At 38.5% G+C, this 48,533-nt stretch carries 45 protein-coding genes and 3 pseudogenes; 25 read left to right on the top strand and 23 right to left on the bottom strand.

All coding sequences use genetic code 11. The features are described 5' to 3' along the window. The 7 genes and pseudogenes from INT04_RS16735 to INT04_RS16765 all read left to right on the top strand — a co-directional run. Positions 1-497, top strand: a pseudogene (locus INT04_RS16735) (electron transport complex subunit RsxC); the annotation flags it as partial. Between the two features lie 6 nt (positions 498-503). Further along, positions 504-1,580 carry an electron transport complex subunit RsxD gene (gene rsxD / locus INT04_RS16740; RefSeq protein WP_193017239.1) on the top strand — a complete coding sequence of 359 codons (1,077 nt, stop codon included), beginning with the start codon at positions 504-506 and terminating at the stop codon, positions 1,578-1,580. Between the two features lie 18 nt (positions 1,581-1,598). Next, positions 1,599-2,225 (top strand): electron transport complex subunit RsxG, encoded by a 627-nt coding sequence (rsxG, locus tag INT04_RS16745; protein ID WP_193017240.1) that lies wholly within the window; start codon positions 1,599-1,601, stop codon positions 2,223-2,225. A gap of 1 nt (position 2,226) precedes the next feature. Beyond that, positions 2,227-2,931, top strand: a complete 705-nt coding sequence (locus tag INT04_RS16750; RefSeq protein WP_193017241.1) for an electron transport complex subunit E — start codon at positions 2,227-2,229, stop codon at positions 2,929-2,931. Between the two features lie 12 nt (positions 2,932-2,943). Further along, a complete protein-coding gene (gene nth / locus INT04_RS16755) occupies positions 2,944-3,582 on the top strand; it encodes an endonuclease III (protein ID WP_193017242.1) in 639 nt (212 codons plus the stop codon). A gap of 113 nt (positions 3,583-3,695) precedes the next feature. Next, positions 3,696-5,642, top strand: a complete 1,947-nt coding sequence (locus tag INT04_RS16760) for an exoribonuclease II (protein WP_193017243.1) — start codon at positions 3,696-3,698, stop codon at positions 5,640-5,642. A gap of 183 nt (positions 5,643-5,825) precedes the next feature. Beyond that, entirely contained in the window at positions 5,826-6,374 is a 549-nt protein-coding gene (locus INT04_RS16765) for an RNA 2'-phosphotransferase (protein ID WP_193017244.1), read from the top strand. Between the two features lie 66 nt (positions 6,375-6,440). Here the strand turns inward: INT04_RS16765 and INT04_RS16770 are convergent, their stop codons facing one another. The 6 genes from INT04_RS16770 to pgpB all read right to left on the bottom strand — a co-directional run bounded on the left by INT04_RS16770 (position 6,441) and on the right by pgpB (position 10,520). Then, a complete protein-coding gene (locus tag INT04_RS16770; RefSeq protein ID WP_193017245.1) occupies positions 6,441-6,851 on the bottom strand; it encodes a hypothetical protein in 411 nt (136 codons plus the stop codon). Between the two features lie 101 nt (positions 6,852-6,952). Beyond that, positions 6,953-7,276, bottom strand: coding sequence for a stress response translation initiation inhibitor YciH (yciH, locus tag INT04_RS16775; protein WP_193017246.1), 324 nt, complete (start codon positions 7,274-7,276; stop codon positions 6,953-6,955). An 88-nt stretch (positions 7,277-7,364) separates the two neighbouring features. After that, positions 7,365-8,096, bottom strand: a complete 732-nt coding sequence (gene pyrF / locus INT04_RS16780; protein ID WP_193017247.1) for an orotidine-5'-phosphate decarboxylase — start codon at positions 8,094-8,096, stop codon at positions 7,365-7,367. Between the two features lie 45 nt (positions 8,097-8,141). Beyond that, positions 8,142-9,311, bottom strand: a complete 1,170-nt coding sequence (lapB, locus tag INT04_RS16785; RefSeq protein WP_193017248.1) for a lipopolysaccharide assembly protein LapB — start codon at positions 9,309-9,311, stop codon at positions 8,142-8,144. Positions 9,312-9,323: 12 nt separating this feature from the next. Then, positions 9,324-9,641, bottom strand: a complete 318-nt coding sequence (locus tag INT04_RS16790) for a LapA family protein (RefSeq protein ID WP_193017249.1) — start codon at positions 9,639-9,641, stop codon at positions 9,324-9,326. 159 nt (positions 9,642-9,800) lie between these two features. Beyond that, positions 9,801-10,520 carry a phosphatidylglycerophosphatase B gene (gene pgpB / locus INT04_RS16795; protein WP_193017250.1) on the bottom strand — a complete coding sequence of 240 codons (720 nt, stop codon included), beginning with the start codon at positions 10,518-10,520 and terminating at the stop codon, positions 9,801-9,803. A gap of 265 nt (positions 10,521-10,785) precedes the next feature. On the opposite strand from pgpB, the gene ribA reads away from it, so the two are divergent. Both ribA and INT04_RS16805 read left to right on the top strand, forming a co-directional pair. Further along, positions 10,786-11,385 (top strand): GTP cyclohydrolase II, encoded by a 600-nt coding sequence (gene ribA / locus INT04_RS16800; protein ID WP_193017251.1) that lies wholly within the window; start codon positions 10,786-10,788, stop codon positions 11,383-11,385. A gap of 253 nt (positions 11,386-11,638) precedes the next feature. Next, entirely contained in the window at positions 11,639-12,454 is an 816-nt protein-coding gene (locus INT04_RS16805) for a MetQ/NlpA family lipoprotein (RefSeq protein WP_193017252.1), read from the top strand. A gap of 79 nt (positions 12,455-12,533) precedes the next feature. On the opposite strand, the gene acnA is transcribed toward INT04_RS16805, so the two are convergent. Then, on the bottom strand, positions 12,534-15,206 hold the full coding sequence (acnA, locus tag INT04_RS16810) for an aconitate hydratase AcnA (RefSeq protein WP_193017253.1): 2,673 nt from the start codon (positions 15,204-15,206) through the stop codon (positions 12,534-12,536). Between the two features lie 219 nt (positions 15,207-15,425). Here acnA and INT04_RS16815 point away from each other — a divergent pair, with 219 nt between their 5' ends. Beyond that, positions 15,426-16,256 (top strand): hypothetical protein, encoded by an 831-nt coding sequence (locus tag INT04_RS16815; protein WP_193017254.1) that lies wholly within the window; start codon positions 15,426-15,428, stop codon positions 16,254-16,256. Positions 16,257-16,319: 63 nt separating this feature from the next. Here the strand turns inward: INT04_RS16815 and cysB are convergent, their stop codons facing one another. From cysB to topA, 3 genes are all read right to left on the bottom strand, one after another. Continuing rightward, complete coding sequence (cysB, locus tag INT04_RS16820) at positions 16,320-17,294, bottom strand: HTH-type transcriptional regulator CysB (RefSeq protein WP_193017255.1); 975 nt, start codon at positions 17,292-17,294, stop codon at positions 16,320-16,322. A 238-nt stretch (positions 17,295-17,532) separates the two neighbouring features. Continuing rightward, positions 17,533-18,057 (bottom strand): superoxide dismutase family protein, encoded by a 525-nt coding sequence (gene sodC / locus INT04_RS16825; protein ID WP_193017256.1) that lies wholly within the window; start codon positions 18,055-18,057, stop codon positions 17,533-17,535. A gap of 153 nt (positions 18,058-18,210) precedes the next feature. After that, positions 18,211-20,808, bottom strand: a complete 2,598-nt coding sequence (gene topA / locus INT04_RS16830; RefSeq protein ID WP_193017257.1) for a type I DNA topoisomerase — start codon at positions 20,806-20,808, stop codon at positions 18,211-18,213. A gap of 307 nt (positions 20,809-21,115) precedes the next feature. Here topA and INT04_RS16835 point away from each other — a divergent pair, with 307 nt between their 5' ends. Then, positions 21,116-21,364 (top strand): YciN family protein, encoded by a 249-nt coding sequence (locus INT04_RS16835; protein WP_193017258.1) that lies wholly within the window; start codon positions 21,116-21,118, stop codon positions 21,362-21,364. A 513-nt stretch (positions 21,365-21,877) separates the two neighbouring features. Here the strand turns inward: INT04_RS16835 and sohB are convergent. Further along, positions 21,878-22,924, bottom strand: coding sequence for a protease SohB (gene sohB / locus INT04_RS16840; protein WP_193017259.1), 1,047 nt, complete (start codon positions 22,922-22,924; stop codon positions 21,878-21,880). 213 nt (positions 22,925-23,137) lie between these two features. Between sohB and INT04_RS16845 the strand changes: the two genes are divergently transcribed. Next, a complete protein-coding gene (locus INT04_RS16845) occupies positions 23,138-23,899 on the top strand; it encodes a YciK family oxidoreductase (RefSeq protein WP_193017283.1) in 762 nt (253 codons plus the stop codon). Positions 23,900-23,924: 25 nt separating this feature from the next. Then, on the top strand, positions 23,925-24,515 hold the full coding sequence (gene cobO, locus INT04_RS16850; protein ID WP_193017260.1) for a cob(I)yrinic acid a,c-diamide adenosyltransferase: 591 nt from the start codon (positions 23,925-23,927) through the stop codon (positions 24,513-24,515). A gap of 57 nt (positions 24,516-24,572) precedes the next feature. Here the strand turns inward: cobO and INT04_RS16855 are convergent, their stop codons facing one another. From INT04_RS16855 to rnm, 4 genes are all read right to left on the bottom strand, one after another. Continuing rightward, the gene (locus INT04_RS16855; protein ID WP_193017261.1) at positions 24,573-25,520 is read right to left on the bottom strand and encodes a hypothetical protein; all 948 of its coding nucleotides are present in this window, start codon (positions 25,518-25,520) and stop codon (positions 24,573-24,575) included. 200 nt (positions 25,521-25,720) lie between these two features. Further along, positions 25,721-26,644, bottom strand: coding sequence for a 23S rRNA pseudouridine(2605) synthase RluB (rluB, locus tag INT04_RS16860; protein ID WP_193017262.1), 924 nt, complete (start codon positions 26,642-26,644; stop codon positions 25,721-25,723). 396 nt (positions 26,645-27,040) lie between these two features. Continuing rightward, positions 27,041-27,661 carry an L-threonylcarbamoyladenylate synthase gene (locus INT04_RS16865; RefSeq protein WP_193017263.1) on the bottom strand — a complete coding sequence of 207 codons (621 nt, stop codon included), beginning with the start codon at positions 27,659-27,661 and terminating at the stop codon, positions 27,041-27,043. A gap of 24 nt (positions 27,662-27,685) precedes the next feature. Next, positions 27,686-28,546 (bottom strand): RNase RNM, encoded by an 861-nt coding sequence (rnm, locus tag INT04_RS16870; protein ID WP_193017264.1) that lies wholly within the window; start codon positions 28,544-28,546, stop codon positions 27,686-27,688. A 308-nt stretch (positions 28,547-28,854) separates the two neighbouring features. On the opposite strand from rnm, the gene INT04_RS16875 reads away from it, so the two are divergent. From INT04_RS16875 to INT04_RS16905, 6 genes and pseudogenes are all read left to right on the top strand, one after another. Beyond that, positions 28,855-30,432 (top strand): anthranilate synthase component 1, encoded by a 1,578-nt coding sequence (locus INT04_RS16875; protein ID WP_193017265.1) that lies wholly within the window; start codon positions 28,855-28,857, stop codon positions 30,430-30,432. Further along, a pseudogene (gene trpD / locus INT04_RS19375) lies at positions 30,432-32,025 on the top strand (bifunctional anthranilate synthase glutamate amidotransferase component TrpG/anthranilate phosphoribosyltransferase TrpD). The gene INT04_RS16875 and the pseudogene trpD overlap by 1 nt, the downstream one beginning before the upstream one ends. Before the next feature lie 4 nt (positions 32,026-32,029). Then, positions 32,030-33,394, top strand: coding sequence for a bifunctional indole-3-glycerol-phosphate synthase TrpC/phosphoribosylanthranilate isomerase TrpF (trpCF, locus tag INT04_RS16890; RefSeq protein WP_193017268.1), 1,365 nt, complete (start codon positions 32,030-32,032; stop codon positions 33,392-33,394). Between the two features lie 30 nt (positions 33,395-33,424). Next, positions 33,425-34,615: a tryptophan synthase subunit beta gene (gene trpB / locus INT04_RS16895; protein ID WP_193017269.1), complete on the top strand. Its 1,191-nt coding sequence runs from the start codon at positions 33,425-33,427 to the stop codon at positions 34,613-34,615. Continuing rightward, a complete protein-coding gene (trpA, locus tag INT04_RS16900) occupies positions 34,615-35,421 on the top strand; it encodes a tryptophan synthase subunit alpha (protein WP_193017270.1) in 807 nt (268 codons plus the stop codon). Before trpB ends, trpA begins: the two co-directional genes overlap by 1 nt. Before the next feature lie 276 nt (positions 35,422-35,697). Then, complete coding sequence (locus INT04_RS16905) at positions 35,698-36,012, top strand: BON domain-containing protein (RefSeq protein WP_193017271.1); 315 nt, start codon at positions 35,698-35,700, stop codon at positions 36,010-36,012. A 673-nt stretch (positions 36,013-36,685) separates the two neighbouring features. Here INT04_RS16905 and ompW read toward each other — a convergent pair. Continuing rightward, the gene (gene ompW, locus INT04_RS16910) at positions 36,686-37,324 is read right to left on the bottom strand and encodes an outer membrane protein OmpW (RefSeq protein ID WP_193017272.1); all 639 of its coding nucleotides are present in this window, start codon (positions 37,322-37,324) and stop codon (positions 36,686-36,688) included. A 433-nt stretch (positions 37,325-37,757) separates the two neighbouring features. Here ompW and INT04_RS16915 point away from each other — a divergent pair, with 433 nt between their 5' ends. Further along, positions 37,758-38,531 (top strand): YciC family protein, encoded by a 774-nt coding sequence (locus INT04_RS16915; RefSeq protein WP_193017273.1) that lies wholly within the window; start codon positions 37,758-37,760, stop codon positions 38,529-38,531. 119 nt (positions 38,532-38,650) lie between these two features. Here the strand turns inward: INT04_RS16915 and INT04_RS16920 are convergent, their stop codons facing one another. Beyond that, a complete protein-coding gene (locus tag INT04_RS16920; RefSeq protein WP_226894154.1) occupies positions 38,651-40,456 on the bottom strand; it encodes a SulP family inorganic anion transporter in 1,806 nt (601 codons plus the stop codon). 307 nt (positions 40,457-40,763) lie between these two features. On the opposite strand from INT04_RS16920, the pseudogene INT04_RS16925 reads away from it, so the two are divergent. Both INT04_RS16925 and yciA read left to right on the top strand, forming a co-directional pair. After that, positions 40,764-41,309: pseudogene (locus tag INT04_RS16925) on the top strand (septation protein A); the annotation flags it as partial. A gap of 327 nt (positions 41,310-41,636) precedes the next feature. After that, a complete protein-coding gene (gene yciA / locus INT04_RS16930) occupies positions 41,637-42,068 on the top strand; it encodes an acyl-CoA thioester hydrolase YciA (RefSeq protein WP_006536988.1) in 432 nt (143 codons plus the stop codon). A 149-nt stretch (positions 42,069-42,217) separates the two neighbouring features. On the opposite strand, the gene tonB is transcribed toward yciA, so the two are convergent. Next, complete coding sequence (gene tonB, locus INT04_RS16935) at positions 42,218-42,931, bottom strand: TonB system transport protein TonB (protein ID WP_193017275.1); 714 nt, start codon at positions 42,929-42,931, stop codon at positions 42,218-42,220. 113 nt (positions 42,932-43,044) lie between these two features. Further along, positions 43,045-43,227 (bottom strand): YciY family protein, encoded by a 183-nt coding sequence (locus INT04_RS16940; RefSeq protein ID WP_109408740.1) that lies wholly within the window; start codon positions 43,225-43,227, stop codon positions 43,045-43,047. Positions 43,228-43,531: 304 nt separating this feature from the next. Between INT04_RS16940 and cls the strand changes: the two genes are divergently transcribed. From cls to INT04_RS16955, 3 genes are all read left to right on the top strand, one after another. After that, positions 43,532-44,992, top strand: coding sequence for a cardiolipin synthase (gene cls / locus INT04_RS16945; RefSeq protein ID WP_193017276.1), 1,461 nt, complete (start codon positions 43,532-43,534; stop codon positions 44,990-44,992). Between the two features lie 107 nt (positions 44,993-45,099). Further along, positions 45,100-45,429, top strand: a complete 330-nt coding sequence (locus INT04_RS16950) for an HI1450 family dsDNA-mimic protein (RefSeq protein ID WP_413465753.1) — start codon at positions 45,100-45,102, stop codon at positions 45,427-45,429. A gap of 61 nt (positions 45,430-45,490) precedes the next feature. After that, positions 45,491-45,688, top strand: a complete 198-nt coding sequence (locus tag INT04_RS16955) for a hypothetical protein (RefSeq protein WP_193017278.1) — start codon at positions 45,491-45,493, stop codon at positions 45,686-45,688. Positions 45,689-45,775: 87 nt separating this feature from the next. Here INT04_RS16955 and INT04_RS16960 read toward each other — a convergent pair whose 3' ends face one another. The 4 genes from INT04_RS16960 to INT04_RS16975 all read right to left on the bottom strand — a co-directional run. Continuing rightward, positions 45,776-46,207 carry a carboxymuconolactone decarboxylase family protein gene (locus INT04_RS16960; RefSeq protein ID WP_193017279.1) on the bottom strand — a complete coding sequence of 144 codons (432 nt, stop codon included), beginning with the start codon at positions 46,205-46,207 and terminating at the stop codon, positions 45,776-45,778. Between the two features lie 197 nt (positions 46,208-46,404). Next, complete coding sequence (locus INT04_RS16965) at positions 46,405-46,686, bottom strand: hypothetical protein (protein WP_193017280.1); 282 nt, start codon at positions 46,684-46,686, stop codon at positions 46,405-46,407. A 167-nt stretch (positions 46,687-46,853) separates the two neighbouring features. Further along, entirely contained in the window at positions 46,854-47,312 is a 459-nt protein-coding gene (locus INT04_RS16970; protein WP_193017281.1) for a GNAT family N-acetyltransferase, read from the bottom strand. A gap of 205 nt (positions 47,313-47,517) precedes the next feature. After that, positions 47,518-48,533: YadA C-terminal domain-containing protein (locus INT04_RS16975; protein ID WP_193017282.1), on the bottom strand; the 1,016-nt coding region annotated here is incomplete at its 5' end.

The following is a 48,533-nucleotide window of genomic DNA, read 5'->3' on the forward strand; positions in this document are numbered from 1 at the left end:
CTGTTGAAAACGCTAAAGCCGAAGACGTCGATCCACGTAAAGCGGCCGTTGCTGCCGCATTAGCTCGTGTTAAAGCAAAGAAAGCACAGCAAGCCGCTGAAGCTACATCAATAATTGAAGCCCCTGTTGAAAACGCTAAAGCCGAAGACGTCGATCCACGTAAAGCGGCCGTTGCTGCCGCATTAGCTCGTGTTAAAGCAAAGAAAGCACAGCAAGCCGCTGAAGCTACATCAACAATTGAAGCCCCTGTTGAAAACGCTAAAGCCGAAGACGTCGATCCACGTAAAGCGGCCGTTGCTGCGGCATTGGCTCGCGTTAAAGCAAAAAAAGCACAGCAAGCCGCTGAAGCTACATCAACAATTGAAGCCCCTATTGAAAACGCTAAAGCCGAAGACGTCGATCCACGTAAAGCGGCCGTTGCCGCTGCTATTGCTAGAGTCAAAGCGAAAAAAGAAGCCGAACAGCGTCGTGCTAACGAAGAAGTTACCTTGGACTAATCACAGATGAAATTCAGACCAATACAGAATAACAACAGTAAATTAAAAATTGCGAGTTCCCCTTTTACGCATAATCAACAATCCACCAGCCAAGTCATGCTATGGGTAACATTGGCTGCACTGCCGGGGATCTTAAGCCAGATCTACTTCTTTGGCTTAGGTACGGTTTACCAAATCCTATTAGCCATTATCGTTGCACTTGTGGCTGAGACTGTCTGTGTAAAACTCAAAAAAGAAGATCCGCGACTTTATCTCAAAGATAATTCAGCATTGCTTACAGGGGTATTATTAGCAATTAGCATTCCACCTTTAGCACCATGGTGGATAATCGTCTTAGGGACCTTTGTTGCCATTGTTATCGCAAAACATATCTATGGCGGCTTAGGACAAAATCCATTTAATCCTGCAATGGTAGGTTATGTGGTTTTACTGATTTCATTCCCAGTACAAATGACATCATGGATGCCCCCTGTTGAATTACAAGCCGTCTCTTACAATGTCATGGACAGTTTAAGTATCTTCTTTACAGGCCATACGTCATCAGGACTAACCCTTGAAGATTTAAGACGCTCTGTTGATGGCATTACACAAGCAACACCTCTTGATAGTTTTAAAACTGGTTTATTAACACACTCTATTGATGACGTATTAGCGACACCTATTTTACAAGGTGAATTTGCTGGTATTGGCTGGCAATGGGTAAATGTGGCTTATTTAGTGGGCGGTTTAATCCTGCTTTATAAGCGCATTATTAGCTGGCATATCCCTGTTGCCATGATTTCTGTTTTAGCGTTGTGTTCAGTGATTAGTTGGGGCATCGATCCTACTCGTTACGCTCAGCCACTATTACACATTTTCTCAGGGGCAACCATGTTAGGAGCGTTCTTTATTGCGACCGATCCGGTTAGTGCCTCAACAACCCCTAAAGGCCGTTTAATTTATGCCGGTATGATTGGTTTATTAGTTTGGGTTATCCGTGTTTACGGTGGATATCCAGATGCCGTTGCCTTTTCCGTATTACTTGCCAATATCGCCGTACCTTTAATTGATAGCTATACACGCCCTCGTGTTTATGGGCATTAATGTGCCAAGGAGAAAATGATGATCGAAATATTAAAGCGTCATGGGCTAACATTAGCTATCTTTGCAGCTTGTACGACAGGTTTAACTGCCGTGGTATATCATTTAACCGCAGATAAAATTGCTCAACAAGTTGCGTTAGAAAAACAAAAATTATTGGATCAGGTGATCCCCCAATCTATCTATAACAATGATCTCTCTAAAGATTGTTATCTACTAACCGCCCCTGAATTAGGCAATACAAAACCTCATAAGCTTTATGTGGCTCGCTTCGATGGCAAGCCGGTTGCTGCCGCATTAGAATCTACGGCCCCAGATGGCTATTCAGGTGCGATTGAACTTCTTGTAGGGGCTGACTTTAAAGGTCATGTTCTTGGGGTACGTGTGACTGCGCATAATGAAACACCTGGGCTGGGTGATAAAATTGAAACACGTATTTCAGATTGGATCACGACACTGAGTAATAGATTCATTTCCAGTGAAAACGATCCGCACTGGGCAGTAAAAAAAGACGGTGGCGATTTTGATCAGTTCACTGGAGCCACGATCACCCCTCGCGCCGTTGTTAACTCATCAAAGCGTACGGTATGGCTAATGCAATCTTTACCTGAGAAACTAGACACACTGTCTGTCTGTGAGGCAAATTAATATGAACTCAATTAAAGAGCTCTTTTCACAAGGGTTATGGAAAAACAACTCTGCCTTAGTCCAATTACTTGGCCTGTGCCCTTTACTTGCTGTTTCTTCGACAGCCACGAACGCATTAGGGTTAGGGCTTGCGACAACATTAGTGCTATTTTGCACTAATGTAGCCGTTTCAAGTTTACGCCGTTGGGTTCCTTCTGAAATTCGTATCCCAATTTATGTTATGATAATCGCATCTGTCGTCAGTGCGGTACAATTGCTGATAAACGCATACGCCTATGGCTTATATCAATCACTGGGGATCTTCATTCCATTGATCGTCACCAACTGTATTGTTATTGGTCGTGCTGAAGCCTTTGCTGCTAAAAATGAAGTTTTTCCTTCTGCTGTTGATGGTTTAGCAATGGGATTAGGCGCAACTGCTGCGCTCTTTGTTTTAGGAGCAATACGTGAGGTTTTAGGGAATGGTACATTATTTGACGGTGCAGATTTACTATTAGGTGAATGGGCTCAAGTGTTAAGAATAGAGATAGTACATTTAGACTCACCCTTTTTACTTGCCATTTTACCACCGGGTGCTTTTATTGGTTTAGGCTTTATGTTAGCGGCAAAATACCTTATCGATGAAAGACAGAAAAAGCGCAGCGCTTTGACAACAAAAACTTACGAAAAAGAGCAAGGCTGTGGCAGTCATATTGTTAAAAATTAATTTGTGAGCATAATGAATCAAGCAAAACGTATTGAAATTCTAACTCGGTTGCGGGATAACAATCCGCAACCTACGACAGAGCTAAAATTTGACTCTCCGTTTGAACTATTGATCTCCGTGTTACTCTCTGCACAAGCAACCGATGTGAGCGTCAATAAAGCAACAGCTAAGCTTTATCCTGTTGCCAATACGCCAAAAGCAATCCTCACATTAGGGGTTGATGGCCTTAAGAAATATATTAAGACCATCGGCTTATATAATACAAAAGCTGAAAATGTGATTAAGACGTGTCAGATCTTAATCGATAAACATAACAGCAATGTTCCTGAAAACAGAGAAGCGCTAGAAGCCTTACCCGGTGTTGGTCGCAAAACAGCTAATGTAGTATTAAATACTGCCTTTGGCTGGCCAACAATCGCTGTCGATACACATATCTTTAGAGTGAGTAATCGTACTGGCTTCGCTCCGGGTAAAAATGTCAATGAAGTCGAGCAAAAGCTTTTAAAGGTTGTTCCGGCAGAATTTAAAGTTGATTGCCATCACTGGCTTATTCTTCATGGTCGTTATACCTGTATTGCACGAAAACCACGGTGTGGCTCTTGTATTATCGAAGATCTTTGTGAATTTAAAGAAAAAACAGATCCTGAATAAAAATTTGCTGATTTGTCTGTTTTTCTGATGCGATAGTACTTGCGTCGCTACACACAATCGAATAAAACTATTGCCCACTTTTATTATTAAAACTGCCGACTTTCCGGAAAAATATGTTTCAAGACAATCCGCTGCTTGCACAGCTAAAACAGCAACTCCATGCCCAAACACCGCGCGTGGAAGGCCTTGTAAAGGGAACAGATAAAGGCTTTGGCTTCCTTGAAGTTGATGGTCAGAAAAGCTATTTTATTCCCCCTCCGCAAATGAAAAAAGTGATGCACGGCGACCGAGTTATCGCTGCCGTTCATACAAATGGCGATAAAGAGTCGGTTGAACCCGAAGAGTTAGTCGAGCCATTCTTAACACGTTTTGTCGGCCGTATTCAGAAAAAAGAAGGTGATAACCGCCTGTGGATAATTCCAGATCACCCTCTACTAAAAGACGCCATCCCTTGCCGTCCCGCTCAAGGACTAACCCATAGCTTTGTCGATCAAGATTGGGCTGTTGCGGTTATGCGCCGTCACCCACTTAATAAAGGTGATAAAGGTTTTCAGGCTGAAATAACCGACTATATTACCGATAAAGACGATCATTTTGCCCCTTGGTGGGTAACCTTAATGCGTCATCAGCTTGAACGCGATGCGCCTGAAATGGGTAACGAGGAACTGACATTACATGATGCGTTACCTCGTGAAGATCTGACTTCTCTCTCCTTTGTCACTATTGATAGCGCATCAACAGAAGACATGGATGACGCACTCTTTATTCGTAAAGAAGAGAACGGTCAATTAACGCTATTTATCGCCATTGCCGATCCGACTGCTTATATCCTGCCAAACAGTGAATTAGATACGATTGCAGCACAACGTGCGCTGACTAACTATCTGCCAGGCTTTAATATCCCAATGCTGCCTCGTGAATTGTCAGATAACATCTGCTCATTACGCCCTAATGAAAAACGTCCTGCCTTAGTTTGCCAAGTCAGCATTGCTGAAGAAGGTGCATTACTTGAAGATATTCACTTTTATTCAGCGTGGGTAGAATCAAAAGCTAAATTGGTGTATGACCATATTTCAGATTGGTTAGAAGGCGGCAATGGTGATTGGAAACCTGAAAATGACATCGTTCATGAGCAAGTGATGTTATTAAAAGAGATGTGTGAAAAACGTCATGAATGGCGTGAACAACATGCTCTCGTCTTTAAAGAGCGTCCTGATTACCGCTTTATTCTGGATGAGGGTGGTCACGTATTAGATATCGTCGCTGAAAAACGCCGTATTGCAAACCGTATTGTTGAAGAGGCGATGATCACCGCGAATATCTGTGCAGCAAAAGTACTGGCGAAAAACTTAGGTTTTGGCGTTTATAACGTTCATACTGGTTTTGATCCACTTTATATTGACCAAGTGGTACAAACCTTAAAAGACAATGGCATTGAAACCACTTCTGAAAGTTTATTAACACTTGAAGGTTTCTGTACGTTACGTCGCGAACTTGATAGCCAGCCTAATCAATTCCTTGATAGCCGTATTCGTCGTTTTCAAAACTTTGCTGAAATTAAAACAGAGCCAGGCCCTCACTTTGGTTTAGGGCTAGAAGCCTACGCAACATGGACTTCACCTATTCGTAAGTACAGTGATATTTTAAATCACCGTTTACTGAAAGCAATTATCAGCAAAGAAAACGCCCAAAAACCACAAGACGAAGACGGTATCCGTATTGCGGAACGTCGTCGTGCTAATCGTATGGCTGAACGTGATGTAGGTGATTGGTTATATGCTCGTTTCTTAAAACCGTTTGCAGGGACTGAAACGCCATTTAACGCTGAAATTATCGATATTACGCGCGGTGGTATTCGTGTTCGTTTAGTTGAAAATGGCGCAGTAGCCTTTATTCCTGCACCATTCTTACATGCGGTACGTGATGAAATTCAATGTAGCCAAGAAACGGGTACAGTCATCGTTAAGGGTGAAGCTGCTTATAAGCTCAATGATATCATTCCAGTACACATTGAAGATGTAAAACTAGAAACACGCAATATCGTTGCTCGCCCTATCTAATTAGCCTGTAATCGGTATACAATAAAACGGGTAGTTCATTTTGAGCTATCCGTTTTTTATGTCTCTTATTTCTAGTAAAAATAAAGCTATAAATACAAAGAGTATAAAAAGGAAATATTTTTATGATGTTGCAGTGTTTTTCTTCACATTATAAATTTAATAAATAACTAATGGATTAAAGTAATGAAAGACAAAGTACAAATTAGCCGTTTTCTAAGCTATATCTTACGCCATGCACCTGAAAGCATCGGCTTATCCCTTGATGATCAAGGATGGGGTGAAATATCACAATTGATCCTGTTAGCACAGAAAAACGGCACGCCACTAACCCTTGAGCTCATTAACGATGTGGTAGAAACGAATGATAAAAAGCGTTTCGCGATTTCAGAAGATGGCCTTTTTATTCGTGCAGTTCAAGGACATTCTCTTAAAACCACGGTTGATTACCAACCGATTAATCCCCCCAAAATACTTTATCACGGCACAGCAACTCGCTTTATCGACAGTATTTTTAACCAAGGTTTAATTCCTAACGGTCGACAATATGTTCATCTTTCACAAGATAATCAAACCGCAGTGAATGTCGGTAATCGTCACGGGAAAGCCGTTGTTTTGACCATTGATAGTGAACAAATGTGTCATGATGGATTTGCATTTTATCAAGCTGACAATGGTGTATGGTTAACACTTACCGTGCCAGTGAAATATCTAACAATAAATGAGATAGAATAAAATGAATGCTAAAAAAATAGGTGACATTGTCACCTATCATATTCGTTATTTGTCTTTTATTAACGATTAATCTGGGTGACCCGTAATCGTTATTTTAGTACCTTTCTGATCTTCTTCTAACATAATTTCTGTAAAGCCCCCCGCAAACTGCTGTTCTATCATTAATTTTTTCGGATTTTCCCATTTATAATCAACCGTTACACTCTCTTCTGTGTACTCTTTCTGGATGTTATTATTCACGTTAACTGCTTTTTCAAGATAGGCTTCATCATGCTCGATCACATATTTTTCATACGCCTCTGTGATTGAAAGCCCCGTGTAAATACAATCTGTTATTGCCCCATATTCATAAACTTCATCCATTGTTTGCTCTGGTGATGAGCAATATTTATCATGGACTATCACTTTATCCATTTTGTTTTCTGCTAAAAGCGCAGAAGAATATAACAGTGTCGCTATCATCAAGTACGCTTTCATAAAGTACCTTTAAAAATATTTATCTTGAGTAATAAAAATGCGCCAATTTTAATAAAAATCAGCGCATCCTTTTTCATTTAATCTTCGACTCGGTAAAGAAATTAACCACCCGCTAGTTTGACTTTCATTCCTTTAGCTTCTAATAGCGATTTAATGACATCTCGTTTATCGCCTTGGATCTCAATTAAGCCATCTTTTACACTCCCACCACAGCCACATTTCTTCTTAAGTTCAGCCGCGAGTTTGGTTAATTCAGCATCATCAAGATCAAGCCCCGAAACCACACAAACACCTTTACCTTTACGTCCGCTAGTTTGACGTTGAATACGCACAATGCCATCCCCCGCAGGACGTGCTGGTTTTTGTTCTTCTTCTTTAATGCGACCCGCATCTGTGGAGTAAACCAAACGAGAGTTATTATCCATATTAAATTACATACCTTGTATATTCGTCATACTTCAAGTTGTTGCGTTGTTAACTGCGTTCATTCGTATTAGCTAGCGACACCTTGGATCATTTAGCTATAGAATGATTAATTTGTTGTAATGTTTCTAGTGGGTTATCACTACGTGTAATAGGACGGCCTATCACCATATAATCAACCCCTGCTGCAATGGCTTGTTCTGGTGTCATGACTCGACGCTGATCACCAACATCACTCCCTGCAGGGCGAATACCTGGTGTCACTAATAAGAAATCATCACCACAAATTTGTTTAAAACGTGTAGCTTCATGTGCGGAGCAAACAACACCATCAAGACCACACGTTTTTGTCAGCAACGCCAAGCGTTCTGCTTGTTCTGCGGGTGTTAATGTTATACCCAATTCAATCAAATCGGACTGATCCATACTCGTTAACACTGTTACTGCTGTTAAAAGTGGTGCGTCTTTGCCATAGGATACAAGGCTTTCTTTAGCCGCACGCATCATGCGGCTGCCACCACTTGCATGTACGTTCACCATCCATACACCTAAATCAGCCGCGGCAGCGACAGCTCTTGCTACAGTATTCGGAATATCATGAAATTTTAAATCTAAGAAAATATCGAAACCTTCTTTCTGTAACAGCGTAACAAATTGAGGCCCGAAACGGGTAAACATCTCTTTTCCGATTTTTAAACGACACGATGAGGGATCAATATGTTGTGCAAAAGCTAACGCACTTTTTTGGTCTTCATAGTCTAATGCCACAATAATGGGCGCACAGGAGAACTCGGGCGATTTTTTATCACGTTGAAATGACATTTTAGGGCCTTTATTTATAAAGAGACACTTAAAAAAGTGACATCGTCACTGACCATCTAACCCGCGAATCGGTTTAACGGTGTCCCATGAACGACAGGACGGACAATGCCAATATAATGCATGAGAGGTAAAACCACATTTGTGACAACGATAATCTGGTTTGGTTCTAATTTGCTCGCCAACCATATAGCGCAATAAAATAAGGCTCTCTTTAGCTCGACCTTCTTCTGCTTCGGCTAAATGGTAACGCATTAAACGATAAAAAAGTCGCATGGTAGGATGACGTTCTAATTGGCGATTAATATAAAGCTGAGCAGCTTCAATACCGTCTTTGGCTTCAATAATATCCGCAAGATAAAGTTCAGCAATCGCACCACTATTGCTATCAACGCATTGGCGTAAATAGGCCTCCCAACGAGAAGTATCACCTTGTGCTTGGAAACATTCAAAAAGCATAGGCAAGGTTTCACTGACCATCTCTTTATCTTGATCAATAACTTTCATCAGTACATCTATGGCTTTTTGTTTTTCATCCCGAGCAATATAAATGCGGCCATACATAATTGAAACACGGGCACAAAGAGGATCGGTTTGCCCTGCTTTCTGTAAGAAACCCAGCGCATTATCAAGATTATCACTGCTCATTTCTTGAAGTGCCAATTCACAATAAAAATGTGAAATTTGCTCTTTTAACTCATGTTGACCTAATTTTACCAATTTCTCCGCCGTTTCTATCGCTTTACTCCAATCACTGGTTAATTGGTAAATTGCCAGAAGCGACTGCAACGCACTTTGACGGAATTCTTGTTCATCAATAAGTTGCTGAAACATGTTTTCAGCGCGATCATAAACGCCCGCAGCGACATAATCGCGACCTAATTGTTGAACAGCAAGGAGACGTTGATCAAATGAGAGTGCTGCGCTTTCCATTAAAGATTGGTGAATACGAATAGCGCGTTCAACTTCACCGCGAGAGCGGAAAAGATTACCTAACGTGAGGTGGGCTTCAAAAGCAGAGCTGTCTTCTTTCAGCATTTCAAGAAAGAGGTCAACTGCTTTATCTTGTTGATCAGAAAGTAAGAAGTTAACCCCTGCTACGTATTCTCGTGACAGACGGTCGGCGTTCTGCTGTTTATCCTGTTGAGCGCCACGACGCCCCATATACCAGCCGTAAGCCGCTGCGACAGGTAATAACAGAAACAGCAATTCTAGCATCAGCTATCGTCCTTATTTCGTAGCAGAAGCAACCGTTGGGCGACTTTCTTGGCTTTCTTGTTTTGTTTGGACACTTTCAAGGCGTTTAATTTTACGTTTTGCGCGGCCTAATGACAAACGAGTACGTAAATAAAAAACACCACTGACAATCCAACCAAGGACAAAGCCAACACCAAACAGCGTAGCTAATAAGGTAGAAATACGATATTCACCTTGTGCAATAAGGTAATTAAATGTGACTACCTGATCGTTATTTGCGCCTAAAGTCATGGCTATCACCACGATGGCAAAAACAAGAATAACCAAAATAAAAAGTAGGACTTTTTTCACATTATTTCCTTTTTTATTCTCTTTTCTTTAGTGGACAGATAAAGGTAGCATTTTCACTGCGCACAAAGAAAGTCATTTCTTAGAATCAACTGATTTTCGTATATTTTTTCACATAAAAACTGAAAAAGACATTCTATATCTCAAAAATAAGGGCTATCGTCAGGATTTGAGCCATAAACGCCGCTCAATGACCTTAAATGCACACCAAACCAGCACAGTACTAATAAGAATACCGACAATCACATCAGATGCCCAGTGCATTCCCAACACAATACGCCCTGCCGTGACATCAATTCCCCATAATAACCCGAGTGTTGCTAAAAAATAATGACGACGCAACATAAAAAGGACAAAAACAAACAAAGCCAGTGTTGCGGCAAATAAACTATGACCTGATGGAAAAGCATAACCCGTTTCTGCTTTCCAATGTTTAAGTTGCCATGCGGGGATCACAGGAGAATTTGCTAATCCATCTTGTAACCTTTGTTCCCGTTCAGACCTTGAAACCTGATAGAAAGTATCCGGTGTAATGTGTAAATTTTCACTGACCCAAACCACATAAGGACGAGGTTCTTTTACTGTATTTTTAACGACGACTTTAATTAACTGCCCGACAGCCAAAGTAACAACGATAATCAGAGCCAATTGAATAAAGTTATTTCGTTTTAATTTAAGGACAAAAAAGAATAATGCTAACAATACAATGACCGTTAACGCTCCCCAAGGCTTTGCTGCGCTATCAGCTACCCACAATGTACTGATACCGCCTAAAGGGTGATCAGTAGGTCGCCATTGCCAGCCTAATATAAATACCGTCACGGGTGTAATTAAGAGCACTATACAGCCTAATAAAATTAACTTTGTTATTTGCTTATCCAATATTTCACCCCTTAATTAATACACGAAATACCTTTCGTTTACGTTTAAAGATTATCAGTATAAACGATGCAAGTTTAGCAAAAAATCATTATGCACTCTGGCTCAAAATCTGATAATTTGTGGAGGTGTGGTTTTATAAGTGTGTGTTATCCATTTCCTTGTCTATCAAACATGGAAGTATTTCAGTGTTTTATTTCTCTTTGTTCTCATTATAAAGTGTATAGTATTGAACGAGAGTATCACCTGAAATTATGAGTCAAAAATAATGAAATTAAGACGTATCGCAGAAGCAAAACTACCGACGCCTTTTGGTGAGTTTTTAATGGTAGGTTTTGAAGAAATCGCAACAGGAAAAGATCATGTCGCCCTTATCTATGGCGATATTTCAGGCTCAGAGCCTGTATTATCTCGAATCCATTCAGAATGCTTAACGGGTGACGCCCTGTTTAGTTTACGTTGTGACTGTGGTTTTCAACTTGAAGCCGCACTTTCGCAAATAAGCAAAATAGGTCGTGGTGTCTTGCTTTATCATCGCCAAGAAGGCCGTAACATTGGTTTGCTGAATAAAATACGAGCTTATGCACTACAAGATAAAGGATTAGATACCGTTGAAGCTAATCTAGAATTAGGTTTTAAGGCTGATGAGCGTGATTTTACTCTTTGTGCTGATATGTATAACCTGTTGGGTGTTCATGAAGTTCGGTTATTAACCAATAATCCGAAAAAAATTGAGATCATGAAGGCAGCAGGTATCAATGTTATCGAACGCGTTCCTTTAATTGTCGGACGTAACCCAAGCAATGCGCATTATCTTGATACTAAAGCGGATAAAATGGGGCATCTCTTATTTAAGAAAGCGCAGTAATAAAGCCGATAACACAGCATTAATTATTTTCAAATCCGAGCCTAAATCACTCGGATTTTTTTATTAATCACTTTTAGCTTACCTCTTTGTTATATCACTATTTATTGTTTTTCTTCCTTTTATATTCAGCGTTTCTTTCCTCTTTTTTCACCATTAAATTATATCATGTGAATATTTATCATATGCGATTTCATTGACTATCTATCTGATTTTCAGTTATTTTTCAATAAATAAATTTTGATAGGAATACATTATGCCATTGCATTTTTCTGGTAGGGCTTTCGGTGCACTTTTACTTATAAGTACATTATTAACAGGCTGTGATAACAATGATAAAAGCGGTCATTCAATTAAGGTCGGAGTCATTAACGGTGCTGAACAAGATGTCGCAGAAATAGCGAAAAAAGTCGCAAAAGAAAAATATGGCTTAGAGGTTGAGTTGGTTGGTTTTAGTGGCTCATTATTGCCTAATGACCCAACTGCGAATAAAGAGTTAGATGCCAATGTCTTTCAGCATCGTCCTTTTCTTGCGCAAGATAATCAATCTCGTGGTTATAATTTAGTGGCTGTGGGAAATACTTTTGTTTTCCCTATGGCGGGCTATTCAACAAAAATTAAGCACCCTTCTGAGTTAAAGGCTGGCGATACTATTGCTGTTCCTAACGATCCCACCAATTTAGGTCGTGCTTTATTGTTATTACATAAAGAAAAACTGATCACATTAAAACCTAATAGCGGCTTGCTACCCACAGCCCTCGATATTATTGATAATCCACTTACGTTGAAAATCATGGAGCTAGAAGGTGCGCAATTACCCCGCGTTTTAAGCGATCCTAAAGTTACTGTTGCCATTATTAGCACGACCTATATTCAGCAAATAAATTTATCACCAATCAAAGACAGCATTTTTATTGAAGATAAAAACTCCCCTTACACCAATATTATTGTGGCAAGAGAAGATAATAAAGAATCTGATAATATTCGTGACTTTATTAAAGCCTATCAATCACCCGAAGTTGCTACTGCAGCTGAAACTATTTTTAACGGCGGAGCCATTCAAGGCTGGTAATAAGTTATACGTTATTACCAAATAAAAACGCCCCATTTTTTTATAATGAGGCGTTTAATTTACAACAGCAAAAATCTAATTAAAGCATATTACGAATAACGTAATGCAATATGCCTCCGTGTTGGAAATAAGCCAGTTCAGTTTGCGTATCAATACGACAACGTGCCATCACCGTTTCACGGCGATTATCAGCGAACGTAATACTAACTTCGACATCTTGGCTCGGTGTTAATGCATTAAGTCCGGTAATTTCAATTTTCTCATCCCCTTTTAAACCTAATGTTTGACGTGTAACACCTTCAGGGAATTCTAACGGTAAAACGCCCATACCAATTAAATTAGAACGGTGAATACGCTCAAAAGATCCCGCAATAACAACACGTACACCTAATAAACGCGTTCCTTTTGCTGCCCAATCTCGACTAGAACCTGAACCATACTCACTCCCTGCTATAATCGCCAGTGGGGTGTTTTCTTGCTGATAACGCATCGCCGCATCATAAATGGCTAATGTTTCACCCGTTGGAATATGCTTGGTAAAACCGCCTTCAATTCCCGGTACCATTTCGTTACGAATACGGATATTGGCAAAGGTGCCTCGCATCATGACTTCATGGTTACCACGTCTAGAACCATAGGAGTTAAAGTCTTTTGGTTCGACTCCATGCTCACGTAAATAACGTCCTGCTGGACTATCGGCTTTAATATTACCCGCAGGTGAAATATGGTCGGTTGTCACCGAATCACCTAATATTGCCAAAATACTGGCTTGGTGAATATCGTTAATCGGTGCGGGTGTTTTCGTCATACCATCAAAAAAAGGAGGACGACGAATATAAGTCGAATCGGCTTGCCAAGTATAAACGGGTGTATTCTGTGTTTTTAGTGATTTCCACGTTTCATCACCTTCAAACACAGCGGAATACTCTTTATGGAACATCTCGGTTTTCACTTTCTCAACCGCTTCTGCAATGGCTTTACTGTCTGGCCAAATATCTTTTAAATAAACCGGATTACCTTGTTTATCTTCACCCAATGATGCTGTTGTTAAGTCAATATTCATATTCCCTGACAACGCATAAGCGACCACCAAAGGTGGTGATGCAAGCCAGTTGGTTTTGACTAAGGGGTGAATTCGGCCTTCAAAGTTACGGTTACCTGATAAAACAGCCGCAATAGTTAAGTCATTGTCTTTAATTGCACGTTCAATCGGCGCTAATAAAGGCCCTGAGTTACCAATACAAGTAGTACATCCATATCCCACCAGATTAAAACCTAGTTCATCTAAATAGGGGGTTAATCCCGCAAGATTAAGGTAGTCGGTCACCACTTTAGATCCTGGGGCTAATGAAGACTTCACCCAAGGTTTACGCTGTAATCCCTTTTCTACCGCATTTTTAGCCAGCAATCCCGCAGCCATTAAGACATTCGGGTTTGAAGTATTAGTACAAGATGTAATCGCCGCAATCACAACCGCACCATCCGTTAATTCAAATGCAGGATAATCATCAATTTTTACTTGAGGGGGCAGTGCCAAGGGTTTCTTATTGGTTTCAAGTTCAACTGCCGCTTTAAATGCATTAGGAACACTTGGCAAATTAACTCTATCTTGAGGGCGTTTAGGCCCTGCAAGGCTTGCTTCTACTGTTCCCATGTCAAGTGATAAGGTTGAGGTGAAAATAGGTTCATCACCTGCATAGCGCCATAATCCTTGATCTTTACTATACGTTTCAACTAACGCAATTTCTTGCGCTTCACGCCCTGTTAAGCGCAAATAATCAAGCGTAATATCATCAATGGGGAAAAAACCACAGGTTGCCCCATATTCTGGTGACATATTGGCAATGGTTGCACGATCGGCTAGCGGTAATGATGCTAAACCGTCACCATAAAACTCTACAAATTTACCCACCACACCATGGGCACGTAGCATTTGTGTGACGGTTAATACCAAATCAGTTGCAGTGATCCCTTCGCGCAATTTTCCTGTTAGTTTGAAACCAACAACATCAGGAATTAACATAGAGATTGGTTGGCCTAACATTGCTGCTTCAGCTTCAATACCTCCGACGCCCCAACCTAAAACACCTAAGCCGTTTATCATGGTGGTGTGCGAATCTGTTCCCACCAGCGTGTCAGGATAAGCAATGTACCGGCCATTTTTCTCTTCAGACCAAATCGCTTTACCTAAATATTCAAGATTAACTTGATGGCAAATTCCTGTACCGGGTGGCACGACACGAAAACGTTCAAAGGATTGTTGACCCCAGCGTAAGAAAAGGTAGCGTTCATAGTTACGCGCCATTTCTATTTCAACATTTTCAGCAAAGGCGTTTTTACTGGCGTATTCATCAACCATCACGGAATGGTCAATCACTAAATCGACAGGTGATAATGGATTCACTTTATCCACTTGCCCACCTAATGATTTCACCGCTTCACGCATCGCAGCTAAATCAACAACAGCGGGCACACCTGTAAAATCTTGCATAAGCACCCTTGCAGGTCGATACGCAATTTCACGTGATGCATGTGCTGTTTTTTGCCACTCAACGAGTGCCTTAATATCCTCTTCAACAACAGTATCATTGTCGAGATACCGCACTAAGTTTTCTAACAGCACCTTCAGAGATTTGGGAAGACGAGTAATATCGCCTAATTGACGAGCAACTTCGGTAAGACGGTAATATTCATACTCACGAGATCCAACCAACAGCGTGGAATGGCTCTCTTTTTTCAAGCGTAACGACATAGCGCCTCCTTATTATTTTTATACTGACAGCATGTTTAAACTATCAAAATAGGTAAGGTTATTTATTAAACATATCATATAACGCCGAATTTCGCTTAAAGACCACACAATTTGTTAACGTAATGTTATGGGTGTCATAGTCTTAATAAATTTTAATCTCTCAATTTTTGTCTAAGAAGGATTTAATAGCTGGGGGATAACTGTGTAAGGATAATATCTATGAATAATAAACAATCTGACTTACTTAATAACATTATGAACGCCGATCGCTATTTTTCTGAGCCGGTCATGCCGCCTTTTCCACAAGCTTTAACGGTAAATTCATTACTTTCTCAAAATATAAAAGACACAGAAGGATTAGTTCAATTTATTATTGCCTCTCCTAAACCTTTAAAGTCCATAGAAATAAACAAAATGGCACAACTTAAAAATATCCAAATGGGCCTTATTTCTATTATGGCAAACCACCTTTCCGCATTAAAAAAAGAGGATAACGACGCCTATTATTGCCCTGAGCATTGGTTAAACACATTAAATCATCTTCCCCTTTTGGGACAAAACAAAGTCGAAACAAAAAAGCTTCATAAACAGACATTTGATTTTTCTATTGCTCAAGCTTTTATTCAGTTGTTACTTGGCGCAACGATTAATACCACATCCCCCGCATTAAGCGAGTTTGTTGATTTTTTACGTAGCCAAGGGCAACAAATCGAAATTGGCTTACGCAAATCATTAGATAGCTATCAAACCATTACAATTGCAGGAGTCACAGAGATATTGAATCATAATAATCACCTTATTTTTATCCCAAAATTAAAAATATTGAGCTTACGTTTTTCATATCAATCAGCAAAAATGTTACTTGCCAGTTGTATTGGCCGTAAATTCACGATTTCTTTAGAATACACCTCTATTACCTCTATTTTTGATGCTAGTGCACTGGATGAACCACTGATTAATCAGCAGTTTTATGATTTTTTAAATAAGTATCGTCAACTCAGTATTGCAAAATCTGATGCTTTTTTTAGTGGGGATTTTTATTTGAAGTGAAAAAGAACAATATGTTGGCTTTAGAATATGCTTGAAGGCGGGAAAACCCCGCCTTTCAGTATGTTAGACTAACGGTAATTCTATATCTTTAAATAAGGCTTCAATTTCATCGTTAGATCGTAATGCGCTGGCCTGCTCAATTAAATTGCGAGTAAGATGAGGCGCAAAACGCCACATAAAATCATACATATAGCCACGTAAAAAACCACTACGGCGAAATGCAATTTTAGTGGTGCTGTAGCTAAATTTATCACGCATATCAATGGCAACTAAATCGCTATCAAGCACAGGATCAAACGCCATGCTGGCAATCACACCAATACCTAAATGCAGTCTCACGTAGGTCTTAATAACATCTGCATCCGTTGCTGTGAAAACAATTTTAGGCTTTAGCCCTACTTTACCAAAAGCATCATCAAGATCAGAACGCCCTGTAAAACCTTGGGTATAGGTTACGATATCGTAATTAGCCAGCTCTTTAAGCGTCACTTCTCGTTTTTGTGCTAAGGGGTGATCTTTCGATACCACCACAATACGATTCCAGCGATAACAAGGAAGCATCACTAAATCGTTATAAAGATGCAGTGATTCTGTCGCGATAGCAAAATCACTTTTACCTCTGCATACATCTTCGGCAATTTGTGTTGGCGAACCTTGGTTCATATGCAATGAAACATCAGGATAACGTTCAATAAATCCTTTTATCACAGGCGGTAAGACATAACGTGCTTGTGTATGTGTTGTGGCGATAGACAGTGAGCCCCTATCAGGATAAGTGTGCTCACCTGCGGCTGAGCGAATCGCTTCTGTTTTTGATAAAATTTCACGAGACAGCCTGACAATCTCTTCACCGGCAGGTGTCACGTGCGTTAAATGCTTACCACTACGCGAAAATACTTGTATCCCTAACTCATCTTCTAACATGCGAATTTGTTTACTTATTCCCGGTTGAGATGTATACAAACGCTCTGCGGTAGTTGATACATTTAAATCGTTATTCACTACTTCAACGATATAACGTAACTGCTGTAATTTCATAGAGAGGCTATCCCTTCAACAAAAGACTTATTATTCTGTTATTCTATTTATATTCATATAACTAAAAAGAATAATAAAGATGTAATATATAACCACTATATCACTTATTTCATTTCGGTCTAACGTAATTCATAGGGTTATTTAGGTTTTGTTATATCTAATTGTTATAAGCTATACATTAAGTATAAAAAAAGCTGACTTAAAGTCAGCTTATATTTAAGAATACTCTGGCATTACATTATTTAATAACACCACATGCCATTCTTGCACCACCACCACCTAGGGCTTCTGGATTATCAGAATAGTTATCGCCACCAACATGAACCATAATCGCTTTATCCTTCACTTGCTCAAGCTTAGTGAGTTTAGGTGCTAATACGGCGTAATCAGCAATACCTTTATCGTTAACAACCAATCCTGGTAAGTCACCAAGATGTCCTTCTTTATTATAAGGCCCCAAGTGAACACCTTTATTTTCAGGATCTAAATGTCCACCCGCTTTTAAAGCAGGAACAGGTTTTCCCTCTTTTATATCAGGCTCACAAGAACCATTCGCATGAAGGTGAAAACCATGAACACCAGGCGTTAAACCTGTTAGTTTCGGCGTAAATAACAGCCCGTAGTCAGTTTCAGTGATAGTGACAACACCAATATCGTTGCCTGCACCGGTAGGAAGCGCTTCTTTTAACGTGACATCTAATGTTGCAGCACTTGCAACAGACGTAAAGAGTAAGCCAGATAGTAACCAAGGCGTCAGTTTCATAGTATCTCCGTCTTATTATTAACAAAGTAAAATATTAGACAAATAGAAATTAACCATTAATACTGTTTCAATGTACGCTAATAGCATATCTTCTTGATGCAAAAAAAGCGACTAACTCACATTAGTCGCTTTTCTTATCACACCATGTCAATGTTATTTGGTTTTTTCAACCCACTTACCATCAACATAAAATGCAGACCAGCCTGTTGCTTTGCCTTCTTTCTCAGAAGAAACATATTGTTGTTTAGTCTTACGACTAAAACGTACAATCGTTGGATTACCGTCAGGATCAGCCACTGGCGCTTCAGCTAAATAACGCATTTTTTCAGCTAAGCGATCTTTGAAGCGAACTAACTCTTCTACTTTGGGTGCGCGTGTTTCCCTTGATTTAGGGAACGTGTTTGCGGCTAAGAATACACCTGCTGCACCGTCACGTAATACAAAGTATGCATCTGATTTTTCACACAGTAATTCAGGAAGTGGAACAGGATCTTCCTTTGGAGGTGCAATTTCACCGCTTTTTAAAATTTTTCGGGTATTTTTACACTCATCATTAGTACAACCCATGTATTTACCAAAACGCCCCATTTTTAGGCGCATTTCAGAACCACATTTATCACACTCAATGACAGGCCCTTCATAACCTTTTAAGCGGAATTCACCTTCTTCGACATCATAACCATCACATGCTGGATTATTACCACAAACATGTAATTTACGATGTGTATCGATAAGGTAGCTGTCCATTGCAGTCCCACATTTCGGGCAACGGCGACGTGCTCGTAATGCATTAGTCTCTGCATCTTCCCCTTCAAGAATATTCAGCAATTCATCTTCAGGGATAAGGTTTATCGTTTGTTTACAACGCTCTTTAGGTGGCAATGCATAACCAGAACATCCTAAGAATACTCCCGTTGTTGCCGTTCTAATTCCCATATGACGGGAACATGTCGGACACTCAATAGAGGTAATTACCATCGGATTTGGTCGCATACCGCCTTCTTCGGGATCTTTTTCAGCAACACTTAATTGCTGACTAAAATCAGTGAAAAATGCGTCTAATACCGATTTCCAGTTCTCTTCTTTATTAGCAACATGGTCGAGGTGATCTTCCATTTGCGCAGTAAAATCGTAATTCATTAAATCGCTAAAATTCTCTTCTAAGCGATCAGTAACAATTTCACCCATTTTTTCAGCATAAAAACGACGGTTTTCAACTTTTACGTAGCCACGATCTTGAATAGTCGAAATGATCGAAGCATAAGTTGAAGGACGACCAATACCCCGTTTTTCTAATTCTTTAACTAATGTTGCTTCACTAAAACGTGCTGGTGGCTTGGTAAAGTGCTGAGTAGGTTCTAACTCAGCTAACGCGAGTTTTGCGCCTACATCAACAGCAGGTAAGGTTTTATCCTCATCTTTATTGCGCATCGCAGGCATGACTTTCGTCCAACCAGCAAAACGTAACGTACGGCCTTTAGCTCGTAATTTATAATCTCCTGATTCAACCGTTAATGTTGTTGAATCATATTTTGCTGGTGTCATTTGACAAGCAACAAATTGATTCCAAATCAGTTGATATAAACGTTTAGCATCGTTATCCATATCTTTTAAAGATTCAGAGATAACATTGATATCGGAAGGACGAATAGCTTCGTGCGCTTCTTGAGAGTTCTCTTTGTTCGAATAAACGTTTGGCTCTTTAGGTAAATACTTCGCCCCAAACTGCTCATGAATATAATCACGCGCCATTTGAATTGCATCCTGACTTAAGTTAGTCGAGTCAGTACGCATATAGGTAATATAACCTGCTTCATAAAGGCGTTGAGCTAACATCATTGTCTTTTTCACACCAAAGCTTAAGCGCGTACTTGCCGCTTGCTGTAAAGTTGATGTGATAAGAGGAGCACTGGGTTTACTTGATGTTGGTCTGTCTTCACGATCTTTAACCGTGAAAGTTGCATTTTTTAATGCGTTAACTGCAACATGAGTTTCATCAGATGAAACTGGATTGAAGCTTTTATCATTATAATGCGTGACTTCCATACGCAAAGTTTGTTCATCTGGCGTTAGCAATGATGCGTGTAATTGCCAATATTCTTCAGGAACAAAGGCTTTTATTTCACGTTCACGCTCAACCAAAAGACGAACAGCAACAGATTGCACACGGCCAGCAGATAAACCACGAGCAACTTTTTTCCAAAGCAAAGGTGAAACCATATAGCCCACAACACGATCCATAAAACGACGTGCTTGTTGCGCGTTAACGCGATCTATATTGAGCTCACCGGGTGTTTGGAATGCTTGTGTAATCGCATTTTTAGTGATTTCGTTAAAAACTACTCGACTAAATCTTTCATCATCACCGCCGATAACTTCGCGTAAATGCCACGCGATAGCTTCTCCTTCGCGGTCAAGGTCCGTTGCGAGATAGATATGATCAGCTTTCTCAGCCAATGCTTTTAGTTCAGCCACAACTTTTTCTTTGCCAGGTAGAATTTGATAATTCGCATTCCACCCATTGTAGGGATCAACTCCCATACGGCTGACTAAGGCTGATTTCTCATCCTTTTTAACTTTTTTTACGCCTTTCGTGGCGGATGAGGTTTCGCTCTTCTGGCTGCCAGAACCACTCTTGGGCAAATCACGAATGTGACCCACGCTAGATTTAACCACGTAGTCATTGCCAAGATATTTATTGATCGTTTTGGCTTTAGCCGGGGACTCCACGATAACAAGAGCTTTACCCATAATTACCTTTACCTAATTAAACTTTGTTATGACGGTATTGTTTAATACCCTCAACTAAAAAAATGTTTAAAATCTCTTTTTTATATTGCGTTAGTTTTGCAATATATCAACCTGTTTTTATTCAAAGCTTTTGTTCGAGCTCAAAACTCGTTACTTTTTTTGAGGTATTTTAATCACCTCACTGCTTTAATCGGGTAACAGGCACATCCTATTTGCTACATATAGAGTAGCTAAGGTTTTAAAAATGCCACACTCTACCTGATAAAAAGTGATGCGCAACAAATTATTTTTCTAAGGAGCACAAATTATGTCAACACAAACTACACCTATTACCACTGAGATGCTACTTGAAAAAGCGAATGAAATCATACGTGAACATGAAGATTATTTACAAGGCATGCGTGCTGACTCAGTCGAGCAAAAAGGAAATGTCCTCGTATTTAAAGGTGAATTTTTTTTAGATGAGCAGGGTTTGCCTACCGCAAAAAGCACTGCAGCGTTTAACATGTTTAAACATTTAGCTCATGTCCTCTCTGATAAATACCATTTAGCATAAGTGGCTTTAGGAATTATTTTGTATTTATGACAAGATTTAATTTTCTAATCATTAATCGATAATCCAAAAAAAGATCTGACATGCCAGTTATTGCAGTTTTACAATCACAATGACTGGCATAATTAATCAAATTCAAAGAATAAAAAATCAATTAAAGATAAGCGAATTTATTTTCTTTTATCTTAATTTTAAGATTACACCTACCTATCAATACAATCAGTAATATCAATTATTTTTATTTTACTTTTATCGCTATATTACTGTTTCCTAGAAAGAGGAAAGCGTTACCCTGTTGTTGTTAATTAATATCAATTATCTCTTTGATAGCCAGTGAGTCATTCACTGGCTTTTTTTATTCTCATTAAGATAATATTTTCTTGGAACAAATCGTTAAGATCGCCGACAGGCAAAGAGAATAATTATTGATTGGCAGAAAAGACGTGAGGTAACGATACTCAGTAATAAGGTTCAAATACTCAGTATCGCTAATATGGTTTTTTTAGTTTCTACTCATTACAGCAATGGTTTTTTACTTCGTTGTACCCAACGCATCATCAGTTTATCAACACTTTCCATTGCGCCACCTGTAACACGCTCAACCATTTTCTTTTTGATAACATATTGAACAGAGAATACTTCGAAGTCGTTAATATGATTGATTAACCAATCATCGCTTACACCCACTTCATCAATTAGGCCTTTATTCAACGCTTCTGTGCCGTACCAATATTCTCCAGTTGCAACACTATCGATATCAAGTTGGGGGCGATATTTATGTACAAAAGCTTTAAATAATAGATGAGTTTCATTTAAATCTTGTTTAAATTTCTCACGACCTTCTTCTGTGTTTTCGCCCAATAAAGTTAATGTACGCTTATATTCACCCGCAGTATGTAACTCGACATCGATATCATTTTTCTTCAATAATCGATGAATATTCGGAATTTGAGCGACAACGCCAATCGAACCAATAATAGAAAAAGGTGCAGCAACAATTTTATCCGCAACACAAGCCATCATATAACCACCACTTGCCGCTACTTTATCGACAACGGCCGTCAGCTTAATACCCTTTTCTTTTAATCGCGTTAATTGAGCGGCTGCTAATCCATATCCATGAACCATGCCCCCAGGACTTTCTAAACGCAGTAAAACTTCATCGCCCGTTTGGGCAACAGAAAGAATAGCACTGATTTCTTCGCGTAATGCACCCACTTCGTGGGCATCCATACTACCGTTGAAATCAAGGACATACAAACACGGTTTTATAACCCCCTTTTTACCTTCCTTCGCATTGTTTTTACTTTGTTTATTTTCTTTTTTCTGCTGTTTTTTAAACGCTTTATACCAGACTTTTAACTCAGCATCGTCCATTCTCGCTTGCTGCATTACTCGCTGTTTTTCTTCGTAAGCTTCAGCAAGATCGGTTACTTTTAAGGTGCCTTTTCGATTTTGTTTTTTATTTCCAATTACGATAAAAAACAACACAATAGCGATGATAGCCACGACAACCGTGGCAATCTCTGCTAAAAATAATCCATATTGCAAAATATACTCCACAAAGACCTCTTTTTAAGGTTAATAACACTGACTAAAATCAATATGCCTAGTTTAACGAAATTCTGCTTTAGCGCCAGCAACAAAGGCATGATTATGCGTAATACCATAAAGAAAACAGTGATAAAGTGTAAACAAAAAAACAGACTAAACTAGTCGCTAGACAAATAAGACGTTACACTTTATTTACTTTTTACTAGACAGGATATCAATATGTTGCAATATCAACCCGATCATAGCGTGCTAAAAGATAAAATTATTCTAGTAACAGGTGCTGGTGATGGCATTGGAAAAGAAGCGGCACTGACTTATGCACAATATGGTGCGACACTTATCTTATTAGGCCGCACGCTATCAAAACTTGAAGATGTTCAAGAAGAAATCATCATATCAGGTGGACAACAACCTATGTTATACCCACTTGATTTGCTCACCGCGACAGAAAATGATTTTCAGCAATTTGCTGATACACTCGTTAAGCGCTTTCCTCATCTTGATGGTGTATTACAAAATGCCGGCTTATTAGGTGTTGTCGAGCCTATTATTAATCAGCCAAGTAACCTTTGGCATGATGTTATGCAAGTAAACGTTAATGCGACATTTATGCTCACAAAGGCGCTATTACCTTTAATGCTAAAAGCACCTCATGCAAGCCTTATTCTTACTACATCAAGCGTGGGTCGCCAAGGTCGTTATGGCTGGGGAGCTTATTCTGTGTCTAAATTTGCCACAGAAGGCTTTATGCAAGTACTTAATGAAGAATATAACGACAGTACCTTACGCATTAACTGTATTAATCCTGGTGGTACTCGTACCTCAATGAGAGCCAGCGCATTCCCTGATGAGAATGCACAAAAACTAAAAACACCTAAAGATTTGATGCCGTTGTATCTCTATCTTATGAGTGATGACAGTATTGATGTGAAAGGACAATCTTTAGACGCTCAACCGGGGCGTAAAGCAGGCCCTGCTGAATAATGTAATTTATATTTGAGGTAGCAAAATGAGTGACGCACAACACCAAAAACGCCAGCAACGTTTAAAAGAGAAAGTAGATACTCGAATTGAACAAGCTCAACGAGAGCAAGGTATTTTGATGATCTTTACCGGAAATGGTAAAGGAAAAACAACGGCAGCGATGGGAACGGCAACACGCGCAGTAGGTCATCAAAAAAAGGTCGGTGTTGTGCAGTTTATTAAGGGGACTTGGGAAAATGGCGAACGAAATCTATTGGAACAAGCAGGCGTACCATTTTATGTTATGGAAACTGGCTTTACGTGGGAAACTCAAGATAAAAGTACAGATACTGCGGCCTGTTTAAATACATGGCAATATGCACTTAAACTGCTTAATGACCCAGAATACGATCTGGTTATTCTTGATGAAATTACCTATATGATCAGCTTTAATTATTTGCCATTAGATGAGGTAATTTCTGCTATTCGTTCTCGTCCCGCACACCAAAATCTAATTATTACAGGAAGAGGCTGTCATAGAAAATTAATTGAGTTAGCTGATACGGTAACAGAAATGCGTCCTATCAAACACGCATTTGATAGTGGGATCAAGGCACAAAAAGGTATAGATTGGTAATAATGATTTACTCACTTTTGTTATTGTTTACTATCAAAAATAAAAATGAATAGTTATTTATATTAAAACAGGTTCACTTAATATACCTGCGCCAAATATACGCCCGGTTTCATTTATTAACTGAAAGTAAGCTTCTTTATCATCAAGTATATCATTTTGTATTTGTTGGCTATAAACCATTGCCATAACCATAATATGTAAATGATATTCATTATAGTAATTTTGCTTTTCGTTGGGATCCCGCGAAGTCAAATAGGAGTTAGTAATTTTATAAATATTTTTTGCTTCTTTCAGCAATTCACTATTATTAAATTCAATACGACTTAATGTAGGAATAAAATCATCAGTTCGAGTATTTTCATCATTTATCCAATTGTATTTATTTTTTCCTTTATCAGAATCTAATAAATTACCCCCTGAATAGACTTGAATACCATCAGGTTCTTGTGATAAAAAATCTTGAAATTCTATTTGGGAAAAACACTTAGTTAATACATTTCCTATTCCTTTGTTTTTCGAATCAGATAAATAAGTTGGTATAGATTCATTCAAAGGTACTTCACAGCGAAAGACATTATTATCTATAAATAACGCATCAGAACTATTTATAGCGCCATGAACAAGCTGACCACCAACCCAGACAGAATGGGTTGTTAGATAAAGGTGCTCATTGTTTGTCTCTGTAGAAAAAATAGAAGTAAAACTATAGTAGATATCTCTAGATGGATTAATTATTCCACCTCGATTATCTGGATAAACCATGAAGATTTTCTTTTTTCCTGTTGCATCAACTAATACATGCTTTCCATTTTCTAATTTTATTTTTTTTACTTCTCCCGTGTTAATCCAAAAAGCATTGTTATCAATCTGGAAGACTAGTGGTGTGTTTTTATTATTACTAATATAAAATACACCTGATTGTGAATTTACATTAATAGCCGGATCACAACCAGCAGTAAGAGAAGTTGCACATAATACTGTTGTTAAATAAAAAGAACGATGCATATTATCGCGTATACCTTATGGTAAAATATACAAATAAACATTAATGTAACAAAAATAACTTATCACCTTATTAATCTAATCATCATAGTTTTATTTATAAAAAAAAGAAAGCGATCAAAAAAAGAAGCACCCTAATTTTATGGGTGCCTCTTAATGCATAATGATAATTTAATTTAAAATAATAAATAATTATTCGATAACTATTTTTTATTTCCTGCAGATTGGCGACGACTTGTTGCTCTTTTCGCAGGTGATGTTGAAGTGCGTTCTGAGATTTTGGTATGACGTTTAACCGCACGACGAATTTGATTCGCTTTAATACGACGCTGGTCTTTTTCTACCGCAACTTTTGTCACTGTTTCATCATTTAATTCAACTAACTGGCGTAAGTAGTTAATTTGATTTAATCCAAGTTCAACCCAGCCACCACGAGGTAAGCCTTTTGGTAAATCAATATCGCCATAACGAACACGAATAAGACGACTAACCTGAACACCCACCGCTTCCCACATACGGCGAACCTCACGGTTACGACCTTCCGTCAGTGAAACGTTGTACCATTGGTTAATCCCTTCACCGCCACGATAAGAAACAGAACGGAATGACGCTGGACCATCTTCCAACTGTACACCGCGAGTTAATTGACGAATTTTTGCATCATCAATTTCACCAAAAACACGTACTGCATATTCACGTTCAACTTCACGACTTGGGTGCATTAAACGGTTTGCTAATTCGCCATCTGTTGTAAATAACAATAATCCACTGGTATTGACATCAAGACGACCCACTGCAATCCAGCGAGCACTATTAAGACGAGGAAGACGTTGGAAAACGGTAGGACGGCCTTGTGGATCACTGCGAGTACACAATTCACCTTCAGGTTTGTAGTAAGCCAGCACACGACAAACATCTTTTTGTGCTTCACGAATATTTAAAACACGGCCATCTAAGCGGATTTTTGCTGTTGTGGTGACATCGATACGATCACCTAATTTTGCTTTTGTACCATCAATACTAATACGTCCTTCTTGAAGGTAGCCTTCAATTTCACGACGAGAACCGTGACCAGAACGGGCAAGAATTTTTTGTAATTTTTCAGTATGTTGCGATTTATCGCTCATGAAACAACCTCATGTGTCGCCTTCACAGGCGTCATAAAAATAGAATTAATTTTTAAAAATCAATTAAGTAAAAATGGCCCATGTTTATTAAAATGATAAATAAACACAGGTTTATTGATTCAATAGTGAACAATGTTGATAGTTTTCATATCAACATTGTGATAAATAGTGTCGATAAAACAAAGGTGATGACATCGTGCCACTTAATTTGTGGCTTAAGGTTAACGAAAATGCTCGTTGCTATAACCGATTTTAAAAACGGACACCGTGATTTTTATCGCAATGTATAAATTTAACACAAGCAATAAATCCCTTCACCTTTTATCTCTTTATCTTGCGATAAATTCTTCACTATAGGTCTATTTCATCGACATTGAGTGCAATGAATTAAATCGCTTACTGAAATGGCGTAATATCACCCGTACCTTCACGCACAATGACTGGGCTATCTTCAGTTAAATCAATCACTGTTGTTGGTTTTTGTCCTAAGTAACCACCGTGGACCACTAAATCAACTTGTTTACTTAATAAGTCATTGATTTCTTCAGGATCAGACTCTGCAAAATCATTTCCAGGTAAAATCAAACTTGTTGACATCAGTGGTTCACCTATGTTTTCTAACAACGCTAATGCAATAGGGTTAGAAGGAACACGCAAGCCAATTGTTTTACGTTTATCATTCATCAAACGCTTAGGCACATCTTTAGTCGCTTTTAAGATAAAAGTGTAGTTACCTGGGGTATTATTTTTAATTAAACGAAATACCACATTATCAACATGAGCGTAAGTCGCAATTTCGGATAAATCACGACACATCAATGTAAAATTATGGTTTTTATCTAATTGGCGAATACGACAAATTCGCGTCATTGCATCTTTGTTTTCTAGACAACAGCCAATAGCATAGCCAGAATCTGTTGGATAAATCACCACTCCGCCTTTGCGTAAAATATCAGCACTTTGTTCAATTAAACGAGCCTGCGGGTTATCAGGGTGAATATAAAAAAGTTGGCTCATACATCCCTCAACGAATTTCTGATGTTACTCCTGCCATAGCGACCAAACTGGTTCAACGCCACCGGGTAACCATAAATTACGTCCCAACTCTATCCACGAGCAAGGACGATGAAAATCAGAACCTAACGAAGCTTTTAGCGCATAAAGTTGCGCTAATGCTGCGTGTTGTTCCCGTTCTTGTGGTGGTTGTTGGCATTGTGCCACTTCGATTGCATCACCACCTTGTTGTTTAAAGTAAAGCGTTAATCGTTTTAACCATTTAGAGGATAGACCATATCGACCTGGGTGTGCTAACACAGCAACTCCCCCCGCAGCATGAATCGCCGTGACAGCGTCACTAATTGAGCACCACTGTGGCGGTACGTAGCCTGTTTTGCCTTTCGCTAAGTAACGTTTAAACACTTTATTCACTGAAGCAACATGTCCGTCATTTACTAAAAAACGAGCAAAATGCCCTCGCGTTATTTGTCCACCCAATGCTAACGCCTTAGCGCCGTCAAATGCCTTTGGGATGCCCGCTTTTTCTAGCCGCTCACCTATCATTATCGCACGCGTTTCGCGACATTGGCTTTGTGATGAAAGTAGTGTTTTCATGGCGTTATGGTCGATATCAATATTCAATCCAACAATATGGATTTCTATATTCTCCCACAAAGTTGATATTTCGACACCTGATATCAGGGTAAGAGGTAGATTTTTTTCTGCAATGTAATGATTAGCTGAAGCAATTGCTGCAGTGGTATCGTGATCCGTTATTGCTAACACATTAATTTGACGCTCTATTGCCCTATCAACCAACTCTTCTGGTGAAAGCTCGCCATCTGACGCAGTAGTGTGGCTGTGTAAATCATAAATCACTCTTAAATCAGATAGCCCTTCAGTCATCACTTCTCCCTTTTCACCTTAGCAAGATAATAATTTTTAAAGAGTATGCCATAAAGTACTTGACGAACCTAACGCAATCCAGTTTACTAGTACGCAACACGAGCTAGTTCGCTCTCTATTTATCTGTCGTTAGCTGTAAGGAGATCTTATGAATATCAATCAACATCTTATCGCTCTTTGGTGGCGCAATACTCTTTTATGGGCGGTTTGATCTCCGACTTAACGTCAGTGATATCTAAAACCCGCCTATGCGGGTTTTTTTATGCATAAAAAACAGTAAATAAAGAAAATAATATAGAGCGATAACAATGAATACATCACTTGCATTCTCATTTAATATCAAGGCAACGCCACTGCCTTATCACAGCGAACCTACTTTGCTTTTCAATACATTATGTGAAGATCGTTATCACACATTATTGTTAGAATCTGCACAAGTTGATACTAAAGCAAATTTAAAAAGCTTATTAATTGTTGATAGTGCTTTGCGTATCAGTGCAGTAAAAAATCAAGTCACCATTGATGCATTAAGTATTAATGGTCAAGCGCTATTACCCGCTTTAAAAATCGCACTAAAAGAAAAAGCCGATTTAATGCTAGATAGCGATAACCAATGTGTTTTTACCTTTTCAGCCCCAACACAAGAGATTGATGAAGAAAGTAAATTAAAATCAGCCAGCGTATTTGATGCATTGCGCTTCTTTCTGGGTGATAAAAATACCAAAGATGCACATTTCATCTTTGTTGGCGGTTTATTTGCTTATGACTTAGTGAGTGGATTTGAGCCCATTCCTGAGTTAGAGAGTGTCTTTTCATGCCCGGATTACTGTTTTTATTTAGCTGAACAATTAATCGTGATCGACCATCAAAATCAAGATAGCCAGTTAGTTTCCATTGCATTTACTGATGATAAAACAGAATGTCAGCGCCTTTCTTCACGGCAAACACAACTGCTGGCATTGGCTAAGCTCCCCTTAAAACGTCCAGTACGCAAAACGTTAACAGCCAAAGAATCAACAATACACGGCAATATGGATGATAAAGGTTACGGCGATATTGTTGAGGCAATGAAAGCCTATATTCGTCGTGGTGATATTTTCCAAGTGGTTCCGTCTCGTCGTTTTCAGGTTGCTTGTCCTTCACCTCTTGCTGCTTATCAGGTGTTAAAAGAGAAAAATCCAAGTCCTTATTTGTTCTATATGCAAGATGCTTTATTTACTGTCTTTGGCGCATCACCAGAAAGTGCATTGAAATATCAAGCCAGTGATCGCCAAATTGAAATCTATCCCATTGCAGGAACTCGCCCTAGAGGACGTAATGCGGATGGTTCGATTAATGCAGATTTAGATAGTCGAATTGAACTTGAAATGCGCACTGATACCAAAGAACTTTCAGAGCACATAATGCTAGTCGATTTGGCCCGTAATGATTTAGCGCGTATTTGCCAAGCGGGTAGCCGTTATGTTGCAGAGTTAACAAAAGTTGATCGTTATGCTTTTGTGATGCACTTAGTCTCAAGAGTGGTTGGAAAATTACGTGATGATTTAGATATTTTCCATGCTTACCAAGCCTGTATGAATATGGGAACGCTTTCGGGAGCCCCTAAAGTCAGTGCCATGCAACTGATTGCACGTTATGAGAAAACCAAACGTGGCAGTTATGGTGGTGCCATTGGTTATTTCACGGGTGATGGTGATTTCGATACTTGCATAGTTATTCGCTCAGCCTATGTTGAAAATAATATTGCGACAATTCAAGTCGGTGCTGGAATTGTGCTCGATTCTGATCCAAAAATGGAAGCGGAAGAGACCCGCAATAAATCACAAGCGGTTATCAATGCCATTTTACAAGCTCATACCGATAATCAAATACAGGAGGCTTGCTAATGGCGACTATCTTACTTCTCGATAATATCGACTCTTTTACGTACAACCTTGTCGATCAGCTTCGTAGCCTTGGTAATAATGTCGTGATTTATCGCAATAGTGTCACTGCTGATTTTATTGAGCAAAAATTGCGTGAACTCGATAACCCTATTTTACTGTTATCTCCGGGGCCAGGCGCACCATCACAAGCAGGTTGCATGCCTGAACTGCTAAAACGAGTATTAGGCACATTACCTGTGATTGGTATTTGCTTAGGTCATCAAGCCATTATTGAAGCTTACGGTGGTAAAGTTTCTTCATGCGGAGAGATCTTACACGGCAAGGCAACATTAGCTGAACATGATAACAGCGAAATGTTTGTAAATTTACCTAACCCTTTACCCGTTGCTCGTTATCATTCGCTTTCAGGAGAACACGTCCCAGAACAACTTATTATCAATGCGTGGTGCGATAACACTGTTATGGCGGTGCGTCACCGTCAACATAAAACTTGTGGTTTTCAGTTTCACCCAGAATCAATTTTAACCACAAAAGGCGCACAACTTTTGGCACAAACAATCGCATGGGCATTAACACCTGAAGGAGACGCATAAAATGGACACTATCTTCAACAAATTATTTAGCGCACAACAGTTAACATTAGAAGAAAGCCAAACCCTGTTTAGTGCCATTATTCGCGGTGAATTAACAGAATCACAATTAGCCGCCGTTTTAATCAGCATGAAAATGCGCGGCGAACATCCACAGGAAATCGCGGGTGCTGCACGTGCATTACTTGAAAATGCCCTGCCATTTCCGCGCCCTGATTACACTTTCTGCGATATCGTAGGAACAGGGGGGGACGGTGCAAATAGCATTAATATTTCAACCGCAAGTGCATTCGTGGCGGCAGAAGTCGGTATTAAAGTTGCCAAACACGGCAACCGCAGTGTATCTAGCCGCTCTGGTTCTTCCGACTTATTAGCGGCATTTGGTATTCCGTTAGACCGAAGTGCTGATGATGCACGTCAATTACTCGATGAAGTGGGCTTATGCTTTTTATTTGCGCCTCAATATCACAGTGGTTTTCGTTTTGCAGCCCCTGTGCGCCAACAACTGAAAACACGCACCTTATTTAATGTATTAGGCCCTTTGATTAATCCTGCTCGCCCGCCATTAGCATTAATTGGTGTGTATAGCCCTGAATTATTGATGCCTATTGCAGATACACTAAAAGTATTGGGGTATGAACGTGCCGCCGTAGTACACAGTGGTGGTATGGATGAAGTGTCGTTACATGCGCCCACTCAAGTTGCTGAGTTACGTAATGGTGAAATTACACGTTATGAACTCACACCCAGTGATTTTGGTCTTCGCCCTTGTGCAATGGCTGATTTGGAAGGTGGGACACCTGAAGTTAACCGTCAATTATTGGCGGACTTACTACAAGGTGAAGGAAAAAGAGCACATACCGAATCAGTCGCCGCTAATGTCGCTTTATTAATGCGTTTACATGGGCAAGAAGATTTAAAAATAAATACTGAAGTTGCTATGCACGCCATTTATAGCGGTAAAGCAATAAATCGTGTCACTGCATTAGCGGCAAGAGGATAAAAACATGACTGTATTAAACGCCATTGTAAAAGATAAAGCTGAATATCTGATTGCACGTAAAGCAAACCAACCGTTATCAGAATTTGTGCATCAGTTAGTGCCTTCAACGCGATCGTTTTATCAGGCATTAACACAGCCTAATACTGTTTTTATTTTAGAGTGTAAAAAAGCATCACCCTCAAAAGGATTAATTCGCGCTGATTTTGATCCCGTTACCATTGCAAAAATTTATCAGCCTTATGCGGCGGCAATCTCAGTATTAACCGATGAAAAGTATTTTCAAGGGAGCTTCGATTATGTACGTCAAGTCAGCCAAGCCGTACATCAGCCCATTTTGTGCAAAGATTTTATTATTGATGAATACCAAATCTATTTAGCACGTTTTTATCAAGCAGATGCCATTTTATTAATGCTCTCTGTCTTAAATGATGATCAATATCGTGCACTGTCGGCAGTTGCTCATCAATTAAATATGGGCGTATTAACCGAAGTCAGCACAGAAGAAGAGCGCCAACGGGCAATTAAGCTTGATGCCAGAGTTATTGGTATTAATAATCGCGATTTGCGTGATCTCTCTATTGATTTAGCGCGTACTCAGCAATTAAGCCAAGGATTACCTAGAGATGCAATCGTGATCAGCGAGTCTGGTATTCATACCCACCAGCAAGTCCAAGAGTTAAGCCAATATGCTAATGGTTTTCTGGTAGGTAGCGCCTTAATGTCACAAGACAATATTGACCAAGCGGTAAGAGCACTCGTTTTTGGAAAGCATAAAGTGTGCGGATTAACGCGTACACAAGATGTAAAAGCGGTTTATCAAGCCGGTGCTTATTATGCAGGATTGATTTTTGCAGAAAAATCCCCGCGTAAAGTGACATTGTCACAAGCACAGGAGTTGATAACACAAGCCCCTTTAGCGTTTGTAGGTGTTTTTCAAAATCAACCCATTACACTTATTTGTGAGTATGCTGAAAAACTTAATTTATCTGCTATTCAATTGCATGGGCAAGAAGATGCTCAGTTTATTGAGCAACTTAGACAAAAAATTCAACCTAGCTGTGAGATTTGGCAAGCAATAAATATGGCAATCCACAGTGATATTTCTCCCGTTTCACACGTTAATAAATATGTACTTGATAACGGTAAAGGCGGAACAGGAACAACGTTTAATTGGCAAAAAATTCCAAATACATTACGCGAAAAAGCATTACTTGCAGGCGGCCTTAACAGTGAAAATTGCTTAGATGCCGTTAAAACAGGCTGTATCGGGCTTGATTTTAACTCTGGCGTAGAATCCGCCCCAGGCATAAAAGATGCACAACGTCTAAACCAAGTCTTTGCACAATTACAGCGAAACTACATTTCATAAAGATAAAATTTTAAACAGGATGACATCACAATGAGAAAACTTAACCCCTACTTTGGCGAATTTGGTGGCCAATATGTACCTGAAATCTTAATTCCTGCATTGGATCAACTCGAACAAGCTTTTATTGATGCACAAAACGATCCTTCATTTCAGCAAGAATTCCAAGATTTATTAAAAAATTATGCAGGTAGACCAACGGCATTAACGCTTTGCCGTAATTTAACAGAAGGCACGCGAACTCGTTTATACCTAAAGCGCGAAGATTTACTGCATGGTGGCGCTCATAAAACTAACCAAGTCTTAGGTCAAGCATTACTGGCAAAACGTATGGGCAAAACCGAAATAATTGCAGAAACGGGCGCGGGTCAACATGGTGTGGCCACTGCTTTAGCCTGTGCACTACTTAATATGAAATGTCGTGTTTATATGGGTGCAAAAGACGTTGAACGTCAATCCCCTAACGTTTTTCGTATGCGTTTAATGGGTGCTGAAGTTATTCCCGTTCATAGTGGTTCATCTACCTTAAAAGATGCCTGTAATGAGGCATTACGCGACTGGTCTGGTTGTTACGACCGTGCTCACTATTTACTAGGAACCGCCGCAGGCCCTCACCCTTACCCAACAATTGTACGTGAATTCCAACGTATGATTGGTGATGAAGCTAAAGCGCAGATCCTAGATCGTGAAGGTCGTCTACCCGATGCAGCTATTGCTTGTATTGGTGGTGGTTCAAATGCCATCGGGTTATTTGCTTCATTTATTCCTGAAACATCAGTACAACTGATTGGTGTTGAACCTGCGGGGAAAGGTATTGAAACAGGTGAACATGGCGCCCCCCTCAAACACGGTAAATTAGGGATCTATTTTGGGATGAAATCCCCCATTATGCAAACGGATGAAGGACAAATTGAAGAATCTTATTCCATTTCTGCGGGTCTTGATTTTCCATCTGTAGGGCCACAACACGCACATTTAAATAGCATTGGACGTGCCGATTATGTATCTGTTACAGATGATGAAGCAATAGAAGCATTTAAAGCACTTTCTCGCCGTGAAGGAATTATTCCAGCATTAGAATCTTCTCATGCTCTAGCTTACGCACTTAAATTAATTGCACAAAATCCAGACAAAGAACAATTACTGATTGTGAACTTATCAGGCCGTGGCGATAAAGACATTTTTACTGTAAACGATATTTTAGCAGCAAGAGGAGAAATCTAATGAGCCGTTATCAAAACTGCTTTAATGCATTAGCACAAAAACAACAAGGTGCATTTGTTCCCTTTGTAACATTAGGTGATCCTTCTCCTGAGCTGTCATTACGCATTATTGATGCCTTAATTGAAGGTGGCGCAGATGCATTAGAAATTGGTATTCCATTTTCCGATCCCCTTGCCGATGGCCCAACTATTCAAGGCGCTAACTTACGGGCGCTTGATGTCGGTGTAACCCCCACTGATTGCTTTGCTCTTTTAACCAATGTACGTAAAAAACACCCTAATATTCCGATTGGATTATTAGTTTATGCCAACCTTGTATTTAGTAATGGCATTGACAATTTTTATAGTAAATGCGAGCAAGCAGGTGTGGATTCCGTCTTAATTGGTGATGTACCTTTGCGTGAATCAAAAGAATTTCGTGAAGCAGCACAAAGAGCCAATATCAGCCCTATCTTTATTTGCCCACCTAATGCTGATGATGAGCTTTTACAAGAATTAGCCACCTCAGGCAAAGGTTATACCTATTTACTCTCAAGAGCCGGTGTAACGGGTACAGATAAACGTGCTGAACAATCACTGACGCATCTTACTGACAAACTAAAAACGCATAATGCACCACCTGCATTACAAGGGTTTGGTATTTCAGAACCTAAACAAGTCAAAGAAGCAATTGCCAATGGCGCCGCTGGGGCAATTTCAGGCTCTGCGGTAGTTCAAATTATTGAGAAAAATCTCCATCAGCCTGAAGTGATGCTAAAAGCACTCACTCAGTTTGTTAAAGAAATGAAAGCGGCTACACTCTCTTAACTATCGTAATCAATCCGCTTTAGGAGAATAGTTTGCTATTTTTCTAAGCGGATTACTCTTAATTCATCATTTATTGACTCACGCTTTTGGAGGCCCGTTTTGGGGCTTAGCCCGCATGAAATGGCGCAATCCCTCTTCTTTCTCCATTTAAAGTAACATAATCAATACCTATAAAAATTTGGCAATATTTTATTTTTTGCACATACTTTATAAAGCGCTTTATGTTTTCTTTTCAAAAATACTCAATCAATTACGCAATGTATAAGGAGTTTGATAATGAAACTATGGGCAAAAATCTCCGCTGTCATGGCGGCATTACTGATGGCATTTACGTTGTCTGCATGTTCTCCAACTGCAACGTCAGAAGGTACTGGGGGTTATTTTGATGACTCCGTGATCACCACCAAAGTTAAAACAGCACTAATCGGTGAAAAAAAGCTTAATTCAACACAAATTAGCGTTGAGACTTTTAAAGGTAAAGTTCAACTAAGTGGTTTTGTCTCTTCTCAAGCGGATGCTAATCGAGCCATTGAAGCAACACGCAAAGTTACAGGCGTAAAAGGCGTTATCAACTCAATGGTTGTTCGCTGATCCCCTTTTTATTCTAGTCTTCCTTTAGCTTTACTTTTTAGACCACTTCGGTGGTCTTTTTTCGTTTATAAGTTTGTTCCCATTGTTCATGGCTACCATTAAGCAGATCAAGTTTTGTAAAAAACCAAATTAATCAAAAATAGTCTATTTTTATACCGCACGAAGAAAAGTACATAAAAAAGAACAAAACAAAAGGATTTTTAATCATTTCGCGTTCAAAAACCAATCATCCAGTTATTGTTAGTACAACACTTTATTAGCCCCTGTTATTCCTTTGTTACTTTTATTTATCTATTGATAAATAAAGTAGTTTTACTAAAATGAAATATAAAGATGCATTTTAAATGCACCTATAAAATACCCTGTTTTATCAATTACAATGCTATTTATTATTAATAAATAGAAATAAATAATTTTTAATTTATTTATAGCTAAACATTAAAATGCATATTAAATGCAACTTAAAAGATATTTAAATATTAAATGTTTCTTTTTAAATACATCTTTATCTATTTAAGACTATTTTAAAATAACTCTTATTTTAAGTATTAATAATAAAACAGTATCTTTTGATAATCTAAAAAAGAAAGTTATCTTGTGAATTTAAAACATAAAAAAAGCGGAGATAAACTCCGCCTTTTCATTATGCGATATTCTTTTAAAGAAAGAATAATTAGAAACGGTAACCCACACCAAACATAAATACAAACGGATCTAAGCGTGTATCAATTGAATGTTTTTCACCTGTACTATCACGGAATTTAACATCAGTTTCGATATTCATCCACCAAACAGATGCATTCAGCATCCAGTTTTTATCGAGGTTATAATCTAAACCTACTTGTGCCGCAAAGCCCCATGAATCCTTAAGATCCAAGTCTGATAAACCTGCGCCTTTACCCGCTGAATTGAATTTTTCATCAAAGAAAGTCGTAAAGTTAAGACCCGCACCTAAATAAGGACGTAGTTTATCTTCTGCACTACCGAAGTAATATTGTGCCATTAATGTTGGTGGTAAATGTTTAATAGTCGCAATTTCACCAAAGTTTGTTAATGAAACTTTATGCTCAAAAGGAGTAGCTGCTAATAATTCCACACCAATATTATCAGTAATCATATACCCGAAGGTTAAACCTAGTTGAGTATTATTATTAGCCTTGAAATGTCCGATATCTAATACATTATCAGAACCTGCATTAGGGCGAACCGTTGCAGTACCCGCACGGAATAAAAAATCACCCGCTTGGTGAGCAAAAGAAATAGAAGGCGCAAGAGTTGCAGCCGCTAAAATAAGCGCAGAAAGTTTTTTCATTATTTAACCCATTCCTGTAATAAGTAAAATCTCCGCTAAAAATATAACCATTTATTGATAATTATGATCTAATGCCGATCACAACTTTGGAATTATTTTTGCAGAAAGTGTTATTTCTCTTTTTATTATTTATCAATGCGATTATTTATAATTGATCCACATCAAATTACCCATTAATACAATTTTTTCTTATAATTAAATTTATTCTTAGTAATATTTTTTGAATAAAAAACATCCTAAAAAGAGGTATTAAAAAATTAAGTTATTTTTATGTTAATATAATGTTTGTTTTGTTTTAAATACTAAGGATATTTTGATGATCCATAGCAAGAAAAAAACCAAATAAGAGAAGTAAGAGAAAATATCCCTTTTTGTTGTTGTAGAAGGTACAATAGCGCGCATTGACTTAGTCTATTTTTATAGGAGCAGTTTCATGCCTACCACGGCACGCACAATCTACCGAGACAGTCTGAATTTTTATAAGAATGAACGACGTAGCATTGTTACCCTTTCCGCTATCCTTGCTATTATTTTAGCGATAGTTCATGTCTTAATTGGCCCTAATCCTCAAGAGTATCAATTGATGATTGAATTTGTGGCTAATTTTAAAAATACACAGCTTTCTTCTACTTCTCCTGCTGAATTAGAAGCAATGTCAAACAGTGTCGTGGGTATCGCCAAAAAAGTGTTATCACTGTATGCATTTGAAACACTACAGCAAAGCATCTTAGTTCTAACCTTATTGATGTTCACTATGGCGATCTCTACAGGTCACAATGTCACCCTAGGTCAAACATTTAATGCCTGTTTACCTCGCTTACCAAAAATGTTTTTACTGATTGTCCTATGCTCTATTTTAATTAGCGCCGGTTTTATGGTGATGATTATTCCTGGCATCATCTTACTCATCGGTTTTGCATTAGCACCGGTTGTTTTAGTGCGCCAACAAAATATGGGAAGTGCAATACGTTTAGGTTGGAAAGTTGGGTTTAGTGAATCTGGCTCACTTATTCCTGCTTTAGGCATTTGGATTTTATTGCAGTTTGGTATTGGTTTTGTGGGCAACCTTACCGTTCAATTACCCGATATTATTCATAATTTCTTATTCTATCTCCTGAAAAATATGGCTTCAGCTTGGTTGATTATTTACTTGTTTCGCTTATTTATGTTGGTTGAGAACAAATACACAACACAACAAACGCGCTAATTTACTCAAAACATAGCTCCCCATAGAATTTACCAATAAAAAATCCCGTGTATAAGTTAACCACTTATCACGGGATTTTACTTTTTACTCAGCACTACTCGTAAAAATGACTAGAATATTTAAGGTGTTGATGTCTGTCCCTCTGTCGGCACTTCTGATATCAACGCGTCGTTATCCTCTGCTTCTTGTTTTAATGCCTCTTTTCTTGCTTCTTTCTGTTTTTCTTTGATCTGCTGGCGGCTTTGATAAAGTCGGATCACAAAATAAAGGTCGGGCGCGATAATCAAGTCATCTTCATTGAGTGAAATCTTATTACGTTCAATCCAGCGATTTAATTCGGTTCTGCGTCCTGCTAAAACCAATTTAACGCCTTTTATTCGCAATTCTCGTATTAGTTCATCAATGGCCGCAAATACGCTGACATCATCATAGGTAAAGCTTACGGCAGCATCTACCGCTAACCATGCAGGTCGTTGAGGCGCGCTATCAACAAGTTGAAGCACCCGTTTTTTAAAATAACCCACATTAAAATAAGTCAGTGGTGAATTAAAACGGTACATCATTAGGCCATCAATAGGTTCAATACCATTATCTTTATTCATTGAGTGAACCATACCCTGTTCATCAATACCTAATAACTGATCGCTTGGGCGAAAAACAATACGTAAAAACTGTAACAAACCTAATAAAACAGCAAAGCCGATACCGTTAATTAGTCCTGCCAATAACACGGCTAATAATGTAAATGATGCCAATGTAAATGCTTGCTTATTACGTTTACGATAAGACCAAATATGACGAATACTCAGCAATGACCATGAAGAGACGATCAACACAATTCCCAGTGATGATAATGGAATATAAGCAAGAAAATCGGTCATAAATAATAGCACTAGCAAAATAACCAGTGCAGCAATAATGGAAACTAATTGCGTTTTACCACCAACAGAATCATTGACTGCGGTACGGCTACTTGCCGCACTTACCGCAAATCCTTGAGAAAGCGCTGCCGCAATGTTGGCAATACCTAATGCTTTTAACTCTTGGTCTGCATCAACATCATAGCCATTTTTGCTAGCAAAACTACGAGCCGTCATCATAAAACTGACAAAGCTAATGACAGCCAAGTTTATGGATGGAACCAATAGTTCTCGTAATACACCGGGATGAAATCCACTCATGGATACAACAGGTAAAAACAGATCAACATTGCCTGCGTCTTTATTCACAATAGCAATGCCATAACTGACTAAATCAAATTGCCAACTGAGATAAGTCATCACAACCATGGCAATTAAAGGCGCTGGCCATCGGCTACGAAAATAACGAATACCTAATAGTAACGCTAATGTTATCGCCGACATTAATACCGTGGGTAAATGGGCATCCATTAATCGAAATGGGACTTCAATTAATTTTTCAATTAAATGCTCAGGGGAAGTATCAAACCCAAATACTTTGCTAATTTGCCCCACCATAATGGTGATCGCAACCCCATTTAAAAGTCCTTGAAGAATAGGACGCGAAAGAAAATCAGTAAAAGCACCTAATCGAAAATGGCTGGCTAAAATACACCAAAAACCCGTCATTGCCGTCATAATAATGGCTAATTGCCACCGCGTATTCTCATCCCCTGCCGATAATGGAATAACAACCGCCGCAATAACCGCACACGTTGCTGCATCAGGCCCTGTTATTAATTGGCGAGACGTACCAAATAAAGCATAAATAATCATGGGAAGAATACAGGCATATAACCCAACAATAGCGTTAATCCCTAATAATTCGGTATAAGCAATTGCGACAGGCAATGCAACCGCAGCAACAGAAAGCCCTGCTTTTAAATCATAACCAAAGTATTTACGCTTATAATTAAACAATAAGCCTAATCCTGGCATCCATTTTATTATTCTTTTTCCGTTCATTGATTTCCTCTTATCAGAAATACTTTTTTATTTATGCATTCATCAAAAAGTGGCGGTAATGTTGATGAGTTACTGAATCATATACTAGAGTAATATTTAAATCCTCTTCCATTACTTAAGCTTTAATTTAAATTTGACATAAATACAATTATGTTGATTTTTCATTGAGTTATTTCAGATAAAAATAACACTTGTTGTGTAATTTAACGTGCCATAGTTAAAGATATGCAATTGTTTACCCATTTTCTGTCACTTTGCATTAGAATAGCCACGTTTATGAATTTAATTACATAGGTTCCTATCTGTTATGAAAAATGGCTGGCTTAAGCAATTACTTGATTTCGCTCCACTATTAGTCTTTTTTATCTTCTATAAATGGCAAGATATTTTCTATGCTTCAGGTGCATTAATTGTCGCGACGTGGATCTCTGTCGGCTTAACATGGCTTATTTTCCATAAAGTTGAGAAAGCCCCCCTCATTACCGCCGTGGTTGTCACTATTTTTGGCTCATTAACTATTTTCTTCCATTCTGCTGATTTTATTAAATGGAAAGTCACTGCTATTTATGCCATTTTTGCCGTTGTATTAATTGGTATGCAGTTATTTACGCCAAAAACATTAATGGAAAGAATGTTAGGTAAAGAACTTGCCATGCCACCAGCTAACTGGAAAAAAGTAAATATAGCTTGGGTTATTTTCTTTTTTGCTTGTGCGGTAGGTAATATTTACGTGGCATTCTCTTTACCCGAAGAGACTTGGGTTAATTTTAAAGTCTTTGGCTTAACTATTTTGACCTTCATCTTTACGATCGCCAGTGTGGTGTATATCTGGAATAACCGTTTACCAGAAGAACACGCTGAAGATGAAGTAACACAAAATGATGAACATGAATTATCAGATGGTATGACAAAACAAGCCTCTAAACCAACGTCACACGATGCGCATTCAAAATCTGAATAATTATTTTTATTTTATTGGGAGATGTGTGCTCTAAATAACTCAAGCGTAGCTAGGCGACAAGTGAGTAAGTCGCTAGGAGCATACAATAGTATGTGACTCATGCGAATGAACGCAGTCAACAACACTGCAACTTGAAGTACGACGAGTCACGCTACAGCTTGAAGTATGACGAGAAACATCTCTTTGGTTTCAACATTATTTACAGATACTTTATATCCCATGACTGAACAACAATCTTTGCCTAACGGTGAGCTCGTTTTACGCACCCTTGCCATGCCTGCTGATACTAACGCCAATGGTGATATTTTCGGTGGCTGGTTAATGTCTCAAATGGACATTGGTGGTGCAATTTTAGCGAAAGAAATTGCGTTAGGTCGTGTCGTTACTGTAAGTGTAACGGGCATTACCTTTCTTAAACCGGTTGCTGTTGGCGATGTCGTTTGTTGCTATGCGCGTTGCTTAAAAACAGGTAACTCTTCAATTACTGTTAATATTGAAGTCTGGGTTAAGAAAGTCGCCACAGAACCTGTCGGCCAACGTTATCGAGCAACAGAGGCAGTATTTACCTACGTTGCCGTTGATGAGAACAACTCAGCGCGCCGATTACCTGAAGGTAAAGCCCACTTCACGCTAACAAGTACAATGGAATAAAACGCCATTACGACAATTCGATTACAACGAATAGCGTGAAAACATTAAAAATTAAATACTAAAAAGGCACTGATTAAAGTGCCTTTTATTTATCTGGTATCAAATGTCGATATTGCTTTTTTAGCTATATCTACTAATTTTTATCAAAATTAGCTTGCTGATATCCCTGTTAATTTAAATTCAATAATCGCAATTTTTCCTTTATAAGGAATTTTTTCATAACGCCATTGGCGCATTGCCCTTTTAACATCTCGCTCAAAGACATTTTTTGGATCAGCCGAAATAATTTCCACATTATCGACTCGTCCATCAGCATCAACATCAAAACGCACTTTGACAGAACCTTCAATCCCCACAGCTTGCGCGCGTGGGGGGTATATAGGTAACCCTTGACGTACCGCATTAGGGACTTTACCTTCACCACTACTGGCTACTGCAACCGGTTTCTCATCACCTTTATCACTTGGCTTTGCCGTCGGATTAAGATTTTTAAGATCATTGCCTTTATTTACAACTAAAGGTTGTGGTCGCTCAACAGGCGGTTTCGGTTTCTCTACCGGTTTTGGTTTTGGCTTAGGTTTCGGTTCTGGTTTTTTCTCTATCGGTTTTTCAATAACAGGTTTCACATCTGGAATAGGCTCAGGCTCTGGTTCGGGTTCGACAACCGGCTCAGGTTCTGGAGGCGTGACTTCTTCAACCACAGGTTCTGGTTCACCAGCAGGCTCCTGCGCAGCAAATGCCAACATTTGTATAGAGATAGGTTCAGGTGTTACTGGCTCATCTTCTATAACATAGAACATCGCTGCTGCAACCAGTGAGGCATGCAGACAGAGTGATATGAATACCCAAAGCTTCCAACGCATAACGTCTCTTATTTCACCTAAAGAAAAAATAATGCCCCTAGTTTAAATGCAAATAGCAATCATATTCAATAACGTTTATCAAAATGATTGATATTAACTGTTAAAAAGTGAATTTATGAGTTCCATTCTATGTGTTGTACAAACAAAAGTGCTCTGTGTTTTTTTGATGTATCAAGTTTACGTAGTTTATAAATTCGGAAATTACGACGAGATTGCCCCTCTAACCATCGGCGACGTTTACGTAATACTTGCCTCATCATTCGCCAGCGTGCAACTTCATTCCTACTGTGTCTCATGCTATCAGCACCTATTTTTCAAATAAGTGATGTATTATAAGACGTTCATTTTGTGATCCAAGAGCTGATTTATAGTTTGCTTGATTTTCATTCATTCTTTGAGCATTTCTCACAAAGAAAAAATAAATAAAGAGTTGTATCTTATTGCTTATTTAATGCTTATCTCTTATGAAAGAGATTTGACAGAGATAATAATCCTGATTTAATAACAACATTCGGCAAATAACAAAAATAATGAACTATTTTTAGTAAATTGCCTTTAGCTTATCCATGCGATTCATTTTCAACGGAAAATAGCTCTACTATGACAACATTTTATACTGTATTAAGTTGGCTAACCTTTTTCTTCTATTGGCTATTAATTGCTGGGGTCACTTTTCGTGTCCTGATGCATCGGCGTCCTGTGACATCAACAATGACCTGGTTACTGATCATCTATATCCTACCATTAGTTGGTGTCATCGCTTATTTTGCCTTTGGTGAATTACACCTTGGCAAGCGACGCGTTGAACATGCAAAGCAAATGTGGCCATCCGTTGTGGCTTGGCTTGAAGACTTAAGAAAATGTAAGCATATTTTTGCTACGAGTACGAGTGATGTTGCAACGCCCCTTTTTCAACTCACCGCTAAACGCCAAGGAATTAAAGGTGTTAAAGGGAATAAAATTGAGCTTTTAACGACGTGTGAAGATTCACTAAATTCAATTACACGCGATATTAATAATGCTCGTAATAATATTGAAATGGTCTTTTATATTTGGCAATCAGGTGGCTTAGTTGATGAAGTTACTGATGCGCTAATCAACGCCGCTAAGCGTGGTGTAAAATGTCGCATCATGGTGGACTCTGCGGGAAGTTGGAACTTCTTTCGAACCAAAGGCCCTGATGTTATGCGAGCAGCAGGTATTGAATTTGTAGAATCATTGCATGTTAATTTGTTTCGTTTTTTCTTGCGCCGCATGGATTTACGTCAACACCGAAAAATCGTATTGATTGATAACTATATTTCTTATACTGGAAGTATGAATATGGTTGATCCTCGCTATTTCAAACAAGATTCAGGTGTGGGGCAATGGATTGATATTATGGTAAGAATGGAAGGTCCTGTTTCTACCACATTAGGTATGATTTATGCCTTTGACTGGGAAATGGAAACTGGCGAGCGCCATTTACCCCCTCCTCCTGATGATAATATTATGCCTTGTGAACAAGAAAGCGGGCATACAACACAAGTTATCGCATCAGGGCCAGGCTTTCCTGATGAGCTTATTCAACAATCGTTAATTACGGCCATTTATTCAGCTAGAAAAGAATTAGTCCTCACAACACCTTATTTTGTACCTAGTGATGATCTTGCTCATGCTATTTCGACAGCCGCTATGCGAGGCGTTGAGGTCAGCATTATTGTGCCTCGTAGTAATGACTCTTTTCTTGTACGTTGGGCAAGTCGTGCATTTTTTACAGAAATGCTTGAAGCAGGTGTGAAAGTCTTTCAGTTTGAGGATGGCTTATTACATACCAAAAGCGTCATGGTTGATGGGCAACTTAGTATGGTCGGCTCAGTGAATCTTGATATGCGAAGCTTGTGGCTAAACTTTGAAATTACTGTCGTTATTGATGATGAAGGTTTTGGTAGCGATTTAAGCATTGTACAATATGATTATATTGCCCGTTCTACTGAGTTGACGCTACAAGAGTGGGAAAAACGCCCTTTCTTAAATCGTGTATTAGAACGTATCTGCTATTTCTTTAGCCCTCTGTTATAACAGAAATGTTATAATCCAAAAGATCATAAAGATAGGCAACAATATATTTTGCTTAATACGCAAACAGCCTATAAACAACACAAAAACTATTGGAATACTAAACAGGCATTACCATGAATCAACCAACCTTACTCAGTGAAGACGAAGCCCTAGAACAAGCTTATGATTTATTTTTAGCTCAAGCGGCTGATAATTTAGATGTTGCCGATCAATTACTTTTTAATCTGCAATTTGAAGAAAGAGGTGCTGCAGAGGTGGTTCCATTAGGTAATGATTGGCAATTTATTGTCGGCCTTCCAATTACATCAGCCCGTTTTAGTGAAGTGATTATTGGACTTGCGCCTGACGATGATTCCGATATTGATGATATTTTTGGCCGAGTATTAATTAGTCGCGACCCACTACAACCGATGTTTCATATTATCTGGAAATTATAATCACTTCTATCTTCACCTGCTTATATTTTAGCGGGTGATTTTTATTTCAGAGAGAAATAAAATGAGTGAAAGCCACTTTATCATTGATACTATTTTTGCCTTAGCTTTCTTTGGTGCATTTTACTGGTATATCTGCGTAGCTATTATTATCGTCATGCTCTATGCCACAGTAAAAACACAAAAAACGTTATTTCGTATCTTATTTATACTCATTGCTTTAATTTTTACTTATTTACCCTTCATGCAATATCTTTGGTAAAAATTAAACAAACAAAATCAAAAGCGCCCTATCAGCGCTTTTTCCTTTATTTTTATTTGGGCTTCTTATTTATATAAATAATATTAATTACTGACGCAAACTCACAGCAATACGATTAAAAGCATTCATTAATCCAATAGCCAATGTTAGATCACTCATTTCTGTATCTGTAAAATACGCTTTAACCTGCTGATAAATATTATCATCCGTATTGTTTGCTGAAATATTACTGACAGCCTCTGCCCATAATAATGCAGCTCGCTCTTTATCAGTAAAACGCTCACTTACTTGCCAGCCATTTAGTGCATCTAATTTATTTTGAGCAACATGATGATTACGCAATGAATTATTGTGCATTTCTAAACAGAAAGCACAGCCATTAATTTGAGACACTCTTAAATAGATAAGCTCAATCAACGTGATATCCAGTGAACTATCTTCTAATGCTGTTTTACATTGAATTAAGCCCGCATAAGCTGTAGGACTGAGTTTTGGGTAAGATAAGCGAAGCTTTGACATAATTTCCTCACAATTCACAATAAAAACAAACTCACAACCAACTGTATATAAACACAGTAACAATATATTCAATTTATGGTGATGTGTTTATCAATTTTGTGGTATTTGTGTTTAGAGATGACAATCTTCAGTATAAGCAACTTAATTTACTACTTATTCTTTATTAGATAGATGTCACTTATTATGAGTTATATCCGTTATTCAAAGCATTTGGATGAATGAGCAATAGTTAAAAACATTGTGCCTTCTCTTGTCAGCGTACTGTCTTTTTTTATTGGTGGTGATTTCACCATTCTATCGATTTCAGTTGAAGAAAATTTATCACTTGCTTCATTATAAAAACACAAACATTGATCTTTGCTCACGTTACTATAGATATTTAGTGTATTCATACAATACTCAATAACTTTATTTTCTTGTGATTCAGAACACGCGGGTAGTAAAAATAAAGATAAAATAATAATTAATGTTTTTTTCATAACTATTCCACTGTTGTGTTAGATTCATTTAATTATGAAAAAATTATTTCATTAAAGCGGGGAAATTATCACGATATAAATCAAATTTAAGTGGATAATTATTATTTACACCAGACAAATAGAGAGAATATTTTACTTTCCTCTCTATTCTATATTTTTCATCTTTTTTATTTAGTATTTATACTTATTTTATTTAATCTTAAATGTAACAATGGAAAAGGATTTCCTTGTCCATCTAACTCAGAACGCCCTATTTGCTCAAATCCCATATGAAAATAAAAACCAATTGCTTGAGGATTTTGTTCATCTACATCTAATTCATCAATATGCAGTGTATTTATCGCGAAAGTTGCAAGTAATTTACCGCAACCATGCCCTCTAGAATTCGCATCAAAAAATAGCATTTCTAACTTATTTTCTGCTGTACCTAAGATCCCATGAATAACATTATTATGGTCTATCGCAATATAGGTATTAAGCATAGGAAAATACTGTTCTACAATATCTTTTTTAAGCGATAAGATGATCTCTTCGGATAGAAATGTATGCGTAGCTCTAACCGACGATTCCCAAACTGCAATCATTTCATCATAGTGTGAAGATTCTGCTTTTATTACAGTTAACATACTTTTCTCTCCATAAAATATGGCATCTTAAAACACATCAATTGAAAATCAATCTCCCCTAATAAAAAACACACGTTTAGTGTGTGTTAAATAGGTTTTTAATAAGTTAAGATCAAAAATAGAGAGATAAGCGTTTACAATTATATTAAATAAAAAAGGTTGGCTAATATTTCTGCCAACCCTTTTATTGATACATCAAGCTAAATTACCACTCAAAGTTAACACCCGCACCATACATTAAATCACCCGAATTTGATGTTGATGTAGAAACACTGGCTTTAGCTGCTATATTTTCATTAAAACGATAACCACTCCCTACAGCTATTGCGTTTTCAGAATTATATCCACCCATTGCAGCACTCACGTTAAATTTACCAACACTATAAGGTTGAAATAAATTGGCCGTTGCTGCTGACATCGCAAATCCACGTTTCATTTTGTCATCAAAATCATTTATACGGCTTTCTAGTTTATCAATACGTGCACTATTATGATTTGCTAAATTCCATGCATTATTCGCTGTTTTATTAGCAATATTCGCCGTATTATTCGCAGCATTTGCCGTGTTATTGGCAATATTTGAAGTGTAATATGCGTTATTGGCTGTAGTATTAGCCGTATTAGCAATCGTTTTAGCATCAACAGCTGTTGATTGCGCATTATCAGCACTCACTTGTGCTTTATCTGCACTTGTTTGTGCCTTATTTGCACTATCTTGAGCTTTATTAGCTGTCGTTAACGCCGTTCCTGCCGTTGTTTTAGCTTCATTTGAATTTATTAATGCCGTATTCGCCGTTGTTTTTACTTCGTTTACGGTTGTTTTTACTTCATTAACCGAAGTAAGCGCCGTATTTGCTGTGGTTTTTGCATCTGTTGCAGTTGTTAAAGCAGTATCAGCCGTTGTTTTCACTTCGTTTACGGTTGTTTTTACCTCATTAACCGAAGTAAGCGCCGTATTTGCTGTGGTTTTTGCATCTGTTGCGGTTGTTAAGGCAGTATCAGCTGTTGTTTTCACTTCGTTTACGGTTGTTTTTACTTCATTAACCGAAGTAAGCGCCGTATTTGCTGTGTTTTTTGCATCTGTTGCGGTTGTTAAGGCAGTCGTTGCCGTTGTTTTTGCATCTGTTGCTATTGCTTTAGCATCATTTGCTGTTGTTAATGCCGTCGTTGCCGTCGTTTGGGCCTCTGTTGCCGTTGTTAATGCCGTTGTTGCCGTCGTTT

Origin of the sequence: Proteus sp. FME41 (genome assembly GCF_014897315.1) — a bacterium.
Lineage (GTDB): Bacteria > Pseudomonadota > Gammaproteobacteria > Enterobacterales > Enterobacteriaceae > Proteus.

Coding starts and splice junctions, on each gene's coding strand:
- rnm (WP_193017264.1), bottom strand. CDS start 28,546: ATGACTGAAGGGCTATCTGATTTAAGAGTGATTTATGATTTACACAGC.
- INT04_RS16920 (WP_226894154.1), bottom strand. CDS start 40,456: ATGAACGGAAAAAGAATAATAAAATGGATGCCAGGATTAGGCTTATTG.
- INT04_RS16855 (WP_193017261.1), bottom strand. CDS start 25,520: ATGCATCGTTCTTTTTATTTAACAACAGTATTATGTGCAACTTCTCTT.
- acnA (WP_193017253.1), bottom strand. CDS start 15,206: ATGTCGTTACGCTTGAAAAAAGAGAGCCATTCCACGCTGTTGGTTGGA.
- INT04_RS16965 (WP_193017280.1), bottom strand. CDS start 46,686: ATGAAAAAAACATTAATTATTATTTTATCTTTATTTTTACTACCCGCG.
- INT04_RS16960 (WP_193017279.1), bottom strand. CDS start 46,207: ATGTCAAAGCTTCGCTTATCTTACCCAAAACTCAGTCCTACAGCTTAT.
- INT04_RS16875 (WP_193017265.1), top strand. CDS start 28,855: ATGAATACATCACTTGCATTCTCATTTAATATCAAGGCAACGCCACTG.
- INT04_RS16750 (WP_193017241.1), top strand. CDS start 2,227: ATGAACTCAATTAAAGAGCTCTTTTCACAAGGGTTATGGAAAAACAAC.
- lapB (WP_193017248.1), bottom strand. CDS start 9,311: ATGCTAGAATTGCTGTTTCTGTTATTACCTGTCGCAGCGGCTTACGGC.
- pyrF (WP_193017247.1), bottom strand. CDS start 8,096: ATGTCATTTCAACGTGATAAAAAATCGCCCGAGTTCTCCTGTGCGCCC.
- yciH (WP_193017246.1), bottom strand. CDS start 7,276: ATGGATAATAACTCTCGTTTGGTTTACTCCACAGATGCGGGTCGCATT.
- INT04_RS16865 (WP_193017263.1), bottom strand. CDS start 27,661: ATGAGCCAACTTTTTTATATTCACCCTGATAACCCGCAGGCTCGTTTA.
- INT04_RS16955 (WP_193017278.1), top strand. CDS start 45,491: ATGAGTGAAAGCCACTTTATCATTGATACTATTTTTGCCTTAGCTTTC.
- yciA (WP_006536988.1), top strand. CDS start 41,637: ATGACTGAACAACAATCTTTGCCTAACGGTGAGCTCGTTTTACGCACC.
- INT04_RS16835 (WP_193017258.1), top strand. CDS start 21,116: ATGTCAACACAAACTACACCTATTACCACTGAGATGCTACTTGAAAAA.
- trpB (WP_193017269.1), top strand. CDS start 33,425: ATGAGAAAACTTAACCCCTACTTTGGCGAATTTGGTGGCCAATATGTA.
- trpCF (WP_193017268.1), top strand. CDS start 32,030: ATGACTGTATTAAACGCCATTGTAAAAGATAAAGCTGAATATCTGATT.
- INT04_RS16815 (WP_193017254.1), top strand. CDS start 15,426: ATGAATAATAAACAATCTGACTTACTTAATAACATTATGAACGCCGAT.
- cobO (WP_193017260.1), top strand. CDS start 23,925: ATGAGTGACGCACAACACCAAAAACGCCAGCAACGTTTAAAAGAGAAA.
- INT04_RS16770 (WP_193017245.1), bottom strand. CDS start 6,851: ATGAAAGCGTACTTGATGATAGCGACACTGTTATATTCTTCTGCGCTT.
- nth (WP_193017242.1), top strand. CDS start 2,944: ATGAATCAAGCAAAACGTATTGAAATTCTAACTCGGTTGCGGGATAAC.
- INT04_RS16760 (WP_193017243.1), top strand. CDS start 3,696: ATGTTTCAAGACAATCCGCTGCTTGCACAGCTAAAACAGCAACTCCAT.
- cysB (WP_193017255.1), bottom strand. CDS start 17,294: ATGAAATTACAGCAGTTACGTTATATCGTTGAAGTAGTGAATAACGAT.
- ompW (WP_193017272.1), bottom strand. CDS start 37,324: ATGAAAAAACTTTCTGCGCTTATTTTAGCGGCTGCAACTCTTGCGCCT.
- ribA (WP_193017251.1), top strand. CDS start 10,786: ATGAAATTAAGACGTATCGCAGAAGCAAAACTACCGACGCCTTTTGGT.
- topA (WP_193017257.1), bottom strand. CDS start 20,808: ATGGGTAAAGCTCTTGTTATCGTGGAGTCCCCGGCTAAAGCCAAAACG.
- INT04_RS16765 (WP_193017244.1), top strand. CDS start 5,826: ATGAAAGACAAAGTACAAATTAGCCGTTTTCTAAGCTATATCTTACGC.
- INT04_RS16805 (WP_193017252.1), top strand. CDS start 11,639: ATGCCATTGCATTTTTCTGGTAGGGCTTTCGGTGCACTTTTACTTATA.
- INT04_RS16905 (WP_193017271.1), top strand. CDS start 35,698: ATGAAACTATGGGCAAAAATCTCCGCTGTCATGGCGGCATTACTGATG.
- rluB (WP_193017262.1), bottom strand. CDS start 26,644: ATGAGCGATAAATCGCAACATACTGAAAAATTACAAAAAATTCTTGCC.
- cls (WP_193017276.1), top strand. CDS start 43,532: ATGACAACATTTTATACTGTATTAAGTTGGCTAACCTTTTTCTTCTAT.
- tonB (WP_193017275.1), bottom strand. CDS start 42,931: ATGCGTTGGAAGCTTTGGGTATTCATATCACTCTGTCTGCATGCCTCA.
- rsxD (WP_193017239.1), top strand. CDS start 504: ATGAAATTCAGACCAATACAGAATAACAACAGTAAATTAAAAATTGCG.
- trpA (WP_193017270.1), top strand. CDS start 34,615: ATGAGCCGTTATCAAAACTGCTTTAATGCATTAGCACAAAAACAACAA.
- INT04_RS16915 (WP_193017273.1), top strand. CDS start 37,758: ATGCCTACCACGGCACGCACAATCTACCGAGACAGTCTGAATTTTTAT.
- sodC (WP_193017256.1), bottom strand. CDS start 18,057: ATGAAACTGACGCCTTGGTTACTATCTGGCTTACTCTTTACGTCTGTT.
- INT04_RS16940 (WP_109408740.1), bottom strand. CDS start 43,227: ATGAGACACAGTAGGAATGAAGTTGCACGCTGGCGAATGATGAGGCAA.
- INT04_RS16970 (WP_193017281.1), bottom strand. CDS start 47,312: ATGTTAACTGTAATAAAAGCAGAATCTTCACACTATGATGAAATGATT.
- rsxG (WP_193017240.1), top strand. CDS start 1,599: ATGATCGAAATATTAAAGCGTCATGGGCTAACATTAGCTATCTTTGCA.